The sequence below is a fragment of the Lederbergia sp. NSJ-179 genome (assembly GCF_022867885.1).
In the GTDB taxonomy this organism is placed as follows: Bacteria; Bacillota; Bacilli; order Bacillales; family Bacillaceae_C; genus Lederbergia.
This window is the reverse complement of record NZ_JALIFP010000024.1, coordinates 1-57,671: the sequence shown is the minus strand read 5'-3', so window position 1 is coordinate 57,671 and position 57,671 is coordinate 1. Positions and strand designations below refer to the sequence as shown.

The 57,671-nt window shown below is 39.7% G+C and carries 47 protein-coding genes, 1 pseudogene and 1 other annotated feature (1 of these 49 running past the window's edge); of the genes and pseudogenes, 31 read left to right on the top strand and 17 right to left on the bottom strand.

All coding sequences use genetic code 11. The features are described 5' to 3' along the window. A protein-coding gene (locus MUB24_RS15995) for a DinB family protein (protein WP_244705817.1) crosses the window boundary here: on the bottom strand, positions 1-41 show its start. Its footprint begins 439 nt before the window's first position; only the first 41 of its 480 coding nucleotides appear in the window; the start codon lies at positions 39-41; its stop codon lies off the left edge, out of view. Positions 42-233: 192 nt separating this feature from the next. Between MUB24_RS15995 and MUB24_RS15990 the strand changes: the two genes are divergently transcribed. The 5 genes from MUB24_RS15990 to MUB24_RS15970 all read left to right on the top strand — a co-directional run bounded on the left by MUB24_RS15990 (position 234) and on the right by MUB24_RS15970 (position 3,197). Further along, the gene (locus MUB24_RS15990; protein WP_244705815.1) at positions 234-986 is read left to right on the top strand and encodes an alpha/beta hydrolase; all 753 of its coding nucleotides are present in this window, start codon (positions 234-236) and stop codon (positions 984-986) included. A 38-nt stretch (positions 987-1,024) separates the two neighbouring features. Further along, positions 1,025-1,510 carry an NUDIX hydrolase gene (locus MUB24_RS15985; protein WP_244705813.1) on the top strand — a complete coding sequence of 162 codons (486 nt, stop codon included), beginning with the start codon at positions 1,025-1,027 and terminating at the stop codon, positions 1,508-1,510. A gap of 302 nt (positions 1,511-1,812) precedes the next feature. Then, positions 1,813-1,971 carry a hypothetical protein gene (locus MUB24_RS15980; RefSeq protein WP_244705811.1) on the top strand — a complete coding sequence of 53 codons (159 nt, stop codon included), beginning with the start codon at positions 1,813-1,815 and terminating at the stop codon, positions 1,969-1,971. A 148-nt stretch (positions 1,972-2,119) separates the two neighbouring features. Next, on the top strand, positions 2,120-2,971 hold the full coding sequence (locus MUB24_RS15975; RefSeq protein WP_244705809.1) for a cytochrome c oxidase assembly protein: 852 nt from the start codon (positions 2,120-2,122) through the stop codon (positions 2,969-2,971). Between the two features lie 16 nt (positions 2,972-2,987). After that, complete coding sequence (locus MUB24_RS15970) at positions 2,988-3,197, top strand: hypothetical protein (RefSeq protein WP_244705807.1); 210 nt, start codon at positions 2,988-2,990, stop codon at positions 3,195-3,197. A gap of 86 nt (positions 3,198-3,283) precedes the next feature. Here the strand turns inward: MUB24_RS15970 and MUB24_RS15965 are convergent, their stop codons facing one another. After that, the gene (locus MUB24_RS15965; RefSeq protein WP_244705805.1) at positions 3,284-3,949 is read right to left on the bottom strand and encodes a YhcN/YlaJ family sporulation lipoprotein; all 666 of its coding nucleotides are present in this window, start codon (positions 3,947-3,949) and stop codon (positions 3,284-3,286) included. A 132-nt stretch (positions 3,950-4,081) separates the two neighbouring features. Between MUB24_RS15965 and MUB24_RS15960 the strand changes: the two genes are divergently transcribed. From MUB24_RS15960 to ccpA, 5 genes are all read left to right on the top strand, one after another. Further along, a complete protein-coding gene (locus tag MUB24_RS15960) occupies positions 4,082-6,466 on the top strand; it encodes a DNA translocase FtsK (RefSeq protein WP_244705802.1) in 2,385 nt (794 codons plus the stop codon). Positions 6,467-6,796: 330 nt separating this feature from the next. Next, a complete protein-coding gene (gene murC / locus MUB24_RS15955; protein ID WP_244705801.1) occupies positions 6,797-8,116 on the top strand; it encodes a UDP-N-acetylmuramate--L-alanine ligase in 1,320 nt (439 codons plus the stop codon). Positions 8,117-8,268: 152 nt separating this feature from the next. Then, entirely contained in the window at positions 8,269-8,838 is a 570-nt protein-coding gene (locus MUB24_RS15950; protein WP_244705799.1) for a DUF948 domain-containing protein, read from the top strand. A gap of 20 nt (positions 8,839-8,858) precedes the next feature. Further along, a complete protein-coding gene (locus MUB24_RS15945) occupies positions 8,859-9,353 on the top strand; it encodes a YtxH domain-containing protein (protein ID WP_244705797.1) in 495 nt (164 codons plus the stop codon). Positions 9,354-9,990: 637 nt separating this feature from the next. Next, on the top strand, positions 9,991-10,989 hold the full coding sequence (gene ccpA / locus MUB24_RS15940; protein ID WP_244705795.1) for a catabolite control protein A: 999 nt from the start codon (positions 9,991-9,993) through the stop codon (positions 10,987-10,989). A gap of 25 nt (positions 10,990-11,014) precedes the next feature. Here ccpA and MUB24_RS15935 read toward each other — a convergent pair whose 3' ends face one another. The 3 genes from MUB24_RS15935 to MUB24_RS15925 are packed head-to-tail and all read right to left on the bottom strand — an operon-like array spanning position 11,015 to position 13,528. Beyond that, positions 11,015-12,217: an acetoin utilization protein AcuC gene (locus MUB24_RS15935; protein ID WP_244705793.1), complete on the bottom strand. Its 1,203-nt coding sequence runs from the start codon at positions 12,215-12,217 to the stop codon at positions 11,015-11,017. 1 nt (position 12,218) lies between these two features. Continuing rightward, on the bottom strand, positions 12,219-12,866 hold the full coding sequence (locus MUB24_RS15930) for an acetoin utilization AcuB family protein (RefSeq protein ID WP_244705791.1): 648 nt from the start codon (positions 12,864-12,866) through the stop codon (positions 12,219-12,221). Positions 12,867-12,895: 29 nt separating this feature from the next. Then, a complete protein-coding gene (locus MUB24_RS15925) occupies positions 12,896-13,528 on the bottom strand; it encodes a GNAT family N-acetyltransferase (protein WP_244705789.1) in 633 nt (210 codons plus the stop codon). A gap of 233 nt (positions 13,529-13,761) precedes the next feature. On the opposite strand from MUB24_RS15925, the gene acsA reads away from it, so the two are divergent. Continuing rightward, positions 13,762-15,480: an acetate--CoA ligase gene (gene acsA, locus MUB24_RS15920; protein ID WP_244705787.1), complete on the top strand. Its 1,719-nt coding sequence runs from the start codon at positions 13,762-13,764 to the stop codon at positions 15,478-15,480. 1,109 nt (positions 15,481-16,589) lie between these two features. Here the strand turns inward: acsA and MUB24_RS15915 are convergent. The 3 genes from MUB24_RS15915 to MUB24_RS15905 form a co-directional block, all read right to left on the bottom strand. Further along, the gene (locus tag MUB24_RS15915) at positions 16,590-16,949 is read right to left on the bottom strand and encodes a hypothetical protein (protein ID WP_244705785.1); all 360 of its coding nucleotides are present in this window, start codon (positions 16,947-16,949) and stop codon (positions 16,590-16,592) included. A 38-nt stretch (positions 16,950-16,987) separates the two neighbouring features. After that, positions 16,988-17,518 carry a nuclease-related domain-containing protein gene (locus tag MUB24_RS15910; RefSeq protein WP_244705783.1) on the bottom strand — a complete coding sequence of 177 codons (531 nt, stop codon included), beginning with the start codon at positions 17,516-17,518 and terminating at the stop codon, positions 16,988-16,990. Between the two features lie 197 nt (positions 17,519-17,715). Next, the gene (locus tag MUB24_RS15905; protein ID WP_244705781.1) at positions 17,716-20,697 is read right to left on the bottom strand and encodes a transglycosylase domain-containing protein; all 2,982 of its coding nucleotides are present in this window, start codon (positions 20,695-20,697) and stop codon (positions 17,716-17,718) included. Between the two features lie 133 nt (positions 20,698-20,830). Then, positions 20,831-21,055 (top strand) — a binding site (T-box leader). Positions 21,056-21,102: 47 nt separating this feature from the next. Here MUB24_RS15905 and tyrS point away from each other — a divergent pair. Next, positions 21,103-22,368 (top strand): tyrosine--tRNA ligase, encoded by a 1,266-nt coding sequence (gene tyrS, locus MUB24_RS15900; RefSeq protein WP_244705779.1) that lies wholly within the window; start codon positions 21,103-21,105, stop codon positions 22,366-22,368. A gap of 155 nt (positions 22,369-22,523) precedes the next feature. Here the strand turns inward: tyrS and MUB24_RS15895 are convergent, their stop codons facing one another. Continuing rightward, a complete protein-coding gene (locus tag MUB24_RS15895) occupies positions 22,524-22,844 on the bottom strand; it encodes a helix-turn-helix domain-containing protein (RefSeq protein WP_244705777.1) in 321 nt (106 codons plus the stop codon). Between the two features lie 468 nt (positions 22,845-23,312). Between MUB24_RS15895 and MUB24_RS15890 the strand changes: the two genes are divergently transcribed. The 4 genes from MUB24_RS15890 (at position 23,313) to MUB24_RS15875 (ending at position 27,498) form a co-directional block, all read left to right on the top strand. Continuing rightward, positions 23,313-24,614: an ABC transporter substrate-binding protein gene (locus MUB24_RS15890; protein ID WP_244705774.1), complete on the top strand. Its 1,302-nt coding sequence runs from the start codon at positions 23,313-23,315 to the stop codon at positions 24,612-24,614. A 46-nt stretch (positions 24,615-24,660) separates the two neighbouring features. Next, positions 24,661-25,590, top strand: a complete 930-nt coding sequence (locus MUB24_RS15885) for a carbohydrate ABC transporter permease (RefSeq protein WP_313898460.1) — start codon at positions 24,661-24,663, stop codon at positions 25,588-25,590. Positions 25,591-25,609: 19 nt separating this feature from the next. Continuing rightward, positions 25,610-26,443 carry a carbohydrate ABC transporter permease gene (locus tag MUB24_RS15880; protein WP_244705772.1) on the top strand — a complete coding sequence of 278 codons (834 nt, stop codon included), beginning with the start codon at positions 25,610-25,612 and terminating at the stop codon, positions 26,441-26,443. A 116-nt stretch (positions 26,444-26,559) separates the two neighbouring features. Next, a complete protein-coding gene (locus MUB24_RS15875; protein ID WP_244705770.1) occupies positions 26,560-27,498 on the top strand; it encodes an AEC family transporter in 939 nt (312 codons plus the stop codon). 48 nt (positions 27,499-27,546) lie between these two features. Here the strand turns inward: MUB24_RS15875 and MUB24_RS15870 are convergent, their stop codons facing one another. Together MUB24_RS15870 and MUB24_RS15865 are read right to left on the bottom strand one after the other, a co-directional pair. Continuing rightward, positions 27,547-28,374: a sugar phosphate isomerase/epimerase family protein gene (locus tag MUB24_RS15870; RefSeq protein ID WP_244705768.1), complete on the bottom strand. Its 828-nt coding sequence runs from the start codon at positions 28,372-28,374 to the stop codon at positions 27,547-27,549. Positions 28,375-28,380: 6 nt separating this feature from the next. Continuing rightward, complete coding sequence (locus MUB24_RS15865) at positions 28,381-29,460, bottom strand: oxidoreductase (protein ID WP_244705766.1); 1,080 nt, start codon at positions 29,458-29,460, stop codon at positions 28,381-28,383. 378 nt (positions 29,461-29,838) lie between these two features. Here MUB24_RS15865 and MUB24_RS15860 point away from each other — a divergent pair, with 378 nt between their 5' ends. The 12 genes from MUB24_RS15860 to MUB24_RS15805 all read left to right on the top strand — a co-directional run bounded on the left by MUB24_RS15860 (position 29,839) and on the right by MUB24_RS15805 (position 46,280). Then, complete coding sequence (locus tag MUB24_RS15860) at positions 29,839-30,708, top strand: sugar phosphate isomerase/epimerase family protein (protein WP_244705764.1); 870 nt, start codon at positions 29,839-29,841, stop codon at positions 30,706-30,708. A gap of 91 nt (positions 30,709-30,799) precedes the next feature. Next, positions 30,800-31,780 carry a Gfo/Idh/MocA family protein gene (locus MUB24_RS15855; RefSeq protein WP_244705762.1) on the top strand — a complete coding sequence of 327 codons (981 nt, stop codon included), beginning with the start codon at positions 30,800-30,802 and terminating at the stop codon, positions 31,778-31,780. A 202-nt stretch (positions 31,781-31,982) separates the two neighbouring features. Further along, positions 31,983-32,906 carry a S66 peptidase family protein gene (locus MUB24_RS15850; RefSeq protein ID WP_244705760.1) on the top strand — a complete coding sequence of 308 codons (924 nt, stop codon included), beginning with the start codon at positions 31,983-31,985 and terminating at the stop codon, positions 32,904-32,906. 222 nt (positions 32,907-33,128) lie between these two features. Further along, complete coding sequence (locus MUB24_RS15845) at positions 33,129-33,971, top strand: MBL fold metallo-hydrolase (RefSeq protein WP_244705758.1); 843 nt, start codon at positions 33,129-33,131, stop codon at positions 33,969-33,971. Positions 33,972-34,146: 175 nt separating this feature from the next. Continuing rightward, on the top strand, positions 34,147-35,229 hold the full coding sequence (locus tag MUB24_RS15840; RefSeq protein ID WP_244705756.1) for a Gfo/Idh/MocA family protein: 1,083 nt from the start codon (positions 34,147-34,149) through the stop codon (positions 35,227-35,229). 290 nt (positions 35,230-35,519) lie between these two features. Then, positions 35,520-36,539, top strand: coding sequence for an ABC transporter substrate-binding protein (locus tag MUB24_RS15835; RefSeq protein ID WP_244705754.1), 1,020 nt, complete (start codon positions 35,520-35,522; stop codon positions 36,537-36,539). Continuing rightward, the gene (locus tag MUB24_RS15830; protein WP_244705752.1) at positions 36,526-37,560 is read left to right on the top strand and encodes a FecCD family ABC transporter permease; all 1,035 of its coding nucleotides are present in this window, start codon (positions 36,526-36,528) and stop codon (positions 37,558-37,560) included. The genes MUB24_RS15835 and MUB24_RS15830 overlap by 14 nt, the downstream gene beginning before the upstream one ends. A 3-nt stretch (positions 37,561-37,563) precedes the next feature. Continuing rightward, positions 37,564-38,346, top strand: a complete 783-nt coding sequence (locus tag MUB24_RS15825; RefSeq protein ID WP_244705750.1) for an ABC transporter ATP-binding protein — start codon at positions 37,564-37,566, stop codon at positions 38,344-38,346. A gap of 50 nt (positions 38,347-38,396) precedes the next feature. Further along, positions 38,397-39,320: a magnesium chelatase ATPase subunit I gene (locus tag MUB24_RS15820; RefSeq protein WP_244705748.1), complete on the top strand. Its 924-nt coding sequence runs from the start codon at positions 38,397-38,399 to the stop codon at positions 39,318-39,320. A gap of 16 nt (positions 39,321-39,336) precedes the next feature. Beyond that, entirely contained in the window at positions 39,337-41,247 is a 1,911-nt protein-coding gene (locus MUB24_RS15815) for a VWA domain-containing protein (protein ID WP_244705746.1), read from the top strand. Positions 41,248-41,270: 23 nt separating this feature from the next. Continuing rightward, a complete protein-coding gene (locus MUB24_RS15810) occupies positions 41,271-44,954 on the top strand; it encodes a cobaltochelatase subunit CobN (RefSeq protein ID WP_244705744.1) in 3,684 nt (1,227 codons plus the stop codon). Positions 44,955-45,080: 126 nt separating this feature from the next. Further along, the gene (locus MUB24_RS15805; RefSeq protein WP_244705742.1) at positions 45,081-46,280 is read left to right on the top strand and encodes an MFS transporter; all 1,200 of its coding nucleotides are present in this window, start codon (positions 45,081-45,083) and stop codon (positions 46,278-46,280) included. A gap of 218 nt (positions 46,281-46,498) precedes the next feature. Here the strand turns inward: MUB24_RS15805 and MUB24_RS15800 are convergent, their stop codons facing one another. From MUB24_RS15800 to desA, 3 genes are all read right to left on the bottom strand, one after another. After that, positions 46,499-47,098, bottom strand: a complete 600-nt coding sequence (locus MUB24_RS15800; RefSeq protein ID WP_244705740.1) for a response regulator transcription factor — start codon at positions 47,096-47,098, stop codon at positions 46,499-46,501. 12 nt (positions 47,099-47,110) lie between these two features. Beyond that, a complete protein-coding gene (locus tag MUB24_RS15795; RefSeq protein WP_244705738.1) occupies positions 47,111-48,223 on the bottom strand; it encodes a sensor histidine kinase in 1,113 nt (370 codons plus the stop codon). A gap of 180 nt (positions 48,224-48,403) precedes the next feature. After that, a complete protein-coding gene (gene desA / locus MUB24_RS15790) occupies positions 48,404-49,417 on the bottom strand; it encodes a Delta(5) desaturase DesA (protein WP_244705736.1) in 1,014 nt (337 codons plus the stop codon). Positions 49,418-49,912: 495 nt separating this feature from the next. Here desA and MUB24_RS15785 point away from each other — a divergent pair, with 495 nt between their 5' ends. From MUB24_RS15785 to MUB24_RS15770, 3 genes and pseudogenes are all read left to right on the top strand, one after another. Further along, complete coding sequence (locus MUB24_RS15785) at positions 49,913-52,498, top strand: FtsX-like permease family protein (protein WP_244705734.1); 2,586 nt, start codon at positions 49,913-49,915, stop codon at positions 52,496-52,498. Positions 52,499-52,708: 210 nt separating this feature from the next. Further along, positions 52,709-53,346 (top strand): annotated as a pseudogene (locus tag MUB24_RS15775) (ABC transporter ATP-binding protein). 184 nt (positions 53,347-53,530) lie between these two features. Next, positions 53,531-54,445, top strand: coding sequence for a class I SAM-dependent methyltransferase (locus tag MUB24_RS15770; RefSeq protein WP_244705728.1), 915 nt, complete (start codon positions 53,531-53,533; stop codon positions 54,443-54,445). A 564-nt stretch (positions 54,446-55,009) separates the two neighbouring features. On the opposite strand, the gene MUB24_RS15765 is transcribed toward MUB24_RS15770, so the two are convergent. From MUB24_RS15765 to MUB24_RS15755, 3 genes are all read right to left on the bottom strand, one after another. Continuing rightward, positions 55,010-55,114 carry a YjcZ family sporulation protein gene (locus tag MUB24_RS15765; protein ID WP_280517021.1) on the bottom strand — a complete coding sequence of 35 codons (105 nt, stop codon included), beginning with the start codon at positions 55,112-55,114 and terminating at the stop codon, positions 55,010-55,012. A gap of 945 nt (positions 55,115-56,059) precedes the next feature. Then, positions 56,060-56,662 carry a 30S ribosomal protein S4 gene (gene rpsD / locus MUB24_RS15760; protein WP_244705823.1) on the bottom strand — a complete coding sequence of 201 codons (603 nt, stop codon included), beginning with the start codon at positions 56,660-56,662 and terminating at the stop codon, positions 56,060-56,062. Between the two features lie 433 nt (positions 56,663-57,095). Next, positions 57,096-57,671 (bottom strand): transposase (locus MUB24_RS15755; RefSeq protein WP_244705724.1); only part of this gene is annotated, 576 nt, incomplete at its 5' end.

The window sequence follows — 57,671 nt, the reverse complement described above, 5'->3', positions numbered from 1 at the left end:
GTACTGGACCGGGAAAAAGAAAATTGTCGCAATGTACCCAATTAAAAAACCTCCTCTATACCCTTTTATTAATCATAGTATACCTTTCACTATTTTTCCATAATTATAAAATTACAGAATGGTAACATTTTCAAAAAGGTCGAGCTTCCATCCTTGTTAGTCAAATACATTCAATTTAAAAAGTATGGTAAACTATTCACAGAATTAACATAACAAAAAAGGAGAGTTGTCAGATGCAAACAGCTGTCACTATCGATCATAATGGAATGCAATTACGGGGAATGGAGCATATTCCTGAAGGAGACAAATTACCTGCTGTTATTTTATTTCATGGATTTACAGGAAATAAATTAGAACCCCATCGTTTATTTCTAAAAATTTCCCGAGCTTTAGAAGAACAGGGATTTGCCAGTTTCCGCTTCGATTTTCTTGGTAGTGGGGAAAGTGACGGGGATTTTGAAGATATGACGATAAGTAAGGAAACAGATGAGGCTGAAACCATTTTCAATTATGTGAAAACGCATCCGAAGGTTAATGAAGATAGGATCATCATTTTGGGCTTAAGCATGGGCGGGTTAGTCGCAAGTTTGTTAGCTGGAAAATTACAAAATCAAGTGGAAAGATTGATTCTCATGGCTCCAGCCGGCACAATTGGCATATCCATAGAACGAATGAGGGAATTTACGCCCTATATTGAAAGCCATGACGCCTATGACCATGGAGGGAATTTAGTGGGTTCGGCGTTTGGTGACGATGTGAAAACCATCGATGTATGGAAACGTGCTTCTGCCTATAAAGGGAAAGTTCTTCTTATTCATGGTACTAAAGACCAGGCTGTTCCTTATGAAGTATCGAATCTATATATTGAAAAATGTTATGGAGACCAAGCAACATTACATACCATCCATGATGGAGATCATACATTTAACTCTTATTATTGGGAAAAAGAAGTGATTGAAACAATTATTGAGTTTGTTGAGGCGTAATCTCGATTTGCTAAAATATATTTAAAAGGAAGGTCCATATGTCGGTTTCGTATGTTGATTGGGGAGGGAGAGTAAAGTTAACTTGGCTTCCAAGTACCGAACTCCCTGAAAGAAAATTAATCACAAGTGTTCACGCATTTTGTTTTGATCGTGAACAACTTCTTATGGTAAATTTGAAAAATAGAGGTTGGGATTTTCCCGGTGGCCATATTGAAGTGGGAGAAACCCCAGAGGACTGTGTGAAACGTGAAGTGCTGGAAGAAGCGTATGCAAAGGGATTGTGTACGCTGCTTGGCATGATTGAGGTGAATCACTCAGAAAATGATCAATGGAATGAAAAAAGTCCGTATCCATTAGTCGGCTATCAAGTGTTTTATCGAATCGATCTCACTGAGCTACTTCCATTTGAAGGAAAGTATGAATCGACCCAAAGAATTTTGATTGATCCGAATGAAATAGCCAATTACTATACAGGGTGGAACGAGACACATCAGGCCATTTTGGAAAAGGCCTTAACATGCTGATCTAAGGACGTATAGATGGCATTCTCTGTAAAAGTAATAAAGCTAAAATTCCGGGTGGTTAGTTGCCCATAAGAAACAGCATCCTGTTCAGCCCGGAACCCAGCCTGAGTCGTAAACCGGTCACGATTAGGAGTCCATTGTGACCGGTGCTTTTTGTGTTTTGGTCATCTCTGGTCATAGAAAGGGAACAATGAAAATGAATCCTTTTTCCTTTTTAAATCGTATGTGAAGGTAATCGCTAGAGGCGTCAAGCTGGTCACAATATAAAAACATAAACAGATAAACCATGAGGAGTGAGATCTATGGAAGGTTATTTTGTAGGCTGGGGCACGCTTGCATTAATTAATGCAGGATTAGCCCAAGGTAAAAATAGGAGTGGGTTAAATTGGTTTCTCCTATCTCTTTTACTCGGACCGATAGCGACATTTTTGATTGTTGTGCTAGAGAAAAATCATGGCTAAAATCATTTCCCACCATATTGTCCCAAAAAGAGTCACTGAATGTTACTCTTGATTAGCAGAAAATCCGCTTTTTTATGGTAGAATAGAGAAGAAAAAGTTGGAAAAAATAGATGCATAACCAATCTATTTGGGCAGAGGGGCGAAAATCTTGTTAACAAAACTTTATTCCCTATATCCGTGGTATGAGTTATGGAATCCGCTATTATTACTTTTCTTACTATTTCTTTCCTGGCTTTATTATAAAAAAATTGTAACTTCTGTGGAGAAGATGGTAACGAACAGGCATCTATATTGTTTCCTCTCTTCAATCGTTCTTTTATATTTTGTAAAAGGTAGTCCATTAAGAATAATGGGAAATGATTTTTTATTTACGGCATATGTATTTGGGGTAGCGATTCTTTATTTTGCGATCATACCTTTATTTATCCTTAGTTTACCTGCATCATTCCTCCAAAAATATTTTTGGGGGTATCGACTTAGAAAAGTGGTGCAAATATTTTCGTACCCTTGGATCGCTGCCATTATTTTTAATGGAGTTTTAACGCTTTATTTTGTTCCGTATTTTTTTAATCAGATTCATGAGAGCGATTTATTATCTTTTCTCATTCAATTTATCTTGATGGTTGCAGCTTTTCTTATGTGGTGGACCATTATTGCTCCGCTAAAAAATGTGGGGAAATTTTCTTATTTTGTTCGTGTTGCGTATGTATTTCTGAATTCTCTATTATTAATGCCATTAGGTATTTTCTTAATTCTCAGCCTAACAAACGCGCATTATTCCGTTTACGATGCTGCGAATTATCGGTTTTTTAGTGGAATGAATGGTATCCTTGATCAACAACTTGCTGGCACTACTTTAAAATTTATCCAATTACTTGGATATGGAACAGCGCTCTTCTTTCTTATTGTGCGTTGGGGAAAGGAAGAGGAAAAGAGAGAAGACGAAAACATTCGAGTTGTACAAGGAATTGTCATTCAACTGCCAGAAAAAAAATCTTAGAGAGGAGGCAGCCGGAATGGAAGATAAAAAAGAAGTCCACCCCCCTGTCGAACCAACAAGTCAGTTACCCGACCGAACGACTGAACTACTTCAAGAGGTGAAAGCACTAAGAGAAACAGTAAAGAAGCTAGAAACAGATATTGAGGATATTAAGTATTTTACACCTGAGCCGCCAAGAAGAATATTGGATAAGGAAGTTATTGGAACCGTTGGGGGCTTATTTTAGGTGCATTGGTCATCATTGGTATTTTTTTCTAAAAAAAGGTCGACCATTGCAATAATAGTATTGCGCTGGTCGACTTGCATTTTTCTTTATCTTGAAGTTGGGAAAATACGCTCTACTGTGTCTGTGAATTGTTCAAAAAAACCACTTACTGGGTTTCCATTATTGATTTCATCACGATAATCACGCATTTGCCCAAAGAAATCAGGGTTTTCAGAAACAAATACATTATCGAGATTTTTATCCGTCTTACGCGCGCGATCGGCAATCTTATCCTTTACATCATTACTTAATTTATTGTTCTGATTGTCACTTAATCTTACTGCAACATACGCATTATTACCTGTTGTCAGCACATATGCGCGATCCACTTCTTTCAAATCCGTTACGTCATCTGCTATGTCATCGGCAACATCGATACGATTATCGTTATTGACTTGGCCATTGCCGCCGGCATTATTATTCCCAGTATTATTGCCAGCATTAGTTCGGTTATTCCCAGAATCATTACGAACATTGTCAGCTCCATAGCCATCACGATTGTTTACATTATTCCCATCCCAATGGGTTCCATTATTTCTATAGGTTAAATCATTTCTTGTGTTATTCCCATCGCGCGTGTTACGGGTATCGTAATTGACATCAAGCGGGTCATTATTATCAGCAACCCGGTCTTGATTGTTGTCATTCGTACCACAACCTACAAGCATCAGGGAAGCTAAGCCTGCAACTGCAAATGACTTGACAATTTTCACTTAAAAACCTCCTTTGTAAATGTGATTCTTTTTTAATGTTCCTTTTTCCTCAATTTTTATGCGTGAGATTTGTTATAATAGGACAGGTGGATTTTTCAAAACGATCTCAAAATACAGTGAAAGAGGGATAGGATGTCCTGGCTCAAAAGATTTTTTTTAAAAATAATGTCAGAGGAAATGGAAGAAGAACAGCAACCAAGACAAATTGAAAAACAGCAGCAATTTTCATCCACGATGGAGACACGGATGACTTACCAATATCCAAAAGGGACCTTTCGCTTCCCATTAATTCAGGACCGTCCAAAAACAGAAGATCCTCATACCACTCATAGAAAATCTGAACATAAATACCATTCGGTGAGGAAAGAAGTTGAGAGTTCAGAACAGAACAGTCGTCCTAGTGAAAAAGTAGAGGAATTGAAAAATAATAAAATTGAAAGTCAATTAAAGCAACCATTTCGCCCAACTAGTATACCTTCACCTATATTTGGTTACCAACGTCCAGAAAAAGCGAATACCGAATATGAGTTACAGGATTCTTTTTTGATGAAATCAAATCGTATTAAAAAGGATCGGGGAAGCTCGAAATCCGGGGAAGATAGGGAAGATTCCTTGTCAATTCAAGAAGAAAAAGACGAACAACCCACATCGGAAGGGGAACTTGTAAAGGATCAGGCAATAGAGAAGAAAAGCGAAGAAAAACAACAAATTGCTGAAGAACCAAAAATAGAAACGAATCGAATGGATGCTCATGAACCTAATGAAGATGAGGAGCGAAGGCCCAAACGGAAAGAAACCACTCGTTCTGCTCTGCCATTTAATGTTCTGATGTTAAAAAACGATCGGAAGAATTGGCAAGAGAGGCAACAAAAGAAAATGAAGTGGGAGCAAAAGGGATCGAAACAAGAAATGGAAAGAAAAGAAAAATCCCAACAGGAAGTAAGCGAGAAACGAACGAATGTAGAATCGGAAGAAATTTTTAGTGAAGATCCTCAAGCACAGAGGGACGAAAGCTTGCAAAAGTCTCAGTTGCTGGAGGAGGATCAACAAATGGAGTTACAAGCGCCTTTATCTTTAGCAGTCGAAGAACAGGGGCAACCCTATCAATACCCAAAGTTGTCGCTTTTACATCCACCTGTTAGAAAAGAGGAAAATGAAGACTGGCTCGAAGAACAGAAAGACTTGTTAAATGAGACGCTTACCAATTTTAATGTTCAGGCCCAAGTCGTTCAAGTAAGTCAAGGACCCTCTGTAACGAGGTTTGAGGTTCAGCCTGAACGCGGAGTAAAGGTGAATAAAATAACGAACTTGAGTGATGACATAAAATTAAGCATGGCCGCAAGGGATATTCGGATGGAGGCTCCAATTCCTGGAAAACGGACCATTGGTATCGAAATCCCAAATCAGGAAAGTAGACCTGTGCAACTGAGTGAAATTATTGGTGACCGATCTTTTTTGGAATCTCAATCACCGTTGACGGCTGCCCTTGGGCTGGATATCTCTGGGAAATCGATTGTAACGGATTTACAAAAAATGCCACATGGTTTAATTGCAGGTGCAACAGGTTCGGGAAAAAGTGTGTGTATTAATTCGATTTTGGTAAGCTTGCTTTATAAAGCAAGACCTGATGAATTAAAATTACTTTTAATTGATCCAAAAATGGTTGAACTAGCACCTTATAATCATATCCCTCATTTAGTGAGCCCGGTGATCACAGATGTCAAGGCGGCAACAGCTTCTCTCAAATGGGCTGTTGAAGAAATGGAGCGACGGTATGAGCTATTTGCTCATGCTTCTGTTCGTAATATTGGACGGTTTAATGAATTGGCGGAGGAAAGTCGTCGTTTTAATGAAAAATTACCTTATATTGTGATTATCATTGATGAATTAGCAGATCTTATGATGATGGCTCCGCATGATGTGGAAGAATCCATTTGCCGAATAGCACAGAAGGCAAGGGCGTGTGGCATCCATTTGATTATTGCCACTCAGCGTCCATCGGTAGATGTGATTACTGGATTAATAAAGGCGAATGTTCCTACTAGAATCGCCTTTTCTGTATCATCCCAAGTGGATTCTCGAACGATCATCGATATTGGTGGAGCAGAAAAATTACTCGGTCGAGGGGACATGTTATTTTTGGGTAGTGGGTCCTCTAAGCCTGTTCGTCTACAAGGGACTTTTGTATCAGATCAAGAGATCGATCGTATTATTGAACATGTCCGTTCACAAGGAGACCCCGACTATCTATTTGAGCAAGAAGAATTATTAAAAAAAGCACAAGTCCAAGATGAGGAAGATGATTTATATCTTGAATCTTGTGAGTTCATTGTGAAGCAAGGCAGTGCCTCTACTTCCATGCTGCAGAGACAATTTCGCATTGGTTATAATCGAGCGGCCAGATTGATCGATATGATGGAGCATCAAGGGGTTATTTCAGAGGCTAAAGGAAGCAAACCTCGAGATGTGTTGATCACTCAAACGGAATTGGACGCTTTAAAGGAAACGACTGTATAAGTGCAAATGCCCGAAAGGAGGAGGAACGGCACGACAATCGCCACGTCTACCCCCTGTAGACCTGAGGTTGGTTCCCACCGCCGTCATCCTCTTCTTTTTCTATGTGGTTATGTTCCCTGAATAATGTTATAATGTTGGAATGGAAATGAAAATCAAAGAAGTTCTTACATACTACCCGCTCGATGGTTAGATAATAGAGTCAAACAAAGTGTGAAGAAAAAATGATTTTTGCACGGATTGTGTCGTGCGCGAAGGGACAAAATGCTTTTAGCCATTTTATCGCTTATAACATATGATGAAAATAGACATACGTTAGTTGGAGGTTCTAAAATGACGATATACCATTTTGTAGGTATTAAAGGTTCGGGAATGAGCGCACTGGCGCAAATACTTCATGATAAGGGATATCAAGTTCAGGGATCTGATGTAGAAAAGTATTTCTTCACTCAGGCTTCTTTGGAAAAATCAAATATTCGCATATTACCCTTTAATCGTGAGAATATTAAGGCTGGAATGAGAGTGATCGCTGGGAATGCTTTCCCGGATACGCATGAAGAAATTGAGGAAGCTGAAAGATTAGGAATCCCTGTTATTCGTTATCATGCGTTTTTAGGAGAACTATTGGATAGATTTACAAGTATCGCTGTGACAGGTTCACATGGGAAAACCTCAACAACGGGATTAATGGCTCATGTGATTGGAGGGGCAAAGCCAACATCCTATTTGATTGGGGACGGAACTGGATGTGGGGTGAAGGACGCAGAGTATTTTGTGTTTGAGGCGTGTGAATATCGACGGCATTTTCTCGCCTATCATCCCGACTATGCCATTATGACCAATATTGATTTTGATCATCCTGATTATTTTTCGAGTATAGAGGATGTTTTTTCGGCGTTTCAAGAAATGGCTATGCAAGTGAATAAAGCGATTATCGCCTATGGTGACGATGATTATTTGCAAAAAATTCAAGCAAAGGCACCTGTTTTATATTATGGTTTCAGGGAAGAGAATGATTTCCAAGCCCGTAACCTGCAAAAATCGCCAAACGGTACAGTATTTGATGTTTATGTACGAAACCATTTTTATGCCAATTTTGAAATTCCTTTGTATGGGGAGCATAATGTATTAAATGCCTTATCTGTGATCGCATTATGTCATTATGAGGGTGTGGATGTCGAGATTCTGAAAGATTGCTTCAAAACCTTTAAAGGTGTGAAAAGGCGGTTTACAGAGACAATGGTAGGTGGGCAAATTTTAGTGGATGATTATGCTCATCATCCGGCGGAAATAAGAGCAACCATCCGAGCGGCACACCAAAAGTATCCTGAGAAGTCCATTGTTGCTGTTTTCCAACCACATACTTTTACAAGAACCCAGACTTTCTTACAAGAGTTTGGAGAAAGCTTAAGTGAAGCAGATAAAGTTTATTTATGTGATATCTTTGGTTCCGCTCGTGAAAATCATGGGAAACTAACGATCGAGGATTTACAAACACAAATAGAGGATGCAGAAATACTTCATGAAGATGACACATCTCCTTTGCAATTACACGATGATGCCGTTATTCTTTTTATGGGAGCGGGAGATATCCAGAAATTTCAATTGGAATATGAACATTTTTTATTAAAGCAATTGAAAAAAGCTCAATAATTTTGTTTAACGTAATGAAAAACCTGGACATCGTTCCAGGTTTTTTCAATTCTTCGCATTTGAATGAATAGAAGTAGAATAAAAGACATAAATTAATACAAAATATGACCTTTCTCTTAATTTTAACTTATTTGCAGGAAATATACCTATTTATGGCGAAGTTTAGACGAAGAAGAAGTTTATATCTTACAAAGGTAGGGTATAGTGAACTGAACATGGGAGGTGTTGGACACGTGATTATTATTTTGTATGTAAGTGTAGCTGTTATTGCAATTGCTTTTGTTTTCCTTGTGGTCAGAATGATGAAAACCTTAAACACAATGACTGAAACGATGTCAAGTGTATCTCAAACATTAGACAGTCTCCAAAAACAGCTTGAGGGTGTAACAGGAGAAACAACTATGTTGTTACATAAGACAAACGCCCTTGCTGAGGATATTCAGCGTAAGGTAGAAAGATTAGATACCGTTGTGAATGCTGTTCAAGAAGTTGGGGGAACTGTGCAGGAATTAAATCATTCCCTTAAAAAGGTAACTTTATCGATTTCCACATCAATGAACAAAAACCAAGAAAAAATTGCCCAAATGGTACAGTGGGGAGCAGCAATTAAAGAAATAAAGGATAAATGGTTTGGTGAAAGAAATAAACACGCATTTTCAAGGAAACAACGCTCAAGTACGCAGAAAGCGATAGCCGCACCAGAGTGGGAAAAAGGGCAATAAAATCAGGGAGGAAGAATAAAATGGGAAATCAACAAAATGATCAAAACAAAACAGGTAGTTTTATGATTGGCATTGTAGTAGGCAGTATTGTAGGAGCAGCAACAGCACTTCTAATGGCACCAAAATCCGGACGTGAACTAAGAAGTGATATTAGTTCCCAGGTTGAAACCCTTAAGGATAAATCTGGTGAATGGAAAGAAACGGTGATGGAGAAAGGATCTGAAATTACATCGACGGCAAAGGAAAAAACGGACCAACTTCGTCAAGCCGCTGTTGAAAAAGGGAACAATGTTGCAGAAACGGTAAAAGACACAACTGAAAAGCTTCGTGGAACGATTAAAAATACAACGGAACAAATGGCCAATTCTGTGAAGGAAAAGACAGATGGATGGAAAGAAACAGTAAACGAAAATGTGGATCAAAAAGCGGAACAAGTAGAAGAACGCACGGATCAAGCCGACAACGCGCTGAAAGATACAAATGATGAAATCGCAGAAAGCGGAAGAAATGGCTGAAAAGGTAAATTCAACGATGAATCAGTAAGAGAAAAGCAGACAGCATCTATATTTAGCTGTCTGTTTTTTTAAAAGGTAAGAAAGAAAATTGGCTAATGTTTGGATCTAGCTCCAGCGCCCAGCGACTAGCAAACTTTCGGTGCCTGCTTGCGTAAGTCAACATCGATTCACCCTTCGGGTTCATCGTGTTTCCTTTATCTCGTCAGGCCCCTAAAAAGTTTGTACGTCGCTAAACGGGCGCTTGCGCTTTTCTTATCTATCTCGTAAGGAGAAGGGTGTTGGGTCTGCGAAAACGTATGTATAAATTTGAGATTTAATGTAAATATAAAATAGATATGAATTTTTTCTGTCATATATCACTTTTCCATACTCAATTTATCGATTTTCTGCTATTATAAGAAATGTACCTAACATGCGGCGGACGAGAAGAAAGTTTAACGGCTTATTATGGTTTTTGAATCAGTCTAACCATTGTTGTGAAATAATTCACTTAAGTGGCAAAATTTCACAAGAATAGACGATTTTATTTGCTTGATGACGAATCACTAGCGTATGATAAGAAAAATAGGATATTTTGTTTAAAAATGGTTTGTTTTTGTGTTTTTTGTTGAAAATGAATAAGAGGAGTGTGAGACCAATGAATATAACAATATACGATGTCGCAAGGGAAGCCAATGTCTCCATGGCAACTGTTTCGAGAGTTGTGAATGGCAATCCAAACGTGAAACCTGCGACCCGGAAAAAAGTAATGGAAGTTATCCAAAGACTTGAATATCGTCCAAATGCGGTTGCAAGAGGTCTTGCAAGCAAAAAAACGACGACAGTGGGAGTGATTATTCCAGATATCTCAAGTATTTTCTATGCGGAATTAGCTAGAGGTATCGAAGATATTGCCACAATGTATAAGTACAATATCCTCCTAAGTAATTCTGATCAAAATTTGGATAAAGAAATGCATCTTCTAAATACTATGTTAGGGAAACAGGTGGATGGAATTGTCTTTATGGGCGGGCATATTACGAAAACTCATATTGATGAATTTAAACGTTCGCCAGTTCCGATTGTTTTGGCAGGCTCAGTTGATCAATCAGGAGAGGTTCCTTCAGTTAATATTGATTACCGTCAAGCAACCTACGATGCAGTTTCTTCTTTAATCGAGAGCGGGCATAAAAACATCGGTTTTGTAATAGGTCCATTAAATAATCCAATTAATCGCGATCAAAAATTAGTTGGTTACAAGGATGCATTGGAAGCTGCAGGGATTGAATTACAGGAGAACAATGTGATTGAAGGCGATGACACATATGAATCAGGACTTGAGGTTTGGAAAAAATTCAATACGATGGAAGCACGTCCATCAGCGATTATAGCCGGAACAGACGATATGGCGATTGGTATTATGAATGGAGCACAGGATGACGGTGTATCCATCCCTGATGAATTAGAAATTATTTCTTCAGATAATACAAAGCTGGCTATTATGGTACGCCCACAACTTTCTTCCATCGCCCAACCTCTTTATGATATTGGAGCAGTATCGATGCGCTTATTGACGAAATACATGAATAAAGAGGAAGTAGATGAAGGATCCGTCTTGCTGCCACATCGGATTGAATTTCGTGAGACAACGAAATAAAGTTTAAATAGTGGACAGGCCCAAATCAAAATGATTTGGGCCTTTTAAATTCTTTATTTCGATTCACTTGCTCCTGCTGTTGTCTAACAAAAAATAAAGCGCGGTCAACGGTTTGCTGATTTTTTTCTTCAATGTCTTTTTTTCTAGGAATTGGTTGATACATATCCAGTGGATCTTCCCATTGGTCGATTAAGGATACAGGGGCTTTCTCTTGCCAACGTTCTATCCATTCTTTAGGGAGAGGACCAGAAACATCTGCTTTCCCAATCATTTCCAGCCAAATAAGGGACCAAGCTCTTGGTACTACACGCCATATATCATAACCTCCACCCCCAACCGCAACCCATTTTCCGTCACAATATTGATTAGCAATTTTATGGGCTAATCGCGGAATTTCTCGATAGGTTTTCATCGTTGTCGAAAGATGGGTTAAAGGGTCATAAAAATGCGCATCAGCACCATTTTGCGTTAATAAAATATCAGGCTTAAAATATTCAGCTATCTCTGTAACAGCCCTCGTATAGGCGTTTAAAAATGAATCATCCTCAGTAAAGGCATCGAGCGGTATATTAAAAGAATAACCATAGCCACGATCATGTCCCCATTCGTTTACATTACCTGTTCCAGGAAAAAGATAGCGTCCCGTTTCGTGTAGGGACAATGTGCAGACAGCATCATCGTCATAAAAAGAGGATTGCACTCCATCCCCATGATGAGCATCTGTGTCCACATATAAAACCCTGGCATTATATTTTTCACGCAAATATTTAATCGCAACCGCGCTATCGTTATAGATACAAAAGCCAGATGCTTTACCGCGAAAACCGTGGTGAAGACCACCACCAAGATGAAGAGCATGTTGCGCTTTCTCTTGCATAACTTGATCAACGGCTGTTAATGTCCCTCCAACGAGCTGAGCACTAGCTTCATGCATACCCGGAAAAGCAGGGGTATCTTCTGTCCCAATTCCAAAGCTTTCTGCTTGATGCTCAGGAAGCTGGCCAATGCTTGCCATTTTTACTGCTTCTATATAGGTGTGCTCATGATTTAAAAGCAGTTCTTCATCCGTAGCTGTGCGAGGGACAAGAATGTCTTCGGATGCAATCGCCTTCATTTTTTTTAATAAATCTAAAGTCAGTACTAATCTATGCTGGTTAAATGGATGCTGTTTGGAAAAACGATAGGTAAGTAATTTGTCGGAATATATAAAAACGGAATCTCTTTTCATTTTATCCATCCAAACCGGGCATATTTGGCCAAAGCACCTCAAGCCCTTCCTTTTTTAATGTCTGGAGAAGTCGAAGAGGGTTCATGGTGGCTACCCTAAAGACTAGCACCTTATGATTCATACTTTTTGAATCAGGATAAACCAAGACACTTAATACATTGATATTGTTATTTTTTAAAACGGAGGTAACCTCATGCAGGATACCAGCACGATTTATCACCCTGATTTCAATCTGTGAACCTGGCTGATCTGCTCCCGTTAACTTAACAAGAGTATGTAGTAAATCTGTACCTGTTATAATTCCGACAAGTTTTCTATTTTGAACAATGGGAAGACAACCAATTCGATGGATGTAGAAAAGAGAAGCCACCTCTTCAACAAAATCAAGAGAATGACCTGTTATTAGATTCGTAACCATAATCGTTGACAAAGGCTGCTCTAATAATTCCTGTGCTTTTTCACCTTCTAGTAAAACAGGTGTTGCAGCCTTAATATCTCTCTCAGTGACAAGTCCAACAATTTCATGCTCTTTATTCACTAAAGGCAAATGCCGAATATTCGATTCACGCATGAGCTTTATAGCTGTTCTTAGAGAATTCTCAGGAGTAAGTGTAATAACATCTGTTGTCATGATTTGTTCTACAATCAATCTATTCAACTCCTTTTTTAGTAGCTGTGTTAATACATAAAACGGTTGATGAGTCGAATATTATCAAACTTTTGGATCGATTCGGGTGGGACTCTTTTGCCAACTCTGACCATCAAGCAATTCGCAGGGTGAGAAGTAATTTCTGGGTCATCCGTTGCATACCAAACAAGACCACCGGAATTCATCATTTTTTCCATAATTTTTCGGTATTCCCAAACATTTAATCCCGTTCCTTTTAAATCCCAATGCCAATAATATTCTGTCGTAATAATGATATAATCCTCCATTGCGTCATCCATCATTGAAACTTCTAACAAAGCCTTTCCCACACCTGCCCCGCGAAATTCGGGGGCAACCTCAATGGCACCAAGTTCGATTAAATTCTCTAAATTGCCTTGTGACCATCGTTCAAGTGGATCTGGATATAAAAAGGTGACATAGCCAACAACTTGATTTTCCTCCCGGGCGATCACAATCCTGCCTTCGGGAAGGTCGGCAATCTCTACTAATGCCTCCTGTTGCTGTTTTGCAGGTCTAAAGGCAACCAAATCTTTATGGAAATCCAACTGGGTAAGCTTTTCCCCGGGGATAGGACCTTCAATCAGCAATGTACCGTTTTTACTACGTAGTTCTCTAGCGTTGTATGTTTTTTTATGCTCCACCCAAATACCCTCCTTTCACTCCTATATTGATTATATCTAAAGTTATAGATTTTAAAAAATATTAAAACATGTTAGGAATAAATTGAGAATGGGTTTTTTTTATATTATAATAGTATACATCATTTCTAGTAAGCGTATACAGGAATTATTCTATTATTAGAAATAGGTTGCATGGATGAATGCACAAGCGGAGAAATTGTTTGTGTAAATCGAACAAAAGGAGTTGTCAAGAAATGAACTTGGAAGCGTTGCCGGTTGTTCAAGGGAATTATAATTTACAAAACTATGAAGAAGCTCGTGCCAAATTTGATTGGGCAGAGACTGAAAAGCAGTTCTCCTGGTATGAAACAGGGCGAGTCAATATGGCTTATGAAGCGATTGATCGTCATGCGGAATCCTTTCGAAAAAATAAGATCGCACTATATTTCCGTGCGGGTAACAGGGAAGAAAAATATACATTTCGCGATATGAAGATATTGACGAATCAGGCAGGAAATGCTTTAAAAACGTATGGAAATGTGGAAAAAGGGGATCGTGTCTTTATTTTTATGCCTCGTTCTCCAGAATTATATTTTGCAATATTAGGAGCTATCAAGCTTGGGGCAATTGTCGGGCCTTTATTCGAAGCTTTTATGGAAGGGGCTGTAAAGGACCGATTGGAGGATAGTAAAGCCAAAGTCCTTGTAACCACACCAGAATTATTGGATCGCGTTCCGGTTGAGGAGTTACCCGATTTGAAAACGATTTTCTTAGTTGGAGAAGGTGTGGAGGAAACGGATCAACTAGTCGATTTTAATAAGCGAGTAGCTGAAGCTGATCGCGATCTCGAGATTGAGTGGGTAGATCGTGAAGACGGTTTGATCCTTCACTATACTTCTGGCTCAACAGGGCGCCCTAAAGGAGTACTGCATGTTCATAATGCGATGATCCAACATTATCAAACCGCTCGTTGGATTTTAGATTTACAAGAAGAGGATGTATATTGGTGCACGGCTGATCCAGGCTGGGTAACAGGAACATCTTACGGAATTTTCGGCCCATGGTTAACAGGCACATCCAATGTGATTGTGGGGGGGAGATTTAAACCAGAAAACTGGTATGAAACGTTGCAGGATTTCGGTGTAACCGTTTGGTATAGTGCCCCAACTGCTTTTAGAATGTTGATGGGTGCTGGAGATGAATTAGTCAAACAGTTTGATCTTTCAGAATTACGTCATATTCTAAGCGTTGGGGAACCGTTAAATCCCGAGGTTATTCGTTGGGGTTCAAAAGTATTTAATAAACGCATCCATGATACATGGTGGATGACAGAAACCGGCGCTTTGCTCATTGCCAATTATCCGTGCATGGAAATTAAACCTGGTTCGATGGGAAAACCAATTCCAGGAGTAGAAGCAGCGATTGTAGATGATCAAGGGAATGTATTGCCTCCCAATCGGATGGGCAATCTCGCAATTAAAAAAGGTTGGCCTTCGATGATGCGTGAGATCTGGAATAATAAAGCCAAATATGATTCCTATTTTCTACCTGGTGATTGGTATGTATCAGGAGATTCTGCTTATATAGATGAAGATGGCTATTTCTTCTTCCAAGGACGAGTGGATGATGTGATTATGACTTCAGGTGAGCGGGTAGGACCATTTGAAGTGGAAAGTAAAATTCTAGAGCATCCCGCAGTGGCAGAGGCTGGGGTAATTGGAAAACCAGATCCTGTCCGTGGCGAAATTATTAAGGCGTTTGTGGCTCTGCTTGAAGGGATCGAGCCAACCGATGAATTGAAGGAGGATATTCGTCAATTTGTGAAAAAGGGGCTTGCAGCCCATGCGGCTCCACGGGAAATCGAATTCCGTGACAAACTTCCAAAAACACGAAGCGGTAAAATCATGCGCCGCGTGCTTAAAGCCTGGGAACTCGACTTGCCAACTGGTGACTTATCGACAATGGAGGATTAATTAGTAAAGTGGTTACTCTATTTGAATAGAGTAGCCTCTTTTTGTTATCTGTGGCCGTGCCCATAAAGTTGGAAGCCCAATGTGGTTATGGCGAGCCCGTTGGCTGCGCCCTCAAAGTAGGAAACTGCTCAAACCGGTCACAGCGACTCGGTGGCTATGCCCTCAAAGTTGGAAAAAGCCTAAATCGGTGACATCGGGTTCGTTGGCTGCGCCTTTAAAGTTAGAAACTGCTCAAACCGGTCACAGCGACTCGGTTGGCTGTGCCCTCAAAGTAGGAAAATGCCAAAACTGGTCACAGCGACTCGGTTGGCTGTGCCCTCAAAGTAGGAAAATGCCAAAACTGGTCACAGCGACTCGGTTGGCTGTGCCCCTAAAGTAGGAAAATGCCCAAACCGGTAACAGCGAAGCCATTGGCCGTGCCCTCAAAGTAGGAAAATGCCAAAACCGGTCACAGCGACTCGGTTGGCCGTGCCCCAAAAGTAGGAAACTGCTCAAACCGGTCACAGCGAGCCCGTTGGCTTTGCCCCCAAAGTAGGAAACTGCTCAAACCGGTCACAGCGAGCCCGTTGGCTGTGCCCCCAAAGTAGGAAAATGCCAAAACCGGTAACAGCGACTCGGTTGGCTGTGCCTTCAAAGTAGGAAAATGCCAAAACCGGTCACAGCGATTCCGTTGGCCGTGCCCTCAAATTTGGAAAGCGCTCAATCCGGTCACATCGGGTCCGTTGGCTGTGCCCCCAAAGTAGGAAACTGCTCAAACCGGTCACAGCGAGCCCGTTGGCTGTGCCCCCAAAGTAGGAAACTGCTCAAACCGGTCACAGCGAGCCCGTTGGCCGTGCCCCCAAAGTAGGAAACTGCCAAAACCGGTAACAGCGACTCGGTTGGCTGTGCCCCTAAAGTAGGAAAATGCCAAAACCGGTAACAGCGACTCGGTTGGCCGTGCCCTCAAATTTGGAAAGCGCTCAATCCAGTCACATCGGGTCTGTTGGCTGTGCCAGCGAAGGCGAAAAGTGTCTAATTCAAATCAGTCGTAGCGATCTAATGGCTGTCCCTCAAAGCACGCTAGTTATTTATTCTGTCGTGTCTTATGCCACATTATCAATGTACACTATTTATTTTGTTAAAAGATAATGGGAATGGCCACCTTTTTCAATATAAGTTAAATACTTCCCCAAAACCCTGCGTATCACCTTTTTCGAGAGGATTAGACCACCCCATTCTTGAATTCCCATTGTTGTGATTTTTCTATCTGGAAATAGAAGATGAAATTCTTTCACACTACGCATGACCGCTGCATCAATATCTTCTTCATAACCGCATTTTTCACATCTTATCTTTTTCAAAGTAAAAGGGATGAGGACGCTTGTACAAAATGGACAAAAGGTCCCTTTTTTTAATCCATCGTATTTATAATTGGGCAAACGTTCATAAACGGATTGTTCGACATGATTCACCACAAATTGTTTCGCCAAGTTTATCTGCTTTTGCGTGACAGGTGTGGTGGAGATATTTAATTGTTTAAGAAATCGATTAAGTTGGGTTGGGAAATCATCGGTTGGTTCTGAGGAGCTTGGTATAAGGTGAATTCTGGGTTGATGAAGATGATGTAGGGTTCTACAGATATTTCATGTCCCCATTGTTGAAGTGCTTGGCGGAGTAAAAGTGTACATCTATTAAGTTGATGTAACGGGTTCCTAACTTCTTTTCCTGTTGACAACGCATACCATTTGTCTTGTTGGATATAATAATCGCCTTCAAAATTTTTGACTTCAAAAAGAAATATCCTTCTTGGCCGAATAAGAATACTATCAATTTGAAATTCCGTATGGTTTGTTTGTAAAAGTAAACTGTACAAAAACATCTGATCCTTTAATTCTGTTTGCTGGAGAAGACTATGAAATGCTTGCTCTCCTTTAAATCCTTTATCGAGAGTTTCATAGCGCTGCTTTTCCTGTGGAGATAGATCCATTCGTGGAAGCAAGGATTGGAGAATAGACAGTTCCTTAGAGGGCAGAGGCTTTTTGTGAAGGTTTATTGACATTGAATTCTTCCTTTCTTTTATTAAGTCACTCATTTCATATTAGAGAAACTTCTTTATTATTGCAAGGACAAAATTAAATGCGGCTGTCCGAAAAGGGGAATTCTATTGAAATTTGAATTTTAAAAAGCGTTGAAATATCCGTATTCTTGAACGTAAAAAGGGGCATCCAATATTGGACGGCCCCGTCTTCATTCTATCTATTGGTTTTTCGTTTCTTCATTTGGTTTATCTTGCTCAACTTTTTCCTGTTCCTGCTTAATTTCTTCTTCTTTCTCCTTTTCTTCTCCTTGCCGCTTTGTCTTCTCTTGTTTATTAGCTTCTTCTTTCTTTTTTTCCTCTTCTTGTTTCTTTTGTTCTTTCGCTTTCTTTTGTTCTTCGGCTTTTTTCTTCTCGTCATTGTCAGTAGAAGTTGTGGTGGAGGCTACCTTTTCCTCTTCCTTCCCTGCAAGATTAGACGGTTTTGATTCTCTTCCGGCCACGTCGACCGCGACAACATAGAACTTCCCTTTTCCAACTTTATGAGCGAGAGTCCCATCGGAAAAAACAGAAGCAACTTTTTTCCCGCCTTCACTGTATACACGGTAGCCGATGACATCATGACTTGCTGATCTCCCCCATGTAATTGTGTTTCCATCCATCTTGGCGGAGACGGCAGCTGGGGCTTTTCCATCATCTTCTAGCTTAGCATCTGCCACAAGGAGTCCCTTCCATTGAGATGTTTGGGGAGTGAGTTGCGAAAAGTCGCTTACAAGACCATACGTAATTCGTTTTAGGAAACTAGGATTAATCACTAATCCTTGTCTCGTAAATTCCTTCGGTGTTGAGGGTAAGGCGGCGTATTTTTTCCCATTGACTAAAATATAGCGTCCACCTGCCCCTAAGCTATCATCTGTTTTACTTGGCACATATTTTGCATTGTAGATATCTGTCCGAACAAGTCCTGCTTTTTGACAGGCTTCTGATGGAAGCATACCGGAAACAGCACAATATGAGCGGCTTACAATCCCGCCTGGTGCTTTAAAGCGTTCCTTAGGCGCAATTAGCTTAGGGTCTACATCATAGGCAGCATTCATTAACTTGGCCCAGATCCGATAATTTCGTCTAGACTCATCTTCACTCGTTGCAGTTCGCAATGATTTATTGGAAGTATATCCGATCCAAGTTCCAAATGTAATATTTGGATTCGTGCCAATTAACCATGAATCTTTAAATTCATTGGTTGTCCCCGTTTTTCCGGCCCAGTCGGTGGAAAATTTAAGCATGCCGGGGACAGAAGCGGCAGTTGCACCTGGTCGATTGAAGACTCCGCGCATCATATCGATCATTAAATAAGCCGTTTGGGGGCTAAATACTTTCATAGGCTCATCTTTATGTTCATAAACAACTTTGCCATCATGATCGGTAATTTTCTCAATCATATACGCATCTTTAAATTCTCCCCCATTGGCAAAGGTTGTATAGGCATTAGTATTTTCTTCTACCGTCACCCCATGCGTTACCCCGCCGAGTGCCGAAGAGAGATAAGTCGCTTCGTCTTCACTTACAGTCGTGATCCCCATCTTTTTTAAATATTGCCCTGGATTGTTATCGCGAATACGCCAAAATGTACTGACGGCCGAAGCATTATGGGACTTAGCTAAAGCTTCTCGGGCAGATACAAGACCGTAATATCTATAGGAATAGTTGTTTGGTGTCCATGTCCCACCCGCACCGTTCGGAAAATGATACGGTAAATCCGCAATTACGTCACCTGGCGCACTTTTCCCCAATTCTATTGCAGGTCCATAGACAAGCAATGGTTTCATGCTCGAACCGTTTTGCCTAGGTACTTCTGTGGCATAATTCAAATTATCCAATTTATAATCTCTTCCACCGACAAAACTTAAGATTTTGCCTGTTTTGTTTTCAATTAAAATCGCCCCAATTTGAACGGGATCATCCACTTCCTCCCATTCGCCGGTATCTGGATTTTTCCTTTCTCTTTTTAACGTAGGTCCATAGTTATCATACTCATCTTTCGTTTTCTCAAAGGCGTCATATAATTTCTTGTTAATCGTTGTATGAATCTGATAGCCGTTTTGCCGAATATCGCGGTTGGCAAGTGTTGAATATTTTTCATATAATTTTTTATCTTTTTCTAAATCCTTCTTTTTATGCCCGTCTTTTTCGGCCAATACCTCTGTCAACACTTTTATCGCACGATCTTCCACCTCATAGGCTAGTGCAGGGTACTTGTCATAAGAGCGTGGTTCTTTCGGTATGAAATCAGCCGTGATGTCATAGGCAATCGCTTCTTTGTATTCTTTTTCTGAAATGAGTTCTGCTTTTCTCATTCTATTTAAAACAGTTTTCATCCGGGTAAGGCCTGGTTCTAGTAATTCTGGTTCCTTCACCTTTCCTTCCCTGGTGAAAGGAGTATACCGAAATGGACTTTGTGGTAATCCAGCAATAAAAGCGGCTTGCGGCAAGGTTAAATCCTTCGCATCCTTGCCGAATATCCCTTTTGCGGCTGTTTGTACACCCCCAATATTTTGCCCCGATGAATTGCGTCCAAATGTCGTGACATTTAAATAAGCTTCTAAGATTTCATCCTTACTCATGAAACGCTCAAGCCGAAGAGCAAGCAATACCTCTTTTGCCTTCCGATCAAAGGAAACTTCATTTGTTAAAATTTGGTTTTTAATCAATTGCTGTGTGAGCGTACTTCCGCCTGATTGAATAGAAGAGTTGGTGAACTCCTGGAAAACAGCACGGAAGAGGGCTTTTGGAACGACACCTTTGTGCTCGTAAAAATTCTCATCCTCTGTCGCCACAATTGCCTTTTTGACACAATCGGAAACGTCATTAATTCCGATTTCCTCCCGGTCGATATCAGCACGTAATTTACCGAGAAAAATATTATCAGCGAAGAAAACCGATGATGTTTCCTCATAGTGGTGAACGTTTTTAATCATATCTTCTTTTGCTAATACTTTTTGGTCTTTCACAAGTGAAGCAAAATAGCCCAATCCCACTCCGCCAGCGAAGGCTCCACCTATTATAAATACGATGATAAATAGTAATAAGAGATTCCAAGTTACACCGTAGGTGATTCTCGCTCCCTTTGCGATCGATTTATATCGGATTCTGGAAGCCAATGTTTTCATTCTCTCCCAAATTTTATGCATTTGGTCCTTCATTCGTTTTCATCCCTCCCAAAAATCATTCCTATTATAGCATAATTGCTAGATTGGGAAGTCATCATGGAGAATTTTTTATAGAAATTTGACAATTCCTTTGAATTAAGGTTAAAATACTTTAAATGAATTGAACAATTTTGCGTTGATGGGAATCAAGTAGTCATCTGTCCCTGTTAGGCAGAGAATCGATGGTTGGTGCAAATCGATACACACAGTTTGACGAATTACCTCCTTGAGCATTTGTCGTGAACGAGGTAGTAGCGGCAAACGGTAGTCAATACCGATATCATGGAAAAGTGGGGGATTTTTTTATCGATCCCCAAGTTGGGTGGTAACACGGTTATTCATCGTCCCTTCGTTTTTACGAAGGGGCGTTTTTATTTTGCTGAAAGTGAGGATATAGGCATGAGTGAATTAATGGATGATTTAAGATGGAGAGGGCTTGTTTATCAAGAAACAGATGCAGACGGATTAGCGGACATAATAGAGAAGGAAAAAATTTCTTTATACTGTGGAGTTGATCCAACCGCAGATAGCATGCATATTGGACATTTATTACCCTTTTTAACTTTAAGACGTTTTCAAAACCATGGCCATCGCCCCATTGTTTTGGTGGGTGGAGCCACAGGTCTCATTGGTGACCCCAGCGGAAAAAAGGAAGAAAGAAAACTGCAAACACTGGAACAAGTAGAGAAAAATGTGCAAGGTCTTAAAAAGCAATTGGAGCAAATATTTGATTTCAGTGGAGAAAATGGTGCACTCCTAACGAATAATTTTGAGTGGGTGGGCTCCATGGACCTCATTACCTTCCTGCGGGATTATGGGAAACATATTGGGGTCAATTATATGCTTGCGAAGGACATTGTCTCCTCTCGCTTAGAATCGGGAATTTCTTTTACAGAGTTTACTTACACCATTCTGCAGGCAATCGACTTTTACCAATTATATGAAAATTGGAATTGTAAACTGCAAATTGGTGGAAGTGACCAGTGGGGGAATATTACAACTGGATTAGAAATGATTAGAAAAATAGCGGGAGAAGGGGCAAAAGCCTACGGTATGACCATTCCGTTGGTGACAAAAGCGGATGGAACGAAATTTGGTAAAACGGAGAGTGGGGCCATATGGCTTGATCCTGTAAAAACGACCCCTTATGAATTTTACCAATTCTGGATGAATACAGCAGATGCAGATGTCGTGAAATATTTAAAATTATTTACGTTTTTAGATCGAACGGCTATTGAAGAATTGGAGCAGTCGGTTCAATCAGAACCTCACTTACGAAAAGCGCAACGGACATTGGCAGAAGAAATGACCCGGTTGATTCATGGGGAAAAGGCGTTGCAGCAAGCGATTCGCATTACGGAAGCTTTGTTCAGCGGCAATATTGCTGCTTTAAATGCAGATGAGATTGAACAGGGATTAAAGGATGTCCCTACGCATGTGCATAAAGAAGGGGAGGAAACAGGCCTTGTTGAAATACTTGTGAAGGCGAAAATCTCTCCATCCAAACGCCAAGCAAGAGAAGATATTCAAAATGGTGCGATTTCAATTAATGGGGAGCGGATTACAGATCTCCATTATGTGTTAGAGGATAAAGATAAATTAGGCGGAAAATTTACCGTCATTCGTCGTGGGAAGAAAAAATATCATTTGATTCAATATCAATAAAAAAATAGTGTAGGGGCTGCCACTTGGATATTTATTCTACGAGCATCCAGAAAAATAGGCATATACAGCTAGATCACCTGTCCCCAAAATTCGATCACATAGGAAAGCTCTATGTGATCGTTTTTGTGATATTTTAGATGGATTTTGAACACACACTACGAGTCTTTCTCTGTTACTATATTCAAAAATTCGTTTAATTTTATCCTAGCTGCAGGACTTAAGGTTTTAACCGTATTGATTAGTTGAACTAGATCGGGTGGGGTATTATCAAGTTCTGAGGAGAAAAAGGTTGCTAGATCGGAATCTAACGCAATAAGAATTCTTTCAAGCATCTCAATATCTGGAATAGCTCGGTTATTTTCAAAACGACTAATATACGACTGGGAAATATTTACTTTATCCGCTAGGTCTTGTGCTGTTAAACGTTTGGCCTTTCTTAACGTCCTTAATTTATCCCCAATTTTTCTCTGTTTCATTTGAAACTCCTTTATCTCACTTTTTCTTCATTTTACCGTGGATTACAGCAAAACTCATGAAGATATCCTTTTTAGAACTAATAGGAATATTATTGTTGATTTATATGATAATTAATCATATAATAACAAATAGTTACTAGTTCCTTATGATTAGAAGAAGCGGATTCCCATCATTCATAGTCATTTTGTCTCATTTTATTGCAGAAGAAAGTCTAGGGGGTGCTGAAGACAGAAAATTAAATTATAGTGCGTGTCCAAAACTCATTGACCAATAGAAATTTTTCAGAAAGAAGGCCAATCTCGCTATAAAATCAGTAAGGACTATTATGTAACTTATAAATGACACCGTTCTCAAAAACATGATGACAATTTCTAATTAGCCATATAAATGGATAATAACACTATTTATATTTTTTCTAACATGACGGTTGATGCCCGTGAGCGACGTGAAGGGACTGGTTATAACAAATGAAAAAAATAGTAAAGAAATTCGGTCAATTAATGCTTATTAGTATGCTTGTCCTGTCAGTTTTTTTAGCTGGCTGTTCTTCGAAAGAAAAGACATCTTCCGGCAAAGGCGGGCAGACAGAAATTACGTTTTGGCATGGTAGTACAGGAATCGGATTAGAAGCGATGAATGCATTGGTTAAGAGTTTTGAAGAATCCCATCCTGATATTAAAGTGAAAATGGTTTATACGGAGGCGAATGAGGGAGCGGACCAAAAACTATTGACTTCCGTTACAGGCGGCAATCCTCCTGATGTCGCAACATTTGATCGATTTAAAGTTGGATCATGGGCAGCACAAGATGCATTAACGGATTTAACGGATATGGCTGCTGCAGATGGTATCTCCCAAGATCGCTATTATCCGTATGCATGGGATGAAGCGAGTTACGAAGGTAAACTTTATGCGATTCCATATTCCACCGATGCTCGTTTATTGTATTATAATAAAGATCATTTTAAAGAAGTTGGGTTAGATCCCGATAATCCTCCTAAAACCATTAAAGAATTAGAAGAGGCTGCCGAGAAATTAACCATCAAAGATGGTAACCGCTTTAAACGAATTGGCTTTATTCCTTGGTATGGTCAAGGTTGGCTGTATAGCTGGGGATGGTCATTCGGAGGTGAATTTTACAATGAAAGTACAGGTGAAGTGACTGCCAACGATCCTAAAATTGTAGAGGCTTTGGAATGGATGGTTGACTTCGGAAAAAAATACAATGTAGAAGATATTTCTGGATTTGAAAGTTCTGCAGGTAGTGATGCTTTAGATCCGTTTATTTCCGGCCAGCTTAGTATGAAAATAGACGGAAACTGGACGGTCACAGGGATAAACAAATTTAAGCCTGATTTAAACTATGGTGTTACACCAATCCCGACACCGACTGGAACTGATTTCACTACTTGGTCCGGCGGTCATAGCTTTATTATTCCTAAAGGGGCTAAAAACGTTGAGGCTGCGTGGGAATTCTTGAAATACTTCGGTGGTCCAGAAGGTGCAAAAGCCTATTATTCTAAGCTTGAAGGAGACTTTTCCGTTCAACCGGCTGTAAACGAAGAACTTGGCCGCGCGAACGATCCAATTTTAAAAGAGTTTGTTGATATCCTTCCAAATTCACACCATAGACCTGTTATTTCAGAAGGACAATTGCTATGGAACGAGCTTGCAACGGCTGTTGAAAACTCGACAAGGGGAAATGGTACTCCTCAGGAAAATTTAGATAAAGCGACTGAGACTGTGAATAAAGCATTGAAAAAAGAATAAATGGGGAGGGCTACCTCCCTTTTATTTATGAAAGGGGCTGCCAAATTTGGCGAAAATTGAAACATCAAGCGTTGTCGTCCAACCGAAAAAGAAAAGCTCTTTTACTTTTAAGGCAAATTTGACAGGTTGGCTCTTTGCATCACCGTGGGTCATTGGTTTGATTGTATTTTTTGCAATTCCATTATTTTCTTCCATTTATTTTAGTTTTACAACATACAGTGTTTTGCAGCCGGGAGAATTTATTGGATTTCAAAACTATAAGGAACTATTTCACGATGACCTGTTTTGGAAATCAGTCTATAATACTGTCTATTTCGCTGTCTTGTTTGTTCCTTTAAGCATTATCTTCGGGGTAGCTCTCGCGATGATGCTTAATATGAAGGTAAAAGGATTGGCTGTGTACCGGACTATTTATTTCTTACCTACACTTGTTCCCCACGTTGCACTGGCAGTTCTGTGGATGTGGTTATTGAACCCAGGATTCGGTCTGATTAACGGAACGTTGGACTTTTTCGGAATTGAAGGCCCTAACTGGTTAGGGAGTGTGAAGTGGTCGAAGCCTTCGTTGATCTTAATGTCATTGTGGGGAATTGGACAGGCTGTCATTATTTATTTAGCTGGTCTAGGCGATATACCGGAAGAATTTTATGAAGCAGCAGAGGTAGATGGAGCGAACTGGCTGCAAAGAACAAGACATATCACGCTACCCTTACTCACACCAGTCATATTTTTTAACTTGGTTATGGGTATCATTGGAGCATTCCAACAATTTACATTACCGTATACGATGACACAAGGCCAAGGGTCTCCCGCAAATTCTTTAACCTTTTATGTCATGTATTTATACGATAATGGGTTTAAGTTTTTCAAAATGGGATACGCTTCAGCGATGGCTTGGATTTTATTTGTGATTATTATGGCCTTAACGGCGTTAATTTTCCTGACTTCAAAGCGCTGGGTCCACTTATCAAGGTGAGTAGAAAGGAGTATGTTGAATGCAACCGATTACCAAAAAACGAATTCAATATTCGTTAGCACATTTCATTCTTATTATTGCGTCCATCTTTTTCATTGTTCCATTCATCTGGCTTGTGTCGACATCATTGAAACCGATCACGCAAATCTTTACATTTCCACCTGAATGGATTCCAAAACCATTTCGCTTTCAGAATTATATTGATGCGATGTCGTATATCCCTTTTTTTACTTATTTGAAAAATACGGTGGTTATAACGATTTTAAGTACAATAGGCATTCTTATTTCCTGTCCTTTAGTGGCGTATAGCTTTGCGAAACTTCGCTGGAAGGGGAGAAATGTATTCTTTATCCTTACAATCGCTGTCATGATGATTCCAGGACAGGTTACGATGATTCCGCTGTTCTTAATATTCAATAAAATAGGATGGGTTGGAACGCCGCTCCCATTAATTGTTCCGGCCTTTTTTGGAGCACCGTTTTACATATTTTTGTTACGTCAATTTTTCTTAGGGCTCCCGGATACGTTAAGAGATTCGGCAAAGATTGACGGTGCGTCCGAATTACGGATTTATTTGCAAATTATGCTGCCTTTGGCAAAGCCGGCACTCCTTGCGGTTGGACTTTTTCAATTCATGGGGAGCTGGACAGATTTTCTTGGTCCTTTGCTTTATTTGACAGATGAAATGCAGTACACATTGTCATTAGGACTTCAGCAATTCCAAAACCAAATGGGAACGGAATGGGGCTTGATGATGGCAGTTTCGACAATGATGACATTGCCTATCATCATCATGTTCTTCTTTATGCAGAAGACGTTTATTCAAGGAATTACTTTTAGTGGGATTAAGTGATTTTTCAGAGCAATTTTTCAAGGAATGGAGCGGGGAGTAAAAGGTAGATAAAGAGTCACCAAGGCTGATATTTTACAATAGGATACAAGAAAATGTTTAATGAGAAGGTGTCTGGAATGAACGCCTTGGTGTCCTTTGCTCAGGAAATGATTATGTTGTATGGCTTCATTTTTTTGGGATATATCGCACGAAAAAAGGGTATTTTAAATCGTCACGCTGATCAAGTGATGACCCAATTAGTTCTGTATATTACATTACCGGCACTTATTTTAGCCTCTATGGATATCTCTTTTTCCGTCCATATCCTGAAGGAAATGCTGGTTTTATGTGGATTATCCATTTATATATTGTTCCTTGCCTGTTTATTGGCCAAATGGATAAGAAAAAAGGCGAAGGTTGAAGAAGACCGGAAAAAAGTTGTAGAAGCTCTTATCATTTTTGGAAACCAAGGTTTTATTGGTTATGCTGTTTCCTATGCCTTATTTGGTGATCAAGGGATTGTATATGCGACAATGTTTAACATTCCCTATTTGGTCCTTATTTGGACTTATGGCATTTTTATCTTTGTGCAGTCCAAACATTCCTTTTCTTGGTCGCAAATCTTTTTAAATCCAGGACTGGTTTCGACCTTAATCGGCTTAATTGTTTTTATATTCCCTTTCCATTGGCCGCTGGTGATCTTAGGAGGCTTAGAAAGCGTAGGAAAAATGACGGTTCCTCTTTCTATGCTGCTGATTGGCAGTATCTTTGTTCGTGTGCGGACAAAAGATGTATTCGTATATATAAAAAATCGCTATGTATGGTTGACAACAGGCATGAGGCTGATCATTATCCCTATTTGCCTCCTGCCTTTCACATTATTTTCAATCCCATTTGCCCTGATGGCGATTGCGGTACTTGTTTCAGGGATGCCTGCTGCTCCCACGGTTTCTATGTATGCACAAAAATTCGGAGGAGACGTACCATTTGCTTCAATCACGGTCTTTCTTACAACCCTGGCTTCAATCATAACCATCCCTTCATTGTACATTCTCTTAAGCCTAATCTATGTATGAGTTCTTTTAAAGCAGGCGAGGGGGCAGGTTGTTCGCCTGCGTTAGGATTTAGTCAACAAGATAGGAATGTTTCATCTTCTTCAAGCCATATGCAGCTATTTCCAATGCTGATTTTCCCTCATAATCTTCTATAAATAATTCCAATGATACGAAACCTTTATAACCGATTTGTGCAAGCATCCTGGCCATTTCTGCAGTGGGGCAAATTCCGTCACCTGGAAAAACTCGGTCACGATCTTCCAATTTTTCTCTTGGTGGGGAAGCGGGATAATCATTGACATGAACAATCCCAATCTGGTTGGCTTGTAAACTACTTAAACCTGTAAAGTCACTCCCTCCAATATACATATGGAAAGGGTCAATTAATACTTTTGGATGTTTTACATTGGACTTTTCCATGACAAGTTGAGCTTCGTTTAATGTAGAAAGCTGCTCTGCTTTTCCCCAAAATTCGAGGATCGGTTCAACACCGATTTCTCTGCCAAGTTGAACTAATCGCTCAAAGTACCGGGCCATTTCGTCTAAACGGACAGCTTTTACATTTCCGAAAGGGGGTGCAGCTATAGAGGCACACCCTAAGGAAGCAAGTAATTTCATCTCCTTTTCAGCCTGTATGAGCGCTTTTTCACGAGTATCCCTATCCGCATCAGCCCATTTGAAAAACGCAATCGCATTCATAAACGAAAAATTTTCCTTCTCTAATGCTGCCTGTATCGATTGAATCGTTCCGCCATTCACTAAATAAGCTTCAATATCACGTATCCACAGTTCAATTCCTTGGTAGCCAGCTTGCTTTGTAACCTCGATTTGTTGAATGACATCTAATTGGAAGGGAAATAAGGTTGATGCATTTAATGCCGTTTTAAAAGGAAACATACATTTTCACCTCATTTTTATATCCGTTTCATCCTGTACAAGCAAAACGCGACCTTCCTGATGACTTTGCAAGGCCCGTTCAATCAAGTGAATGTTCAATCTAGCTTCCTCCGGCTTCACCTCTAGTTCGGAGATACCCATAATATGATCATATATATTTTGATAATAGTGTTGATAAGCGCCGGGAAGCGTTTCTACTTTTCCCTTTATATGGATCTGCCCAATCGAGGTATGTAATTCTCCCCATTGTTCCTCAGGCTCTTTTCCCCATTGATCAGTAGTAGCAGGTGATTGACCATCCATTAATGCCTTTTCCTGTGGATCAACACCATATTTAATAAAGGAACCTTTCTCCCCATGTAAAATATAGCGGGGGCTTTCGATTCGAACAAATGGAGAAGATTTCAATGTCACCTTCAATTTGTCATGATATCTAAGTGTAACAGCAAAATAATCATGGGTCGCTGCACCCTCTCGTTGAATCTGAACATCTGCCGCTATTGTTTGGGGAGTGCCAAAAAGACAAACAGCTTGATCCAGTAAATGCACACCTAAATCATAAAAGACCCCTGTACCTGCACCTGCTTGCTCTCGCCAGTTATTACCTGATACGATCGGATTAAATCGATCCCAATGAAACTCGCATTCCCTGATTCTCCCAAGCAAGTTTTTTTGTAAAATTTCTTGAATCGTCATGAAATCGCCGTCCCAACGCCGATTATGAAAAACGCTTAGCACCTTATTTTTCTTCTTCGCCAATTGGATCAATTCATCCGCTTCATTTGTCGTTGGTGTAAACGGCTTCTCAACGACTACATGTTTTCCAGCATTTAGTGCATCGCGAACAAATGGCACATGATCAGTGCTAGGTGTGGTGACAATAATCAAATCAATCTCTGGATCAGCGTATAGTTCATCAACTGATTTTACAACCTCGATCCATGGATACCGCTCCTTTGATCGCTCGCTTCGTCGTTCAACGACTTTCTTTAGGTTCATACCAGGGACCGACGTAATCACAGGTGCATGAAATGTCCTGCCCGCAAATCCATATCCAATTAGACCTACTTGAAGCTCAGGGTTCACATACAGTCACTCCTCTTTTAAAAATTAATGGACTATGAGAGAACGGACATCTGTATGCATTCCGTTCTAGCATTTGTATGCGCTTTCTAAGGCGTTAAAATGAATATAGCATAGAAAGGATCAATGATGAAGAAAAAAGCTATATTTATCATATTTTTTATTGACATACTATAATGATATAAGTATTATAATCTATTGTAAAGAAATAAATACATCCTTGTATTACATAATATATTTATATGAAAGCGTTTTATGTCGTGGGAACCTTCTATTTTATACAGCTAAGTTACACTTGCAGCGATGATGATTCCTAGGTACGTCACAACGAACCATTTTTATTTAGTCATTGAAAAGACAACAAATTGGAGGCATGATGATATGAAATTTCAGATTGGAATGCGTATTCCACCACACATTGGAAAACAAGGGATTGAACAGGTAGCAAATTGGGCGGCTAGCGTCGGGTTAGATGTCATAGACGTGCCCGCTTATAACGAAGAAGTAAAAAATGCCTTAAATCATGCTGGGCTCGGAGTTGGTTCTGTTGATCTTAAGGACACTGGCGCCTTACTTAGTGAGGATGAATCTCGTCGTACAGATGCCATAGAGTCAATCAATCGACAAATGACACAAGTATCTGAGTTGGGCGGCAAAGTACTGTTTATGGTTCTTATTCCTGAAGATGCGAATCAGTCAAGAGAAAAAAGTTTTTCGATTTGGAAAGAGTCGTTCCCTGAGGTCGTAAATCAGGCCGAAAAGAAAGGGCTTTATCTTGCATTGGAAGGATGGCCGGGACCGGCTCCTCAATATCCTGCCATTGGGTGTACACCGGAAACCCTACGAGCGATGTTTCAGCATATTCCATCCAAACACTTCGGTCTTAATTATGATCCATCCCATTTAGTGCGCCTTGGTATTGACTATTTGCGCGTTCTGACCGAATTTGGAGATCGAGTGAATTATTGTCATGGAAAGGATACTGAAATCTTAAAGGACGAACTATATGAATACGGTACTTTACCTGCGACTTTTGGAGCGAAATATGGATTTTCTGACGGATCATGGCGCTACACAATTCCAGGACATGGAGAGGTTGAATGGGATAAAGTAGCGGTTCGGCTAGAAAAAATAGGATATAAAGGGCCAGTAAGTATTGAACTAGAGGACCAACGTTTTTGGGGTTCATTAGAAGCTGAACAGCAGGGGATTATAAAAGCTAAGGATCATCTCTCTTTATATTTTAAATGAAGAAATTTTAAAAATAAGTAGAATTTTTCTGGTGTATCTGATGTATCTATTTGAAGGGATGATAAATTTATCATAAGGAAAGAGGAATAGTATGGATAAAATTCGCGTTGGAATGATTGGAACAGGTGGAATCTCGAATTTGCATGGGGATCATTTAGCGGAACTAGACTATGTAGAACTTGTTGCGGTTACGGATCCCAGTGCAAAAAATAGGGAGAAATTTATCACAAAGTATCAACTAGATGAAGCAAAAGAGTTCGTCGATCATAGGGACATGCTAGATACAATACCATTAGATGCGGTTATCATTTGCTCTCCGCATACCCTTCACTTTGAGCAAGCAATGGACGTGATGAATCATGGCTGCCACGTATTGATAGAAAAGCCAATGGCTTGCTCAAAAAAAGAAGCGGAGCAATTGATTGAAACGGCCGAAAAACTGGGAAGAGTCCTACAGGTATCTTATCAACGACATTTTGAACCAGAGTTTATGTATATCCGTGAGGCGATCGCAAATGGAAAAATTGGGAAATTAACTTCTGTCACCGCCTCCTTGTATCAACAATGGGGTCATGGGCCAAATCATGTATGGCGTAAAAATCCTGCCTTATCAGGTGGTGGGATGTTAATGGATTCGGGGAGTCATATTTGTGATGTGCTTCTATGGGCGACAGGATTATCTCCAATAGAGGTAACGACACAAATGGAAAAGCATGGTTCAACTGTAGAACTAGATTCCTTTACGGCCATTCGCTTTGAAAATAATGTGATTGCCGGTTTGAATATTGTGGGGTATGCTCCAATCTGGCACGAGACCTATGCCTTCTGTGGTGATAAAGGCGGAATCTTCTATGATAATGGAAATGTTACTCTCCATCGATTAGGAGAAGAGCCAATCATACCAGAACTTCCGAAAAAGACAACAGACCAAGATAAAAGTTTTTTTGATGCGATCCTTGGAAAACATGAAGTGAAGGTTCCCGGCCATTTTGCGAAAGAAGTTGTCAATCTTACAGAAATGATTTACGAGGCAGCAGGGTATCATCCATTAAGGAATGAAATTGTAAAGTAGAAAACTAGAGACTGTCTATACGTAATCGTTGTAAGCATTCGAAAAACCATAGCCCACGGGCTATGGTTTTTTAGCAGTGTGTAAGCTGGATCTCATCACACTTGAAAAAGGTGGGGAATGCGTTCTTTAGGTTATGAATGTTCTTTTCTTCTAATATAGTGTTATATAGCGATTATATGACACTTCTCTGGAGGGAGAAACTATGGCAACAAGGCCACCTATTTTGCAACCAGGTGACACAATCGGAATTGTGACATTGGGTAGTCCGTTAGAGGCGAGTGTGATTGATGCACGAATAAGTACGCTCCTAGATATGGGGTTTACGGTCGTATTGGGACGATATGTCTATGCTCAAAACGGGTTCCTCGCTGGCAGGGATCAGGAACGTGCTGCTGATCTAATGGCTATGTTTGAAAATGATCAAATCAAATTAATTTTACCTACTCGAGGTGGCGTTGGAGTGGCGGGAATTCTACCGTATCTTGATTATGAAACGATCAGAAGCCACCCGAAAATTGTAACGGGCTATAGTGATATGACGATATTGTTAAATGTCCTCTATCAATATGCCGATTTAATCACTTTCCAAAGCCTGATGTTGATCGACTTTTCGCTAGCAACACCCCCTTATAATTTCAATCAGTTTTTTGCCGCCACGTCTACACTTATGTCGCCTAGGCCTATATCCAATCCGCCAAACATCCCACTTGTCAGCCGCGTTTCCGGAAATGTGACAGGCCCCATTGTTGGCGGTAACCTGGCATCTTTTGTCGATAACTTAGGAACTCCTTTTGAAATTGACACAAGGAATAGAATTTTGTTCTTAGAAGAAACGCATGAACCAATGAATAAAGTCTATAGATATATGAATCACTTGAAACTTGCTGGAAAATTTGACGATTGTATCGGCATTATTTTAGGAGAGTGTACAAATTGTCAAGTCGCTTACGGGCAGTCCTATGAAGATTTGATCAATGAATTTGTTGTGCCGCTCGGCAAACCGCTTATGACTAATCTCACGTCTGCCCACGGCACTTATAAAGCTGCCATCCCGATCGGCGCAATCGTTAACATGGACACGGTTAGCAATACATTAACAGTACTCGAACCAACTGTCGGCTTGTAATGTTGGACTTCTAGACTATCTGAAAAAGTGGCATTATAAAAGATAAAAACTAGAAATCTATCGTAATTGTTAGTAATATACGAAAAAAACCTAGCCCATTAAGTTCTAATCTTTTCAAGAACGATGTTTTTTTGAAGTGAACAAGCAGGATATTTCCTAGAAGGGTAGAAATATAGTAAGATGTGGGAATTCCAACATAAACTATGCATAAGAGGATGAAAAATGATGAATCAACAGGATGTTACTAAAAGGGGATTGCAATTGTTAAATGAACTTGAAAAAACAAAAGTACAAAAAGGAATGCTCGCCTGTTGGTTTTTGGGTCAAGGTGGCGTTATTTTAAAAGGAAATGATGACAAACTTGTCGCCGTCGACCCTTATTTATCACAATCAGCGCATCGTTTATTCCCACCGCCTTTTCCAGCAAGTAAATTGGATCTTTTAGACATTGTTTGTATCACTCATGATCATAATGATCACTTGGATCCAGGAACGATTCAGGCAATTGCGGCGGCTAATCCAAACACCACTTTTATTGCACCATCGTACAGTCATCATATAGTAAAGGATTGTGGTGTGAAAAGCGATAAAATCGTTCCAGCTGATACAACAGCCACTTTGAAATTCGGGGATGTGTGTATCAATCCTATTCCTGCTGCCCATGAAGACTTTGAATATACGGATGATTTAGGGCATCGCTTTGTAGGGTATTTGTTTAATTGGAACGGATTAAATATCTATCATGCGGGGGATACAATCGTTTATCCTGAGCTGGTGGAGGGATTGAGTGGGGAGAAAATCGATCTTGCCTTTCTACCTATTAACGGTAGAGATCTTTTTAGAAATAAACAGGGAATTATTGGGAATATGAATCTACGAGAAGCCGCCGATTTGGCAGCTGAAGCAGGAATTAAAACGCTCGTTCCTGTCCATTATGACATGTTTCAGAATAATGCTGAGTGGCCAGGAAGGATCGTAGACTATCTTTATGAACACTATCCATATCAAAAATTCCATGTATTCTCACGTTTTGAAAGATTTGTATATGTGTCGGAATTGCTTTAAATTAAAGCTGAAAGGACCCACAAGAAACCTGTCGTTAATAGAAAGAGGTGTTAAGGAGTTCTTCATTTGGAAACCTATTAAGATGATGACAAAATGTTGGAATGGACAGGTATATCAATGGAGCTAGGGATGTGCACTCCCTATTAAAAAACTAATGTAAAGGGCTGAATAATAGATGAATAGCAAGATAAAAATAGGAATAATTGGCAGCGGTGGCATTGCAGGCGCACATGCTCGTGCTTATAAACAAATGTCCGACGTGGAAATTTTGGGAGTTGCAGATGTGATTCCAGGGAAGGCGGAGGAATTTATACATAGGTTGGAATTGCCGAATGCTCAGGCTTTTGATAGTCATTTAAAATTATTGGAAATGGACCTAGATGGTGTAAGTGTTTGTACGCCTAATATTGCCCATCATCAAACAAGTGTTGATGCTCTTCAAGCAGGCAAACATGTCTTAGTTGAAAAGCCGCTTGCCATTACACTTGAACAAGGACTTGAGATGGTGCGAGCCGGTAAGAAAGCGGAGAAAATATTAACGGTTGGGTTTCAACCGCGATATGATCCAAATATGAAAGCTGTGAAAAAAATCGTTCAATCTGAATTAGGGAATGTCTATTATGTGCAAACCGGTGGTGGCCGTAGGAGAGGAATGCCTGGTGGTACATTTATCAGTAGGTCACTAGCTGGTGCTGGGGCCATGGCTGATATTGGCTGTTACTCCCTTGATCTGGCCTTGAATGCATTAAATTATCCAAAACCGCTCAGTGTGTCTGCTTTCACCTCTAATCATTTTGGGACAAACCCTAAATACCATCCAGAAGCAGAGAAATTTGAAGTGGAAGATTTTGGAGTGGCCCTTGTGAGGTTAGAAGGTGGAAAAGTTCTTAATTTTAAAGTTTCATGGGCCATGCATGCAGATTCGTTAGGACCAACACTCTTCCTTGGAACAGATGCAGGTTTGAAACTAACTCCAGCGGGAAGCGGACCGTGGAGCGGTGTTTGGGACGGGGGAATTGGTTCCATTACGATGTTCCATGATATTCAAGGCCGCAACACAGAAAGCATCATTCCAGTCCAAAAACATCAATACGACATCTTCTATGAAAAAGTTCGTGACTTCGTCGTAGCAATCAAGGAAGATAAGCCTGCGCCGATTCCTGGTGAAGAAATCCTGATTAACCAAGCCATTATTGATGGAATTTTAAGATCTTCTGAACTAGGTAAAGAAGTAGATATTGAAATACCGGAGCTGTAAGTAGAAGTGGATTAAATAATTAGGCCTGCATTTACATCACCCCCACTTGGGAAAACAGGTGGGGGTGATTTTACTTAAAGGAAGATAAAATCTGGAAAGAGATATTCACAGAATTGGTTGACATAAACAGAAAATCTGTTTAATATATAAAACGTAATGATTACGATTTACATATTTAGCGAAAAAGAAGTTGTTCAAATTTTTACCGTTTAAATCGTAATTGTTACGATTTGTATTATGAGAGGCGGATAAAAAAACATTGCATTCAAACAAATAGGGGGAAGAGAAACTTGAAAAGCAGGTTATGGATCATCAGTTTATTCATTTTATTTCTATTAACCGGTTGTGCCACTAAGGAGGGAGTGGGTGAACAGTCTAAGGTTGCAAAAGGGGAACATCAAGGTGTAGGAAATAAGATAGAAAAGGATGCTGCCGGCAAGCTAACAGTCGTGGATGATTTAGGAAATGAAGTGACCTTGGAGAAAAAGCCGGAAAGAATTGTTGTTTTGTCACCATCCCATTTAAAACTATTGTACGACTTAGGTGGTGAGGCTGTTGGAAGAACAACTCTTAGTCCAGATCGTATTCCTGAAGGAGCAGAAGATATAGCAGATGTCGGACACCATACGAATGTGAATATAGAGGAAATTCTAGCTTTAGAGCCTGATTTAGTGATTGGAAACTCTATTCTACATAAAAAATTAATCCCCATTCTAGCAGACAGCCATATTCCGTTTATCAATCTAGATATGATATTACTTGAGGATGTCAAACGAAATGCGAAGCTAGTCGGAAAGATTTTAGACAATAGTGAGTTGGCTGCAAAGAAAATTGGTCAGCTAGAACAAGAAATAAAGGAGATTCAAGAGAAAATCAATCATTATCGTGGTAAGGAGGAAATGAAAAAAATAGTGATTTTTAATATCACCCCAAATAATGTCACGGTAAATAGAGAAAATACCATCCCTGGTGAAATTTCAAAACTGTTAGGACTAACCAATATTGCAGAAGATGCGGCTCCTCTTGAGGACAATCCAACACAAACAGCCTTTAGTTTAGAAAAGGTGGTTGAAGTGGATCCGGATATGATTTTCGTTGTCCATCATGGTGACAAGTCCAAGGCAGAGGAAAGAATGGACATTGATATGAAAAATAGTCCTGCATGGTCTACCTTAACTGCTGTTCAAAATGATCAAGTGCATTTTTTACCAGGAAACTTATTCTTATCAAACAGTGGTTTGGACTATAGCGAATCAATCCAGTATTTAGCGAAGCTTGTATATCCCGAGGTTTTTAATGATGTTGAGTGAAACAGCGATGAAAAAACAAGTTTTTAACTGGGGGAATGTAAGAGAACGCCGAACTTGGCGTTTCTTCGTTTTATTCCTCTTCTTTATTCTTGCGTGTTTAAGTATTCTATTCAGTTTATCAAAGGGAGCTGTCGATATTTCATGGTCAACGATTTGGACATCGTTGACCTCCTTTCATACGGAATCCAAACAGCAAATATTATGGAATATACGGCTTCCAAGAGTGATGATTGGTGCTTTGGTTGGGGTGAATCTGGCTTTAGCAGGAGCTATTTTACAAGGGGTCATGCGTAATCCTTTAGCAGATCCAGGTATTATTGGCATTAACTCTGGTGCAGGATTAGTGGGAGTCGTCATTTTACTTTTGTTTCCACATTTGGAATTCATCGTTCCAATAGGGGCATTTTTTGGTGCAATGGGTGCTGCGGTACTTATTTATGTTTTAGCCTGGAAAAGAGGCATTCAGCCGGTCAGAATTGTGTTGGCTGGCGTAGCAGTTTCCGCATTTTTAGGATCTTGGATTTCTACACTGATGATCTTTTATAGTGATCGTGTTCAAGGCGCTCTTATGTTTATGGTGGGAGGATTGTCTGCAAGAAGTTGGAATCATGTCGAAATGATCTGGGTTTACAGCTTACTAGGCGTGCTTTTTGCCATTTTCGGTACAAGATGGATGAATATATTGCTTTTGGGAGATGAAACGGCACGGGGATTAGGTCTTTCAGTAGAGCGGACGAGAATCATCATGACGGCTGTGGCATCCCTGCTTGCAGCAAGTGCTGTCAGTGTTGTGGGCTTATTAGGTTTTGTCGGACTGATTGTTCCACATGCAGCAAGACTGTTAATTGGAAACGATTATCGCTTGCTTGTACCGGCTTCTTGTTTTCTAGGGATTGCGGTTGTGACCTTTTGTGATACAGTTGGTCGCTTGATCTTTGCACCAGTTGAAATCCCTGTCGGAGTGATTATGGGGATTTTCGGAGCACCATTCTTTCTTTATTTATTAAGGAGGGAAACATAAATAATGAGCATATTAGAAGCGAAAAAGATTAACTTGCGTTATGAAGAGAAGTTCATTGTTCAATCCCTTGATCTTTCGATTCAAAAAGGAAAGATTTATTCGCTGCTAGGGCCAAATGGATCGGGAAAAAGCACGATTTTAAAGGCATTATCGAGAAATTTAAAGGTAGAACAAGGTGCGGTGTATTTGGATGGACGGATGATTCGTGAATTGAAGGCCAAAGAGGTCGCCCAAAAAATGGGGATTCTTTCTCAGTCCCCTTACACACCGCCTCATTTAACGGTTAGGGACTTAGTCGAGTATGGCCGTTTCCCTCATAAAAAATTTTGGGAGAGACTTTCGAAAGAAGATCATGAGATTGTGAATTGGGGCATTCAAAAGACAGGATTGTCTTCATTTGCCAATAGAAATGTTAACACTTTATCGGGGGGAGAGCGGCAACGAGCATGGATTGCAATGGCGCTTGTTCAGAAACCTTCCATTCTTCTTCTTGATGAACCGACTACCTATTTAGATATTGCTCATCAATTGGAAATTATGGAACTTGTAACGTCTATTAATAAAGAATTTGGCATCACCATAGTGATGGTGTTACATGATATGAATCATGCTTCTAAATTTTCTGATGAACTGATTGTATTGAAAAACGGTGAAATTTTTGCGCAGGGCCCTCCTACTAAAGTATTGAATAAGCATACGATCAGAAATGTTTTCGGCGTGGAGGCCGATATATGGATCGATCCGCTCCACCAAAAACCGATTTGTATTGCACAGGCACTAGCGTAACATCTCATTAACGGTAAGAACATCATCAATCTAATGGGGAGATGAAAAAATTGAAGAGTGATAGAGTTTATTATCCTTTCACTGCGATTGTCGGGCAAGAAAATATGAAATTAGCACTTTTATTAAATAGTATTAATCCCGCTATTGGCGGTGTATTAATTAAAGGGGAGAAGGGAACGGCGAAATCGACAGCTGTTCGTTCTTTAGCCGATTTGTTCGGTTATCTAAAGGTTGTTGAATTACCATTAAACGCCACAGAAGATCGAGTGGTCGGGACATTAGATATTGAACAGGCCATAAAATATGGTGAGAAAAAATTTGAGGCAGGCATTTTATTTGAGGCCCATAAGCAAATTTTGTATATCGATGAAATTAACTTACTAGATGATCATCTTGTGGATATTTTATTAGATGTTTCCGCAATGGGGGTCAATACAATCGAAAGGGAAGGGATATCGTATGCACACCCTGCACAGTTTATCTTGATAGGGACAATGAATCCTGAGGAAGGCGATCTTCGTCCACAGTTATTGGATCGCTTTGGTTTATCTGTGGAGGTGAGGGGAGAGCAACAAATAGATAGGCGAGTACAGGTGCTCCAAAGAAGATTAGCCTTTGAAGAAAATCAAAGGGATTTTCAAGAGAAATACCGTTATGAGCAGGAACAATTAGTCAAAAGGGTCAAGCACGCGAAAGAAATTTTACCTGAAGTGAATGTATCGGATGATATTTATCAATTGATTGCAAGATTATCAATCCAATTAAAAGTAGATGGGCACCGATCAGATTTAACCGTTTTGAAAGCAGCAGTGGCTCTCGCGGCATTTGAAGGAAGAACAACTGTCACGCCTAAGGATATTCAGGTTGTCACCAAATTTGTCTATCCTCACCGAATGAAACGAACGCCATTTCATGATGAAGAAGCCGATCTGTCAAACCTAGATACATTCTTGAATGACATGGAAATTGTTTAAAGGGGGAGAGACAGCGGTGGATTTTCTTCATACATATCCATTCACAGCGATCGTCGGTCAAGTCCCTGTCAAACGGGCTATTTTATTAAACTTAGTGAATCCTAAAATCGGTGGCATTCTTTTAACAGGAGAGAAAGGCACAGCGAAAACAACGATAATTCGTAGTATTCCCCATTTGAAATTAGGAAAACAAGTCATTGAACTACCGCTTAGTGTGACAGAGGAACAAGTAGTGGGTGAAATTGATCTTGAGAAAACCTTACAAACTGGCAAGAAACAATTCAAACCAGGGATTCTTCAACGCGCTCATCAACATATTTTATATATCGATGAGGTGAATCTATTACCCGCGCATCTGACGAAAATGATCATTGACTCTCATTCATCGGGAATGACTGTGGTCGAAAGAGAAGGGATATCGGCCTCTTATGCCTCTCAGTCTATTTTAATCGGATCTATGAATCCTGAAGAAGGGGAATTACCCCCACAAATTCTGGATCGTTTTGGATTATATGTCAACGTAAAGGGTGAACAAGATATCCATGCGAGAACGGAAATTATTAAAAATAGGATAGCCTTTGAGCAGGATCAGGTATCTTTTATCCAAAAGCATCAAGAGGATGCAGCGAAGTTAAAAAGCTGGGTTCGAGAGAGTCAGACCCGTTGTGCTTCTATTACCGTAAACGATGAAATGATCAGGAATGCGGCAATGATTGTTCAAGAAGCTAATTGTGAAGGACATCGAGCTGAGTATATTTTGATCGAAACAGTGAAAGCAATCGCCGCTTTGGATGGAAGAGAAAAAGTTGTTGCGGAGGACTTTCAAACAGCAGCTCTCTATGTACTACCTCATCGGCAAAGAGAAAATCAAGCTTCTCCCTCACCGTCAGAGCAGAAGAATAATCAAGAAGAAAAAACAAGAAATAGTCAGCAAAATAAACATGAGACACAAGAAAATACAAAGTTAGAAGAAACAGTTTCAGGATTAAAAGATCCTCACTTACAGCATCCTGTTCATTCTGATCAAGGATTAAATGAGGAAACACCAAACAATACATCTAGTTCTAGTCAAGAGGAGTGGACTGCCGGTATAGGGAATGAAATGGATATCAAGATTCTACAAGAACTCAAAGCGTTTATCAGGGAGCAAAAACAAGGAAAAGGAGGAAAACGTTCCGTTGTAAAGACTGAGTGGAAGCAAGGACGGTATATCTGTGCCACCATCCCTTCTGGAAAAGTCACCGATTTAGCCCTAGCACCAACCCTGCGAGCAGCTGCTCCCTATCAACCAAGCCGGAAAGGAGAGGGAGATTCACTTATAGCGATTGAACAACAAGACTTGCGCCAAAAGGTGAGGGAAAAAGTGGTGGGTACGACCTTATTATTTTTAGTGGATGCCAGTGGATCTATGGGTGTAAGAAAACGCATAGAGGCAGTAAAGGGAGCGATCTTTTCTTTGCTGCAGGATGCTTACCGAAAACGAGATGAGATCGGAATGATTTCTTTTCATCATAAGCGCGCAGATGTTGTGTTAGAGGTTACCCGAAGCGTGGAAATGGCCTATCAACGATTAAAGGAACTACCAACAGGGGGAAAAACCCCACTTGCATCAGCACTCGTAAAAGGCTATGAGAAATGGCTGCAACTGCGGAAAAAAGATACGGATGCCATCCCTTTCCTCATTCTCATCACAGATGGAAGAGCGAACCAAGGCTATGAAGGTAAAGGTTCTCCAGTAGAAGAGGCTTTTCAAATGGCAGAGCTGATGAAAAACGAAGGCATTTTGTCTTTGATTATTGACACAGAGCAAAGTAAGGTCCCTTTAGGTTTAGCCAAAAAACTAGCCGATCACCTTGGAGGGATGTACACAAAACTAGACCAAATCACGTCATCCGAAATTTATGGAGCCATTAAAGAGCATATTTGAAGTAAATTAAAGGAGGGAAAGTTGTGAACATAACGATTCTTACCACATCGACAACAGCTATTACTGATCTTATTCACGTCTATGAAAGCAAATTATCGTCTGCTATAAAAACAATAGTAGATGTACAGCTTTTTGATATTGGCAGTGATAAAGAGGAGCAAATGACTAAGATAAAGTCGAGTGTCAGCAAAACTGACATTCTTTTACTTGACTTACATGGCTCCTCACAACGATTAAACGAAATAATCATGGAAAACATCCCATCTACTTCCTCTTTTATTGTGCCGATCAATAGGTTTGGGGATGGACTCCACTCTTTTTTTAAGCTAGGAAGTCTTTCAGCAAAGGATTTTGATCAAGAACGTCATGGTAGGCCATCCCAAATAAGAGAGGAAAGCCAATCAAGTGAAAAGCGTACAGATTTACAAAACTATAGCAAAATTGTTGCGTATTGGAGGCTTGCAGGAGTAAAAAATATGCGCAACTTGCTCTGCTTCCTTTTAAAAGAATATGGTCAATCGTTTGATGTACCATCCCAGGCGTTATTACAAGTGCCTCAAGCTGAGCCGCCTGAGGGTATAAAGGAGACAACCATATATGATCCGATCAACGATTTGGCTTTTTCCTCCTATGAGGAGTATGTACAACATACTGATTTTGACGATACAAAAGCAACGGTCGGTTTTCTATTTACCAACATTCATTATCCAGTTCGAACAATTGAAGCCATTGCGGAGATCATGGCGCGGATAAAGAATTTTGCAAATGTTCTTCCAGTCGCTTATGCAAGGGGAAGCGAACAGGAAATGGAAAAGGTACGGCAATATTTTCTGGATAGTCATCAACCAAGAATCGATCTCCTCTTAAACTTTGTCCCTTTTCGTTTAGGGGCTGGACCTGTCGGTGGGAATCCTGAATTAGGAAAACAATTACTTGAGGAATTAAACGTGCCGGTGTTACATCCATTTTTTATTACGAGAAGAATGAGGAAAGATTGGGAGGAATCCCCACAAGGGGTGACAGCTGCCGAATTTTCTGTTTCCGTCATGTTGCCAGAGTTGGATGGAAATATTGAAACATTTCCAGTGGGGGTTATGGATACAGCCGAACAAAATCAGGAGTTTGATGTCGACATCAAGCGATTAACATTGATTGAAGACCGTGCTGAAAAATTAGTCTCCCGAGTGAAGCAATGGCTCAAGCTAAGAAAGAAAGCGAACAAACAAAAGAAAATTGCTTTAATTGGTTATAATTATCCGCCAGGTGAAGCGAATATTTTTGGGGGGTCTTTTCTCGATACCTTTGCCTCTTTAGAGATGATTGTAAAGCAGCTTCACAAAGAAGGCTATCATGCGCCTATGCTTACAAAAGTAGCATTACAAGAAAGGTTTGTTGAAGAAAAAAGAATCAATTCACCCGAATGGGTAACAGATAATGAGCAAATTGATTTTATCCGTTATAAAGCGAATGAAAAGGTGGTGGAATGGGGACAAACATCTGACACCATGATGACGGATGAAGGTGAATTTTACATTCCTGGAATTATAGAAGGAAATATTTTTATCGGATTACAGCCCGCTCGCGATCTTCAAGGAGATATAGAGAAGTCCTATCATGACAAAAGCCTGCCACCTCACCGCCAGTATATCGCTTTTTATCAATGGATGAAGGAAGTATTCCAAGCAGATGTCATTATCCACGTAGGCACACACGGAACATTGGAATTTTTAGCTGGGAAGGAATGCGGGATGTCAGGTGATTGCTATCCAGATCGATTAATCCAAGATATCCCTCATCTGTATCTTTACTATACAGGGAATCCAGCAGAAGCGATGATTGCAAAACGCCGCTCACATGCAACATTAATTAGTTACCAGTCCCCTCCGTTCCAGGAAAGCGAATTGTATGGAGAATTCCTACCGTTAGAGCTTTTGATCAATGAGTATCATGAAGTGGAAAGAACCAACCCTATGCAAGCCAAGGAATTACAAGATAAATTATTAAAAAAGGCTAAAGAGCTACAGTTTTCTGTTACAGAGGTAGAGGAACTAGAAATGGAGCTATATCGCATCAAGACATCGCTTATTCCGATGGGGCTTCATGTGTTTGGGACGGCCTATACAAATAAGCAAGCAAGGGAATATATGAAATCCGTTTTACGCTTTGATCGAGGCGAACTAAAATCACTTCCACGACTAGTCGCGGAATCCAAACAGTTAAACTATGATCGAGTCATGGCAGATAAAAATCCGGAAGAGGGAACGAAGCTGTATGAAGCAGCCGATCAGCTTATCGAAACCTATCTACAGGAGCAATCACTCCCAAGGTCTATTTCGAATGAATGGAGAGAAAAATTTTTAGAAAGCTTAGAGTTTGGAATGACCGCCTATACAGCCAGTCAACATAATCAAGAATTAGATCATCTCATCAAAGCTTTAAACGGAGAATTTATTCCCGTTCGTCTAGCAGGGGATATGATTCGAGACCCAGCTGTTTTCCCAACAGGTTATAATTTATATCAATTTGATCCCCATCTTGTTCCAAGCGAGAGTGCGTATGAACGAGGGAAAATAGTAGCAGAAAAGACCATTGAGAAACATTTAAATAAAACGGGACAGTATCCAGATAAAATTGGGGTTGTCCTCTGGGGATTGGAAACCTCCCGTACACAAGGGGAAACATTAGGACAAATTTTGCACTATCTTGGAATCAAAGTGATTCATCAACCAGGTATGCTGAAACAAACATATGAGATCATTCCGATCGATGAATTAGGACGTCCGAGAATAGATGTTGTTTTGAATATCAGTGGAATGTTTCGAGCGATGTTTGCGAATGTAATCGAGGATCTCAGTGATCTGTTTATACGAATAAGTACCCAAAATGAGACAGATGATGAAAATTTTATGAAGAGACATACAAAGCAGATTCTCGAACAATTACGGAGTGAAGGGATCGATCACAAATCAGCCATTGAGCTATCCTCTGCCCGTATGTTTGGTCCATCAGAAAATGAATATGGAACGAATGTCACAAACCTTATTGAAACAAAAAATTGGGAAAAGGAAGCACAAATTGGTCAATCTTTTTTTGATAACATGCAATATATCTATACAAAAAATTATTATGGTAAACCAATGAAAGCATTATTAACCAGTCATTTAGAAAAAGTAGAGGTTATTTCCCAAATACGGAGCACGGTTGAACATGAAGTCGTTGACTTAGATCATTTTTATGAATTTTTTGGTGGTCTTTCCAAATCTGTGGAAAATATAAAAGGGAAAAAAGCAGACGTTTATATCAGTGATACGACAACGAGTCAAATCGAAACAGAAGATGTTGAACATGCGATCGCAAGGGGGATTCGAACAAGAATCACGAACCCAAAATGGATTGAGGCGATGTTGGAGCATGACCATCATGGTGTACAAAAGATAAAAGATCGATTTGAAAATATTTTAGGACTGGCGGCAACAACGAATAAAGTAGCAGACTGGATCTTTCATCAGCTTCATACCACCTATATGGAGAATAAAGAAATCAAAACAAAATGTATAAAAAATAATCGATGGGCCTATCTCCACATGGTGGAAACATTATTAGAAAGCGCACAACGAGGATACTGGGAACCCACTGAACAAGAACTGAATACGTTAAGGAATACATATTTAGAACTGGAAGGGGATATGGAAGAAACAACGATATAGGGGAAGCGCAGCTAAATCAGAATGGTAAAAGAATTCGTGGAACAAAAATCTCCCTGGTTGACAATTTCTTAAAAAATAGCGTTAAATAAAAAGGATGGGCTTTTTTTAATCGAAAGGGAGAACACGATGAAAAATCAACAAAATCATACATTCACATTGGCTATATTATTGATGACTTTATTTATTGCTTTTTTAGGAATTAGTCTTGTTATACCTGTCACACCAACGATCATGAATGAATTAAATATAACCGGTACAGTTGTGGGCTATTTAGTCGCTGCTTTTGCTTTGACACAGCTAGTTGTTTCACCTATTGCCGGAAGATGGGCCGATCGTTTTGGGCGTAAAATAATGATCATTATCGGTTTATTTTTCTTTAGCCTTTCTGAGTTTTTATTTGGAATCGGAAAAGTTATTGAGGTCTTATTCATTTCACGTATGCTCGGCGGTATAAGTGCTGCCTTTATTATGCCGGCGGTAACGGCCTTTATTGCCGATATTACCTCCATCGAGACACGCCCAAAAGCACTAGGCTATATGTCGGCAGCCATATCAACCGGATTTATTGTGGGCCCAGGTATTGGTGGATTTTTAGCGGATTTCGGTTCTCGTTTACCCTTCTTTTTTGCGGCAGGCTTTGCATTATTCGCAGCGATATTGTCCATGATCACATTACGTGAACCTAAGCGAAACCTAGAAAATGAGAATATAACCATACAACAATCAGGAATAAAGAGAATTTTTTCACCGCTCTATTTCATTCCTTTTATGATTATTTTAATATCCTCATTCGGTCTAGCTTCATTTGAATCACTCTTTTCGCTCTTTACAGACCATAAATTTGGATTTAGTCCTCAAGACATAGCCATCATGATCACAGGTGGTGCCATTGTTGGAGCGGTGACACAAGTTGTCTTATTTGATCGCATGACAAGGTGGTGGGGTGAGATTCGCGTGATTCGCTATAGCCTAATCCTTTCAGCGATACTAGTATTTTTAATGACGATTGTCCACTCTTATGTTGCTATATTATTTGTTACGTTTACCGTGTTCGTTGGTTTCGATTTGATGCGTCCAGCAGTAACCAACTATTTATCTAAAATTGCCGGTAAAGAACAAGGATTTGTCGGTGGCATGAATTCAATGTTTACAAGTTTAGGGAATATTATTGGTCCCATTGTAGGCGGGAGCCTATTTGATATAAAGCTAAACTATCCATTTTATTTTGCCACCATTATCTTAGTCATTGGGATTGGCTTAACGATTGTATGGAAAATGCCCAAACAGTCCAAGTCTGATGCAATTCTTCATAAAGGAGAAGCGTAACTTGTAGGTTTAATGGGAAAATATCTTTTTGAAAAAAATGAAGGAGTCAATAATAAGGATTACATGGATTGTAATCTTTATTATTGACAACTAGCAAAAGTTTTTAAAAAGCTGACCCAGTGCATCTCTACCTTATCAAGTTTCCGTATAATGAAAGTGGTTAAAAGCACAAGATCGCTCAATGAACCAATATTACTCACAAAGGATTCTTTTTATCCTTACTTAAACCATCCCTTTTTCTTCGATTGTGTAATCGCCTCAATTCGATTGGTTACTTCCAGTTTATCTAGAATTTGCGAAATATAATTCCTCACTGTTCCTGTTGTAATACTAAGTTTGGCGGCAATTTCTTTTGTGTTTTTTCCATCTGCTATTAATTCTAGAACGGCCTTTTCTCTAGCAGTAAGCGGATTTTCTTCGCTGTATAAGTCATCCATTAGTTCAGGGGCATATATTTTTCTCCCTGTCATGACGTGGCGAATAGCGTTAGCCAATTCTTCACTGGGACTGTCTTTTAATAAATAACCGCTAACACCCGCTTTGATGGCACGTTGAAAATAGCCTGATCGGGCAAAAGTTGTGAGAATGATGACTTTGCATGTTAAACCGGCTAGCTCCTCAGAGGCTTGTAATCCGGTTTTTCCCGGCATTTCAATATCCAAGATGCAAATATCGGGCTCCAATTGTTTAACTAAATGAATGACATCTTCGCCATTATTGGCCATCCCAACTACTTCCATATCGTCTTCTAAATTAAGTAGTGAACCAAGCGCTCCAAGCATCATCTGCTGGTCTTCCGCAATGACAATTCGAATCATTGTATTCCTCCTTCACCTTCTCATCACTGTCGGTACTTTCATTGTGAGGATGGTCCCATCGCTTACCTCAATCTCTAGTGAACCATTAACAAATTCTAGTCGCTCTTTCATACCGATTAATCCATTACCACGAGCATAATAATGTTGATCCCTAATGCCAATTCCATCATCTTCAACCTTGATTTGAATTTCTTTATCAGATTGTTCAACTGTAATCCAACATGTCGTTGCTTGACTATGTTTTACAATATTGTTTACCGCCTCTTTTACACACATGCTTAAAATATTTTCAAGAAATAGGGAGACATTTTTTAACTTTATGTCATGATCGGCCTTAACCTCAATCTGTGCGGCATGTAAAATTTCATGAATGCTGACAAATCCTTCTTTCAGTCTGATTCCCCGCATTTGTGAAACGATCGTCCTTACCTCATTTAAAGCCGTTCTCGCAGTTTGTTGGATATCCTTTAATTCATTTTGCGACTGTTCTGGATTTTTATAGATAAGCTTCCTAGCTAGATCACTCTTTAATCCGATAAGCGAAAGCTTTTGTCCCAATGTATCATGTAAATCACGAGCTATTCGTTGTCGCTCCTCTTGTTTTACAAGTTCGGCGATTTTATTATTCGCATATTCTAACTGTTGTTCCAGTCCTTCTTGCCTTTTTCGATTATAAATAGTAATGGGCAGCAAAATAACGCTGATACAAAGGATAATGATAAAGGGTAATTGTTGCAGAAATAAGTCATTATTGAAGACAGCGATCAAACTAATGGAAGCAGCCGTATAAAGTAAATGAATAATATATAATATCAAAAATGTCACCCGATTTTTAACATTACCACTACAATAAGCAATAAAAAAAGCAAAATAAACATATTGAAAGAGCAGAGTCATTGTCATCGAAATAACAATTAAAATAATGGTCCATAAATGGACAGGCCACTTTTTAGAAATAAAGGCAAGCCGTAAAGAGACAAAGAAAAGAATGGTTAACGCAATTCCAATCACAATTTCACTCTTGGAGGGTGATTGAAAAATAAAGTAAAACGGTAATATCGTAAGAATTGCCCATATATATGGTGAAATACCCGAGCGTTTTAGTTTAAGTAACATCTTTTTCATCTAAATGACCTCATATTCGAACAAAATTAGCGTAAGCGCTCGTTTTATGGAGGAGCGGTTAAAAGCGCGACGATAATCGCCGCGCCGTTCTGACTCACATCCTCTGAGCCTCCCTTGTTATCATAACACAAAGGAGCTAGCGGGCTTCTACGAATTAGCTGATGAAAGAGTGTCAGACATTTAATCTTCTTTTTGTTGTTCCATTACATTTTTTAACTCCTTAAAGCCAATAAACCGATTATTTTTTTCATCCCATAGACGGAAATAGAGGGAGCGTAAGCTTGTTGAAATGGTAATGGTTGTTGCGTCCTGTAATGGTTTGTGAGTATTGTGCACTTCTTCTAAATAGTAGTTCGGTATCCGTGGGCTTAGGTGATGGATATGGTGGAAGCCAATATTTCCTGTTAACCACTGAAGTATTTTTGGCAGCTTATAATAAGAACTTCCATCCATTGCCGCTTTTACATAATCCCAATTTTCTTGGTTTTCAAAATAGGAATCCTCGAATTGATGTTGGACATAAAACAACCAAATTCCGAGTGAACCGGAAAGGAAGAAAATAGGCCCTTGTACAAATAGAAATGGTTGCCATCCAACGAACCAACATATTAGAGCGATAATAGCAACGATGGAAATGTTAGTCACGTACGTATTACGGCGTTCTCTGGGTCTGGCCTTTTTACTGTTAAATCGATAAGCAATAAGAAATATATAGATGGGCCCGAGTATAAACAGAACAAACGGATTTCGATATAAACGATAGGCGAATTTCTGCCATTTCGATGCGGCAATATATTCATCCACAGTCATGACCCACACATCACCAGTACCGCGTTTATTCAGATTGCTGCTTGTTGCATGGTGGATGGAATGACTATGTTTCCATTGTTCATAAGGACAAAATGTTAATATCCCTGTAATGGTGCCGAGAATTTGGTTTGCTTTTCTTTTTTTGAAAAAGGAGCCATGGCAGCAATCATGGAAAATGATGAAAATACGGACTAGAAATCCAGCAGCGATTATACAGATGACTAGTGTAAGAAAATAGGATATTGATAGGCTTTTATAGGCCAAAAACCATAAAAGAAAAAATGGGGCGATTGTATTGATGATTTGCCAAATACTATTTTTCGTATTGGCTTTTTCATAGTGAGCAATTTTTCTTCTTAAATTCCTATGGTCAAGTGTAGACATCATTCATTTCTCCTTCCCAACGATCATTATCCTTTATTATAGGTGAATATAAATAGAATATAAGGCATAGATGTCATGGGGACACCATGATAAATATCATGGTTGGGCCAGCGAAGTGATACTCTTAAAAAAGCTCTTGTCTCCTCCATTAACGGGCAGTCAGCCATACAAAAATGGAAAATCCTCCACCTAAAGTACAGCAATAAATATTTTGTTAAGATTTTATTAGCGATAGGGACTATTTTTATTTTGGATGAAAAGTTGAAAATCTCACATTTATTTATAGGGTGATTCATATAGACAAACAACAAGATTATTTAAAAATCTGCTATTTATGTTGATAAATTGTCAATACGATTGTATAGTTTATTCAAATGGAAGCGGTATCTTATTCACATAAGCAATGAATGGGTCTAAAGGGAGAATATTAAAAAATGTTTACTTCGCAGGCTCATTGGTATCAGAATTCCTTTGATGAAGGGAATGTGGAATATAGTGGTTAGTAAACTATGGCAATTATCCCTCAAAATGCTGTTCGTCAAAAAAGGCAGGTCCTTATTCTCGATTTTGGCCATCGCTTTAAGTGTCGGTTTATTGTGTTCCATGTTTCAGCTACATATGATGTTTAATCAGGATTTGCAACAACGGTTTAAGGATGAATATGGTTCAGCAGATATTAGGATTAGTTCGGCTCCTCCTTTAGATGGAGATGAATGGAGTGGTTTAGACACTTCCATACTGGAGGAGATCTATCGCTTTGAGCAAATTCGTTCAGTCGGTCTAGCATTAGAAGGGAAAATGGCTGGAAGAATTTTATACGAAAATCAAGGCGCTGTCATGGATGATACAGAGTTTCATTATGTTGGAGTTGATAATGCAAGACTTACAAAGGAGTATTACAAATTTGAGCAAGATTTGTCAGACTATGAAGCAGCTTTGTCCAAAAGCTTAGCCGATCGCTGGAATGTAGCGGTATCTGATTCCATTACAATTGATTTACTTAGCGGAGGGAATGTTACTTGGAGAGTAGCCGAAGTCGTGCAGTCAACGAAAAATACAGGGAAATCTGTTGAAGATTGGGTGTTCTTTCATTTACCGTCGTTACAAGAAGTTTTGGGGCTGTCAGAAATAATCAACCCTGTGCTGATTGAGTTTGAACCTGGAACTAATGTAGCCCTAACCGGGAGTGAGTTGAAAAGTCAGTTGCCAGCCGAAGTTCGTGTAGATGCCTTGCATGGACTGGAGGAAGAAGGGGAGCAATACCTTTTTTTTCGTGTGTTTGGCTACATCTTGAGTATCATTGCATTTATCGCCAGTATGATTTTGGTTTACGGTATGATGCAAACAACATACCGAGAAAGATTAAGAGAACTGGCCGTTATTCGTGCAGTGGGTGGGAGTCCCGAACAACTGATGAAAATGGTCATTTACGAGTGGGCGATTATCGGAGCGATTGGATCATTATTAGGATTTTTTTTCGCTTGGTTATTTAGTGACCGTGGAGTGGCGTGGGCTTCTAGGTTATTACATTTAGAACTGATCGTTGATGAGCGGTCAAGCGGTGGCATAGGGATGGTCATCATTGCCCTTGGAGCCTGGCTCGTTGTCCTACTAGCTTCTCTTGGAATTGTCAGGAAGGTTCGTCATACAGAACCGGTACAGAGTTTTCGTGAATCATTGGATAATGCGGACGATCAAGCGGATGCGTACAGTGGAAAAAGTATATGGTGGCTCGTCTGTACTGTTATCGGATTATTATTCTGGGTGGCCAGCTTTTTTCTTTCGAGTATTAATACTAGTATTGCAGAGATGAATATGAAAGCGTTGTTCAGTATGATTGGTGGACTATTATTGATCATCGCCATGTTAAGTATGACTGTTTGGCTAGGTGTTTCCTTATTGCGATTCATCACTTTGTTACCGGAACGGATGACGAGTCGATTATTTCGATTATCTGCCCAAAGGTTGATGGTAGAAAGATCTCAAATGTTTCCGGTGATTTTAATGGCGCTAATTATTGCAATATACATTCCTGTAGCAACATTATTTCAATTTATGAATCGCCCTGATGCCGTGTCTCTTGCCGATCGCTTGAAAGCGGATTTTTTTATAAGTGCACATCAAGAAATTTCATTTTCCCCTGAAATGCCGTGGTATTTAAAGCATGAAATGGAAGGAATAGAGTGGGTGGAGAAGGTTCTGCCATTACCGAGCTCTCGCACCGCTAAGTTAAATGATCACGATACTCAAGCTACTTCCACAAGTGTAGATCATTTGATATCTTACGGTGTGACAGATTTGCAGGAGTTGGCGGAATGGGATTTAGTCTCATTGCCAGATGACATAGTAGAGGATGCAGGTGTTTTGCCACAAGACCTTGCGAATGAATTAGGAATAAAAATAGGCGATTCCTTACCATTCGTTGTGGATGATCAATCCACTTCCGTTACGATTGTTGATATTATCGACAAGATGGATCAATTCCATCTGAACCAATTATTAATAGCCGAAAGCCATCCTGACTTTAAGCCAAATGGTTTAGACGAAATTTTAGTCAATATTAAGGATGGTTATGACGAACATATGAAGCAACATCTTCAGCTCTTACAACGAGAATATCCGGAGATGAGATGGATACAAACAGCGGAAGCGACAAGTACATTTGAAACTACACGCCAACAGGCCCTAGCCATGTTACAAGGCATTACGGTGATCGTAACAGTTGCTGGTATTGGTGGTGTGCTGAACGCGCTTAATGCAGGAATCCATGCAAGGAGACGTGAATATGCCGTCTTGCGATCTATTTATTTAACCCCCTTTCAAATGATGAAGTTGGTCGCCTGGCAAGGGGTGATCCTGGCCGTTTTATCTTTATTCATCGGTACAATAACGGCAGCCATACTACTCATTTCTGTCTATATTAGTTCCAGCGGATTTAAGGGTATATTTGACCATATCCCCTTTGAAAACATAGGCGTGCTGTACTTCATATTGTTTGTATTGTCCGTGTTATCGACGATACCTATGGCAGGGAAAATAGCACGAATGAGCATTATGGATGTATTTAAAGCGGCTGGTTAATATGAGCATCTTCATTTGTGGGAATTTCAGGTATCGGTGTTGACAGCCCTTCCTTATATTAGGAAGCATATTAGCAAGGAGGTTTTTATATTGACAGAATCATTCTTAGAAATTAGTAATCTCTCTAAAACTTTTGAGCTAGGGAGGAATCGTGTTGTGGCGCTACGTTCCGTCCATTTTCAAATTCAAAAAGGAGAGTTTGTCGCCATCATGGGTCCGAGCGGATCTGGTAAATCGACACTGATGCATATATTGGGGGGATGGAGCGCTCTTCTGAAGGGAATATCTATTTCGAAGGCAAAAATGTAAACCATTTACTTTTCAACGAACCACACTCCACAATATTTAGGAGAGAAAAAATGGGTTTTATTTTCCAATCCTTTAATTTGTTACATGGCATTACAGCAGAGGATAATGTTTCACTTCCACTTGTCCTTGCTGGTATGAAAAAGAAAGAAATTATGGAACGGACAAAACAATTATTAGAGTTTGTTGGTCTATATGAGCGGCGGAAGCATTTTCCCAGCCAACTTTCGGGCGGGCAGCAGCAAAGAATCGCGATTGCCCGGGCTCTGATCCATCATCCCGCTCTACTCATTGCAGATGAGCCAACGGGTAATTTAGATTCGACTACGACAGATGAAGTATTACAGCTTTTCGAGCGGATGAGGGAAAATTATGGACAAACGATTTTGATCGTTACGCATGAACCGACTGTAGCAGCGCATGCGGATCGTATTATTTATATAAAGGATGGAAGCATTGTGCAGGAGTGGCGTCAACATGCACAATTCAAGGACCCACAACAACGACTCAAGTGTGTCCTCGATCAGCTTGCGGTAAAATGATAGCAGGATAAAACCGTTGAGAAGAAAATCTATGATCATTTGCAATCGACAGTAAAGTTCAACGCTTTTTATTTGACAAAAAAATTGATTTATGCTATAATTTACTTTTACGATTTTTGACTATATAATAGGGTTCTCCTGGCCAGGGGAATCCTATTTTGGTTTAGTGAAGGAGTGCGGTTGCATGACACAAGGTGAGTCTAGTATAACCTCATTAGTTTCTGCTTTTGGCAGAGCCTACCATAGTCAATTCGATACACCAAAAATTTTTGACGACTTTGTCGCTAAAGATTTAATTTCACCCAAAGAATTCAATAACATCAAGGATAATATGGTTCAAGGCATACAGTTTTTCAACAAGGATATTGCGGAAAAATTTAAGGACAATCCAGATGAAATTTTAAAATGGATTACACAAATTCAACTTTCACCAACGCCTTTAGCACGCGCTGCGTATTGTGAAAAAGTATTACGTAATGAAATTCGATTAGGATTAAAACAATATGTCATATTGGGAGCCGGGTTGGATACATTCTGTTTTAGACATCCAGAATTGGAAAACATCCTGGACATATTTGAAATTGATCACCCAGCAACCCAGGAATTTAAAAAGAAAAGGTTGGATGAAGTCGATTTAAAATTACCGAGTCATCTTCATTTTGTCCCGATGGACTTCACTAAGAAATTTTCCTATCAGAATCTGATAAATGAAGGTTTTGCTAACAAAAAAACGTTCTTCAGTCTCTTAGGTGTTTCCTATTATTTAACGAAAGAGGAACTATCTTGCTTAATCGATCATTTATTTTCTAACGTCCCGGTAGGAAGCTCTATCGTCTTTGATTATCCAGATGAAAGACTATTTGAAGAGAAAGGAATTTCGAATAGAGTAGAAAACATGGTGAAAATGGCTGCGGCAGGCGGAGAGCCAATGAAATCGTGTTATTCCTATTCTGATGTCGAGAAGATGTTAGAGAAGTCAGGTTTGCAGATTTATGAACATTTAACACCAGATAAAATAAATGAGCTTTATTTTTCTAATCGGACAGATTATCTAACAGCTTTTGAAACCATACATTACCTTCATGCGGTAAAACAATAAAACATGCTTTGAAGAAGTTCGACGATATTTCGGAATAAATATGTATGATAATTACAATCCAATCGAGGGTGGGCTCCTATTGCTACTCATGGGTACCGTCCTTCCTTGCTTAAGAATTTGGCTGGCGAAACCAATTCCTAGTATAGCAAAGGAGAACTTTTTGTTATCATTTCTCACGCATTTCCCCAGGCATAGCCTGGGGCTGACTTAATTATACATTTTTTCCAAAAATAAATAATCCCATTTCAGCTACGTCAATTGCCCAAATATAAACTTGAGCGTTCGATAAGACAATAAATACGTATTGATAATTTTCATTTTGCAAATCCGCTTCCGACAATTCTTTATATTATAATAAATCCCAATTATCCGCTTCGATTCTTCTCGATTTTTGCATTTTACCGCCATTAAATTACACAAGTTCAACTTTCACCAACGCCTTTAGCACGTGCGGCGTATGTGTCAAGTTGTTAATTTCTGAAAGCTAATTTATAATTAACTCATTCGAGCATTGTTTGCCGTAGAGGGCGGCCCACCTTTTGTAGGTGGGTCGCTTTCAAATTACTAAAATCCACCGCCAACGTAAGCAGTCCCTACAATAATTAAAAGAATAAACAGAACCACGATTAGAGCAAATCCTGATCCATGTCCATGCTCATACTCGCTCATCATTAATCACCTCCTTTAAATAAAATATAGAATTTCTAAAATTTACCATCGACAAAATGGCTGTCTCATTTTATGTTCAACGAATTCATTTCTAGTAGTAGGTCTGTAAATATGTTTAGGTACATCTACAACATTTACACGATTAACACGCACGATAGGATGGATAATTGGCTGAGGCCGGCGAATAAAATGATCCCTGACCATATATCTTGGGGGGCAAACTATTGGCCTATTACGGGCAAACATTGAATCACCTCCATTCACTACTATTAAATGTTTTAAAGCTCCTTTTTGAAATGGACAAATACATCGTAGGGGAGATAAATAGGTTAAAAATGGTTTATGAACTATGATTGCCATTAATCTAGGAGGGGATTGCAGTAATTTTGAAGCAACCTATCTTTATGCGGATGGGGCGCTTTTCACTTTTTGAGGGAACGAAGATCGTGAAGTGAGAAGCGAACACGAACGCGAAAGAGAACGAAGAGAGCGCTTTGAATGCCGATGTCGAGAAGAACAACGTCGCCATGATGATTGGTAGGTAGCACCTCCCTGCCTCCCATGCATTGAAAATCATTTGATTTATTATCTAAAACGTAAGAAATTTATTGGAAACAAACGTTTGGAATGGTGGATTATTTAAAGTTTGAAAATATAACAGGTGTGGAGTTTGTGGGTTAAAAAGACCTTCACTCAGTGCGGGCTGGCATTTATGGACGGGTCACTTTTTTATTTAACACGTAATTTTTGATTGTGTAACGGGGGGAATTAGTTGTTTTCTCAAATGTCTGTTCACATTTAATATTTTTTATGCGAATAACTCCCCCAAATTAATGGAGGTAAAAGGGGTTGTTTACAAACCTTTCAAACAAAGAAAAACCCTAGAAGCGTTGGTATAACGCTGTTTCTAGGGTTTTAAATACTGTTCTTTAATTAGCTCTGAAATTAACGTGAGTAGAACTCAACGATAAAGGACTCATTAATTTCGGCTGGGAGCTCAGAACGCTCAGGCAAGCGAGTAAAAGTACCTTCAAGCTTGTCAGCATCGAAAGAAACATATTCAGGGACAAAATTTGTCGCTTCGACGGATTCTTTGATGACAGCAAGATTACGGGATTTCTCACGTAAGCTGATTGTTTGTCCAGGTGTTACTTTGTAAGAAGGAATATCAACACGGCGTCCATCTACAAGGATATGACCATGGTTTACAAGTTGACGTGCTTGACGGCGGGTGCGTGCTAAACCAAGACGATAGACGATATTATCAAGGCGTTGTTCTAAAAGGATCATGAAGTTTTCACCATGTTTCCCTTTCATTTTTCCCGCTTTGACAAACGTGTTATGGAATTGGCGCTCATTAACACCGTACATATGGCGAAGTTTTTGCTTTTCTTGTAGCTGTAAGCCATATTCAGAAAGTTTTTTGCGTTGGTTTGGACCATGTTGTCCAGGCGCATAAGGGCGCTTTTCAAGTTCTTTACCCGTTCCGCTCAAGGAAATGCCAAGGCGACGGGATATTTTCCAGCTTGGGCCGGTATAACGAGACATAAAAGTCTCCTCCTTTGGTTTTATTTTTGTAAAATAAAAACCGATATGAGACAACAATAATGGGTATTTTATTTTCATGCACCTTCGCCCTAGCAGCAACGGGTTACGAGATGCACCTCATAAATAGAGGAATAAAATACGATCATCAAGTGTTCATTTAGGCTGCATTATTTTACACAACGACTATTATATCGGGATCTGACAGTGAAGTCAATATGAAAACATTTTGAGCTTTTTGCGCTGTATCATTTTTTGGTGTATGAACAAAAAATAAGGGCATTATTTTTTTTGTGAAAAGTTGAATTTTACTCCTTTTTTTGTATAAAAAAGGATGCGTTGCTGTTTTCTGATAATTACCATCTAAAAAAGGGCATACGAATCCCGTTGTCCACAAATTGCTTTTTTAAACCTGACTTATCAACATGTGGATAATTTATGATACCAGACTTCTCATTTTCTCGGGCTGATTCTCTTTGATTCTTCCCAATGCCATGGCAAGCATGATACACAAGGCAAGTCCACACTTGACTTCCATTTTTTTCATGCCGCGGATCGTATGATTCTCGAATCCGAAAGACACGTCCAGACGGCTATTCACACGTTCCACCGCTGTTCGTTTATTGTATGCTCTTTTCCATTTATAGCTGGAACGATCAATAGGGGTGAAAATGCGTCGGTCTTCCTCTAGCGAAATCCGAATTCCTGGTGCCACTGGGCATTCAGCCGCACCCTTGCAATCTATCCCATATTGTTTAGCCGGACACAACTTTTTGAGTGTGCCCCTGTCTTTTTCAAATCCACCATTTGCCATCTCACGCTGTTTGCCGGATACCGGGCAATGGCAATAAACATTTCCTTTGAAATTGTGAACAACGTTTTTGTAATCCCCGAGTAAACGTGTTTCTTCCCCATCTTTCCACATATTTCGTATATCAATGACTGGTTTTATTCCATGGTCATCCCATAGTTTCACGATTAGTTTCGTATCGTCATATCCTCTGTCGCCGGA

What these genes read in the sequence shown, in the direction of transcription:
- MUB24_RS15990 (WP_244705815.1), top strand. Translation starts at nt 234, where the DNA reads ATGCAAACAGCTGTCACTATCGATCATAATGGAATGCAATTACGGGGA.
- MUB24_RS15985 (WP_244705813.1), top strand. Translation starts at nt 1,025, where the DNA reads ATGTCGGTTTCGTATGTTGATTGGGGAGGGAGAGTAAAGTTAACTTGG.
- MUB24_RS15980 (WP_244705811.1), top strand. Translation starts at nt 1,813, where the DNA reads ATGGAAGGTTATTTTGTAGGCTGGGGCACGCTTGCATTAATTAATGCA.
- MUB24_RS15970 (WP_244705807.1), top strand. Translation starts at nt 2,988, where the DNA reads ATGGAAGATAAAAAAGAAGTCCACCCCCCTGTCGAACCAACAAGTCAG.
- MUB24_RS15960 (WP_244705802.1), top strand. Translation starts at nt 4,082, where the DNA reads ATGTCCTGGCTCAAAAGATTTTTTTTAAAAATAATGTCAGAGGAAATG.
- murC (WP_244705801.1), top strand. Translation starts at nt 6,797, where the DNA reads ATGACGATATACCATTTTGTAGGTATTAAAGGTTCGGGAATGAGCGCA.
- MUB24_RS15950 (WP_244705799.1), top strand. Translation starts at nt 8,269, where the DNA reads ATGGCGAAGTTTAGACGAAGAAGAAGTTTATATCTTACAAAGGTAGGG.
- MUB24_RS15945 (WP_244705797.1), top strand. Translation starts at nt 8,859, where the DNA reads ATGGGAAATCAACAAAATGATCAAAACAAAACAGGTAGTTTTATGATT.
- ccpA (WP_244705795.1), top strand. Translation starts at nt 9,991, where the DNA reads ATGAATATAACAATATACGATGTCGCAAGGGAAGCCAATGTCTCCATG.
- MUB24_RS15935 (WP_244705793.1), bottom strand. Translation starts at nt 12,217, where the DNA reads ATGAAAAGAGATTCCGTTTTTATATATTCCGACAAATTACTTACCTAT.
- acsA (WP_244705787.1), top strand. Translation starts at nt 13,762, where the DNA reads ATGAACTTGGAAGCGTTGCCGGTTGTTCAAGGGAATTATAATTTACAA.
- MUB24_RS15910 (WP_244705783.1), bottom strand. Translation starts at nt 17,518, where the DNA reads ATGTCAATAAACCTTCACAAAAAGCCTCTGCCCTCTAAGGAACTGTCT.
- MUB24_RS15905 (WP_244705781.1), bottom strand. Translation starts at nt 20,697, where the DNA reads ATGAAGGACCAAATGCATAAAATTTGGGAGAGAATGAAAACATTGGCT.
- tyrS (WP_244705779.1), top strand. Translation starts at nt 21,103, where the DNA reads ATGAGTGAATTAATGGATGATTTAAGATGGAGAGGGCTTGTTTATCAA.
- MUB24_RS15895 (WP_244705777.1), bottom strand. Translation starts at nt 22,844, where the DNA reads ATGAAACAGAGAAAAATTGGGGATAAATTAAGGACGTTAAGAAAGGCC.
- MUB24_RS15890 (WP_244705774.1), top strand. Translation starts at nt 23,313, where the DNA reads ATGAAAAAAATAGTAAAGAAATTCGGTCAATTAATGCTTATTAGTATG.
- MUB24_RS15880 (WP_244705772.1), top strand. Translation starts at nt 25,610, where the DNA reads ATGCAACCGATTACCAAAAAACGAATTCAATATTCGTTAGCACATTTC.
- MUB24_RS15875 (WP_244705770.1), top strand. Translation starts at nt 26,560, where the DNA reads ATGAACGCCTTGGTGTCCTTTGCTCAGGAAATGATTATGTTGTATGGC.
- MUB24_RS15870 (WP_244705768.1), bottom strand. Translation starts at nt 28,374, where the DNA reads ATGTTTCCTTTTAAAACGGCATTAAATGCATCAACCTTATTTCCCTTC.
- MUB24_RS15860 (WP_244705764.1), top strand. Translation starts at nt 29,839, where the DNA reads ATGAAATTTCAGATTGGAATGCGTATTCCACCACACATTGGAAAACAA.
- MUB24_RS15855 (WP_244705762.1), top strand. Translation starts at nt 30,800, where the DNA reads ATGGATAAAATTCGCGTTGGAATGATTGGAACAGGTGGAATCTCGAAT.
- MUB24_RS15850 (WP_244705760.1), top strand. Translation starts at nt 31,983, where the DNA reads ATGGCAACAAGGCCACCTATTTTGCAACCAGGTGACACAATCGGAATT.
- MUB24_RS15845 (WP_244705758.1), top strand. Translation starts at nt 33,129, where the DNA reads ATGATGAATCAACAGGATGTTACTAAAAGGGGATTGCAATTGTTAAAT.
- MUB24_RS15840 (WP_244705756.1), top strand. Translation starts at nt 34,147, where the DNA reads ATGAATAGCAAGATAAAAATAGGAATAATTGGCAGCGGTGGCATTGCA.
- MUB24_RS15830 (WP_244705752.1), top strand. Translation starts at nt 36,526, where the DNA reads ATGATGTTGAGTGAAACAGCGATGAAAAAACAAGTTTTTAACTGGGGG.
- MUB24_RS15825 (WP_244705750.1), top strand. Translation starts at nt 37,564, where the DNA reads ATGAGCATATTAGAAGCGAAAAAGATTAACTTGCGTTATGAAGAGAAG.
- MUB24_RS15805 (WP_244705742.1), top strand. Translation starts at nt 45,081, where the DNA reads ATGAAAAATCAACAAAATCATACATTCACATTGGCTATATTATTGATG.
- MUB24_RS15800 (WP_244705740.1), bottom strand. Translation starts at nt 47,098, where the DNA reads ATGATTCGAATTGTCATTGCGGAAGACCAGCAGATGATGCTTGGAGCG.
- MUB24_RS15795 (WP_244705738.1), bottom strand. Translation starts at nt 48,223, where the DNA reads ATGAAAAAGATGTTACTTAAACTAAAACGCTCGGGTATTTCACCATAT.
- desA (WP_244705736.1), bottom strand. Translation starts at nt 49,417, where the DNA reads ATGTCTACACTTGACCATAGGAATTTAAGAAGAAAAATTGCTCACTAT.
- MUB24_RS15770 (WP_244705728.1), top strand. Translation starts at nt 53,531, where the DNA reads ATGACACAAGGTGAGTCTAGTATAACCTCATTAGTTTCTGCTTTTGGC.
- MUB24_RS15765 (WP_280517021.1), bottom strand. Translation starts at nt 55,114, where the DNA reads ATGAGCGAGTATGAGCATGGACATGGATCAGGATTTGCTCTAATCGTG.
- rpsD (WP_244705823.1), bottom strand. Translation starts at nt 56,662, where the DNA reads ATGTCTCGTTATACCGGCCCAAGCTGGAAAATATCCCGTCGCCTTGGC.